This window comes from Acinetobacter sp. 22512 (genome assembly GCF_052044755.1).
GTDB classification, from domain to species: Bacteria; Pseudomonadota; Gammaproteobacteria; order Pseudomonadales; family Moraxellaceae; genus Acinetobacter; species Acinetobacter pittii.
On the sequence record NZ_JBQENP010000009.1, the window covers coordinates 82,235 to 139,608 of the forward strand.

Here is a 57,374-nt window from a genome sequence, read left to right on the forward strand (position 1 = left end):
CGTGATGACGATGATGATGACGATCGTGGTGGCCGCTCAGGAGGCCGAGGCCGAGGTCGTGATGACGATGATGATGACGATCGTGGTGGCCGCTCAGGTGGCCGAGGCCGTGGCCGTAGTCGTGATGACGACGACGATGATCGCGGAGGCCGTTCAGGCGGACGAGGCCGTGGTCGCAGCCGTGATGACGATGATGATGACGATCGCGGAGGCCGCTCAGGCGGACGAGGTCGAGGTCGCAGCCGCGATGACGATGATGATGACGATCGTGGCCGCTCAGGTGGACGAGGTCGTGGTCGCAGCCGTGATGACGACGATGATTATGATGGCCGTGGTCAAAACTCTCGTAATCAAAAACGTGATGCCTACGGACGTTTTACGTCTTAAGCAGAATGTTTTAAAAACAAAGGAGGCTTTTGCCTCCTTTGTTTTTTAGCTTACTTATTTACTGAGGGAGAGGTTGTAGGCCTTTTACAATATCAAGGTATTCAGAACCGTTTAACCAAAAAGATTTTTTCAAAAAAAGTGTCGTCATAATACTTTCGGCTGCTTCGCTATCTGGATTTTCACAAAATAATCCGTAGCTTTCACCTAAAACCGCATCATTTTCAATTAGGCGGATATAGTAAGCATGTTGCTCATTTGCATAACCTAAAACCGCATCACGTTGATTTTTCATTTCGCATGTCTCCATACCAAAAACTGAATTTAACCAGAATGTTAAGTGTTCAGAATCTCATTTGATAAAAATCAAAAAACAGTCAGCGATAACGACTATTTCGAAATAGGTTTTGATTTTCTTCAAATTGCCATTTTGGTTAAAACATCCCTGTTAAAAGCAAAATGGATTAAAATCTGATCATGAGATTTATTGTTATGCAAAAAAAATATTTCGTCAACTTGAAAATGTAACTTTTTCAAGTTACATTGTTTGTGTAGGATTTGAACAGTGGAATGGAGGCAATATGCCAAAGAAAAAAGAGTTCGAGCATGGCGGTGCACGAGAAAATGCCGGACGTAAAGCACAGTTCAATGAACCCACCAAAGTCATTCGTGTTCCTGAGTCTCAAGTTAACTTTATCAAAAATTGGTTACTGAATAATGTCAAAACCAATAACTTGACCGACTTGAACTCAAAACTTAATGTCCAACAGGTCCACCCGAATAACGATAAAATTTACCATATTCCTTTGGCAACTGAACGTATTGCGGCAGGTTTTCCTACGCCTGCGCAAGATGATATTGAGCAAGCACTCGATTTAAATGAATATTTAATTAGAAATGAAAATGCCACGTTTATTGTCAAAGCCAACTCTTTATCCATGTTAGATGCTGGAATTGATATTAATGATCCGCTTATTGTGGACCGTAGCATTCCCGCTAAATCGGGTGATATTGTGATTGCACTCATCGATAATGATTTCACTGTGAAGCGCTTAATGATTGATAGTCAATTTCAGCCACCTAAAGTTTGGCTAAAAGCAGAAAATCCTGATTATCAGAATATTTATATTGAAGAGGGGCAAGAACTGGTTATTTGGGGAGTCGTGACTTATAACCTCAAACGAATGAGATAATTTTTCTTATATTTTATTATTCAAGTTACTGACCCGAAAAGTGAGTCAGTAACTTTTTGCTGAATGACTTTTAAATTTGTCCAATCAATAAACATGTTGCGATAACAACCATCAAACCACCTGAAAAACGGCCGACTAATTGTGCTGCTTGTGGTCTGGTTTTCAAAATAGCCTCTGAACCATAACCCACCATTAAGTAAATTATCGCGCAGCTAATCATGTGGACAACACCGAAGGCAAGAATTTGTGTTGTCACTGTCCATGAAGCAGTAGTGTCAATAAATTGAGGAAGCAGTGCTAAAAAGAGCAAAAAAACTTTCGGGTTTAATCCACTCACGTAAACTCCTTTGGTTGCCCAGCTCAACCATGACTGAGCTTTTTCAGAACCTGACTCGTTCGGAGTAGGAGGGGTAAGTAATAAGTTTATTCCCATCCATAACAAATAAGCAGAACCTGCAATTGTTAAGATCATCAGAGCAGTTGGATTATTTGCTACCAGTAGGCCAACACCAGCCGCTACTAATAAAATCGTAATAAAGTGCCCAAATAGCATACCTGCAACAGCGGGTACGACGACTTTGCCTTTAATCCCTGCCGAAATGGCATAGGCCCAGTCTGCCCCTGGCGTAATAATAAAAAGAATGGAGACACTCCAAAATGCAATAAAAATGTTAAAAGCCATATGCTTATCTCGGCGAACTATTTTCCAAAGGTTTCACTCGTGGTTTAGAAAAAATCCCTATTTATTCGAGCTTGTTGAAAATAATATGCTCATGTATTTAGAATGTGCTTTTAAATGTTTGCTCATATCACACTCATTTGGGGTAAATTTTTCTAAATGGATCGCACAGATAAAAAGATTCTTGCTGAATTGCAATTAAATGGCCGATTATCTATCACCGAGCTGGCAGAAAAAGTCGGTTTGAGCATTTCACCTTGTCATAGACGAGTGAAGGCTTTAGAAGAGTCAGGAGCTATCAAAGGTTATCGGGCAGAACTCGACCCAAACTTAGTGGGATTTGAATTTTCAGCGATTGTTTTTATTACGCTTAAAGAGGGCGATAAACAGGCAGTCGAGAAGTTTGAAAATGCCGTGATAGACATCCCGCAAATTATTCAGGCGCAGCGCTTATTTGGTGAGCCAGACTATTTGCTGCATGTGGTGGCTAAAGATTTACCTGCTTTCCAGCGTTTGTACGATGAAAAATTATCTGCTATTCCCAGTGTGCAACGACTCATCTCAACCATTGTGATGAAAGATGTGGTGCCTGAACGTTTATTTCCGATTGGCTAAGAATCCTCAGATATAAAAAAGAAGCTTTAAAGCTTCTTTTTTAGTTTCGAGAGTATTTAAGCATCGAGTGTTTTACACAAAGAACAGATCGTACCGTTATGTTTGTGAGAGAACATAATATCTGGGCGCTCGTAACCTTGTTCACATACGCGGCAGTGGTAAACCGTTGCAACTGGTGTGCCTTCAGCATCGTAACGTGGTTCTTTAATACCGTCATCGTGTGACTTGATGTAGTATTTTCCTTTGGTTAATAAGCCCATGATTGGTGTTAATACAAAGGCAAGTACAAGTGCGATAAGCGGTGAGTAAGGCGCCAAGAAGCTACCAAGTAATCCGAAGAATGCTGCAATTGATAAGCCTGCTGATACAAGGAACGCAACCATACCGACAGGGTTTACGTTGTATAGCATGTCACGGCGGTATTCTGGTTCTTTCGGTGAAAGTTTTAACACATATTTGTTAATTGAAATATCTGTTGCAACAACCACAACCCAAGCAATCGCAAAGTTTGAATAGAACCCTAAGATTTTACCCAGTACCGCAAACATGTTGCCTTCCATTAAAGCAAGCGCAATTGCCAAGTTCACCATCACAAACACAATACGACCAGGATAATGTTTGCTAATACGTGTGTAGGCGCTTGTCCATGCAAGGGAACCAGAGTAAGCATTGGTCACATTAATTTTAATTTGAGAAATAACCACCAAAATCACTGCAAGTGTTAAAGCAGCCCAACCCGGAAGCATGTCATGAAACGCCGCATTAAACTGTTGAACAGGTTCAGTACTGTTTACGCCCGGTATTTTAGTGAGTAAATAGAACCCTAAAAATGCCCCAATAATTTGTTTGATTGCCCCTAAAATCACCCAACCCGGACCCGCTGAAATAACCGCAGCCCACCATGCTTTGCTATTTTCTTTTGTTTTAGCAGGCATGAAGCGTAGATAGTCAATTTGCTCACCGATTTGCATGATGAGTGATAAACATATACCAGCACCCAACATGATTGCAGCCATGTCTACAGTTGCAAAACCTTCGTTACCTGTAAAAGTTGCAAACTGGCTGACTAAAGTAGGCTCTTGATAAATCAGATAGGCCACAGGACCAATCATCAGAACGAGCCAAAGCGGGGTAGTCCAGACTTGTAATTTACTTAAGGCTTTCATGCCGTAAATGACGAGTGGTATAACCATAACGGTTGAGATGAGATAACCTGCCCAAAGTGGAATGCCTAAACCAAGCAATAACCCTTGCGCCATGATTGAACCTTCAAGGGCAAAGAAAATAAAGGTAAAACTGGCGAAAATGATACTGGTCAGGACTGAGCCGATATAACCGAAACCTGCGCCGCGGGTAATCAAATCAAGATCGATGTTATAGCGCGCTGCGTAGTAGGCTAAAGGAATGCCGGTTAAGAAGATAATAATCGCTGCAAATAAAATGGAGAAAACAGCATTGGTTGTTCCGTAAGACATACCAATACTGGCGCCAATAGAAAAGTCAGCAAGATAGGCAATACCACCAAGTGCAGTAATAGCGACAACTTTGGGACTCCAGCGCCGAAAGCTGTGTGGAGCATAACGTAAAGTATAATCTTCTAAGGTTTCATTCACTGCTTTTTGTGAATCTGTACCTTGCACAGTGTCCAGATTTGGATGTTCAGATACACTCATAACATCAATCTCCCAATCATTTTCGGTCAATCAACACAAATATTGATCATTGTTTTTTGATGGTTTTGAGTGTGTGATTTTTGGGAAAAATTGAAAATACGTTATTTTGCGTATATGTGCGTATTCGAGAAAATCGCCATGATAAATGACTTTTGGCATAAGGATTGCTGGGTTTAATGCAGCCCCATCCAAAACATGAGTGTTATGCCAGATTCTTCACGTCCCCAACAAGCGCCACAACGTGTGATCAAAACACGCCGTGAATATAATATTTGGGTGGCAGATGAAAGTATCGAAGATTATGCACTCCGCTATGCACCTACCTCAGTACGTAAATGGTCACCTTGGACGGTAACTAATACCGCAATTTCGACAGTTAGCTTTTTGGCGATGGAAGCCATTGGGGCGACCATGCTTTGGCAGTATGGCTTTAGCAATGCGTTATGGGCAGCAATTGTCGTATGTACCATCATATTTTTGACCAGTTGGCCGATTAGTTACTACGCCGCAAAATATAATGTAGACGTTGATCTGCTTACTCGTGGTGCAGGTTTTGGCTACATTGGCTCGACCATTACATCTCTAATTTATGCCAGCTTTACCTTTATTTTGCTTGCGTTTGAAGCCGCAATTATGGCGATGGCACTTGAGCTTGCTTTAGGTATTCCGCAAGTTATTGGTTACTTAATTTCTGCCTTAGTGATTTTGCCTTTAGTAGTCAAAGGTATTGGTTTTATTAATAAAGTTCAGGCGATCACACAACCAATCTGGCTTTTATTGCTGTTGTTACCGTGGTTTTTTGTACTTTGGAAACAACCACAAATTTTAAGTAGTAGCCTGCATTTTGTTGGGGCGGTTTCAAACTCAACTGACTTTAATCTGTATTACTTTGGTGCGGCGTGCACTCTTATTTTTTCATTTGTGATCCAAATTGGTGAGCAAGCTGACTATTTACGTTTCTTACCGCAACAAGAAAAGAATAGAACTGCATGGCGTTTTGCTGTTTTTTTAGGTGGCCCATCTTGGATTATTTTTGGATTTCTAAAAGTCTTGATGGGCATGCTGCTGATGGTGTTGGCTTTTCAGCTGTTTATTCCTGTCTCTGAACTAGACAATCCAACTTATCTATATTGGGTCGCCTATCAACAGTTTATTCCAAACCCTCAGCTTGCTTTAATATTGACTCTAGCACTGGTTTGCTTGGCGCAAATTAAAATTAATATGACCAATGCCTACGCTGGCTCATTGGCATGGTCCAACTTTTTTGCTCGCTTAACTCATAGCCATCCGGGGCGAATTGTCTGGCTTCTTTTTAACGTTTTTATTGCTATTGTTTTGATGGAAATGGGCATTAGCCATGCAGTTGAGCGCATTTTGGGGCTATATAGCAATATTGCTTTGGCATGGATTGGTGCCGTTGTTGCCGATTTAATTATCTGTAAACCTTTAGGTTTAAGCCCAAAGGGAATTGAATTTCGCCGTGCTTATTTATATGACATTAACCCCGTAGGAGTGGGTGCCTTAATGATTGCCTCAGTGTTATCGATGCTCAGTTATTTGGGCTTTTTTGGACTCATGGCAAAAGGTTGGGCGAGTTTTATTGCTCTGGGGAGTGCTGTGTTATGCGTTCCTGTTATTGCTTACCTAACCAAAGGCAAATATTACATTGCACGTCAGCCTGAAAAAATTCAGGCGACTTCGGTTGCTACCTGTGTGGTATGTGAAAGGGACTATGAACTCGCTGATATGGCGGGTTGCCCAGCCTATAACGGTACGATTTGCTCTCTATGCTGTTCACTTGAAGCACGCTGCCACGATTTATGTAAACCCGATGCACGTTGGTCGGTACAGCTTAAAAAAGGCATCTGGCACTATCTACCAGAACGTTGGGCCAGCCGTTTAAATAGTCGGGTCAGTTTATATTTATTACTGACTTTAGGGCTGTCTATTGTTCTGGCAGTGAGTTTAAGTCTGGTTTATATCCAGGAAAAAACCTATTTAGAAACCATTAATGCGGCAGCCGTTCCTCAGCTATTTATGCTATTTGTCAAAATTTATACCATTTTATTTCTATTGATGAGTGTTGCTGCTTGGTGGCTCGTATTAAACGATGAAAGCCGTCGTAATGCTGAAATCGAAACACACCAGCAAACAGCATTATTGATTGATGAAATTGCTGCCCATGAAGTCACTTCAAAAGACTTACAAGACGCCAGAATTTCAGCAGAACGGGCAAATGATGCAAAAAGCCGTTATGTCATTGGTATTAGCCACGAATTAAGAACACCCCTAAATAGTATTTTGGGCTATAGCCAATTGCTTCAAAAACAAGAGCAGCTCTCAGAACAAGGCAAAATGGCGCTCGGCGTGATTAGCCGTAGTGGGCAACATCTGACTTCATTGATTGACGGTTTATTAGATTTAGCGCGAATTGAAACAGGCAAAATTTCTTTAAATGTAGTGGATGTGCATTTTCCAAATTTTATTGAACAAATTATTCAAATGTTTCAGCCACAGTTTGAACAGAAGAATTTACAGTTTGTTTATGAAATTGGAGAGAACCTACCGCACTATGTGCGTACCGACAAAAAACGCTTAGAGCAAGTGCTGATCAATTTGCTGGGCAATGCTTTAAAGTTTACAATGAGCGGCACAATTACTTTAAAAGTTGAGTACCGTTTTCAAACGGCTTATTTTGAAATTAGAGATACGGGCTGTGGTATTGCCGAGGCAGATTTAGAGCGAATCTTTAATCCGTTTGAACGGGGTAGCAATGTAGTGCAAGGCGGATTTACCGGAACAGGACTCGGATTACCCATTGTAAAATTGTTGGTCGATTTACTCGGCGGCCAACTATCTGTGACTAGTCAGCTCAATCAGGGTTCACAATTTAAGATTAAGTTTTACTTACCTTCAAAAGAAGTGGTTCATCCAATTTCTAATGTTTATTCCAACCAAATTACAGGCTATCAAGGCGAGCGAAAACGAATTTTGGTTGTCGATAATGAAGCGGTGGACCGAGGCCTAGTCGCTAATTTTCTAAAACCTTTAGGATTTATGATTGAAGAAGCCGAGTCGGGCATTGATTGTTTAAGACGAGTACCTATTTTTCAACCTAACCTGATTTTGATGGATTTAAATATGCCTTTGATGGGTGGGTGGGAAACAGCGCGGTTATTACGTCAGAATAATATTACTAATGTACCGATCTTAATTATTTCAGCGAATGCAGGCGAGCGTGAAGTCAATCCACAAGATGCCGTCTTAAGTGAAGACTTTATGTTAAAACCAATCGACCTCAATTTGTTGCTGAGTAAAATTGGAGACAAATTGGGTTTGGTGTGGATTGATTCTAAATCAGAGACATCCATAGAAAATAATGAAGTTCAAACACTTGATCTAAAGATATATAAACAAGAGCAAACCACTGTTCATACGCCAATCCAACAACCAGAAAATAATGATCTGCTCGATTTACCGCAAAGCTTGCAGCAATTAAATGATTTAATTGGACAGGGGTACATTCGTGGAATTCAACAGACTTTAATGCAATGCCGTCAAAATTTTCCAGAGCATAACGAGTTATGGGAACAGCTTGAACACGCTATTCAAAAGTTTGATTTAAAACACGCGCAACGATTAATTCAGGATAAGCAATGAGTACGCAACATGTTTCTTTTCAGCAAGCTTCGCCAAACGAGCAGGCTGTTATTCTGATTGTGGATGATGTGCCGGAAAATTTAGGCTTGCTACATGAAAGTCTGGATCAGGCAGGTTATCGCGTGCTTGTCACAACTGATGGGTTAAGTGCAATTGAAATAGCTCATCGATGCTTACCAGATATGATCTTGCTCGATGGCAATATGCCACATATGGACGGTTTTGAAAGTTGTATACAGCTTAAAGCGAGTCCAATTACGCAGTTTATTCCCGTTATTTTTATGACAGGTTTGTCTGAGACAGAACATATTGTGCGTGGTTTTCAGGTCGGTGGGGTAGACTATGTAACCAAACCTCTGAATATTGAAGAAGTATTAGCAAGGGTAAAAACACATTTGGCACATGCCAAACTATTGCAGCAACAAAAACAGGTGATTGATGCAACGGAAACAGCCATTCTTGCGCTAGATGTTCACGGTAAAATTGTTTGGAAAACCCAAAAAGCCAGTGATTTACTGAATCAATATTTACCCGAATTAGAGGGTTTTGAAGCAGGTTTAAAAGCTTGGTTTTCAGACTTAGAAAATGAAAAAGACCCTAAAAAATTAACCAGCTGTTCTTATTCAACGCCATCCCAGCAATTACAGCTTTTATTGCTTACACCGTGGCAAACTGAACCAAGCGTGGCAAAAAATTATCTTATCCAGATAAAAACTTCTACGCCAGCTTTGGAAATGGCTGATATTTTGAAATATTGCCCACAGTTGACTCAACGTGAGGCAGAAGTCATGCACTGGTTGTTGTTGGGCAAAACCAATAAAGATATTGCAGAAATCTTGGAGCTTAGCCCTCGGACAATAAACAAGCATTTAGAGCATGTTTTTGAAAAACTTTGTGTTGAAAACCGAACTGCTGCGGTGGCGCATATTAATAGTCTGGTACAAGAGTTTCATTGAGTTAATTGAAGATTGTATTTAAAAAGCATACAGACTCACTGCTAAAAATAGTCTATTTTTTTACACTTAAATTTGTTCTTATAGATAAAGATATATAAAGTCATTTTTAAATAAATTTGAGCCATAATACGAGGAATTCATTGTGAATATTCAACAAAAAGATGATGCAAAACACGGCAGCTTTAGCTTACTTGATGGTGAAACCGTTGCGGGTGAAATGACTTATACATGGGCAGGCGAAGGCATGCTGATTATTGACGCTACAGATGTAAATGAAAATTATCGGGGACAAGGTGTAGGTCGCCAATTACTTGATGCTTTGGTGGCTTTTGTTCGTGAAAAAGACGTAAAAGTAATTCCGCTTTGCCCATATGCTAAATCGGTTTTTGATAAAGACCCAAGCATTGGTGATGTACTTAGAAAGTAAGCAATAGATTAAAAATCATTTAATAGGAATCGGGCGTTAGTGTCCGATTTTTTTTATTCATCTTTGTTTGAGTGAATATGTTTTGAGCGGTTGTATTCAACTGATTTGAAGATTTTCGATTGCCAGATCGAATTTATCAAACTTATAGAAAAGCTTATCTAATAAAAATAGTTTTAGACCAATTGGGAAAAAAATAAACTCGTTGCACAAATATTTAATAGCTGACGAAAGCTAAATATTTATAACGTTTTAATATTATTTTTGGAATTTTCCTTGAACTGGCAGTATATCCATAGTGTGTTGCCGCAATTTTTCTCTGCAACTTTGACCACGCTGAAAATTTCAATTATCAGCATTATTTTGGCAATTATTGTAGGGCTAATTTGCAGCATTTTAATCACATATCGCGTGCGGGTGCTAAATAGAATTGCCCAGTTCTATATTGAGTTATCTCGAAATACCCCTTTATTAATTCAACTGTTCTTTTTGTATTACGGTTTGCCAAAGCTTGGCATCAAAATCGATGGTTTTGCCTGTGGTGTGATCGGACTGACCTTCTTAGGTGGAAGCTATATGGCTGAAGCCTTCCGAGCAGGTTTGCAGTCTGTTGCAAAAGGGCAGATTGACTCTGCAAAAAGTATTGGTCTACAACCGATTCAAATTTTTAGATATGTCATTTTCCCTCAAGCACTGGCTATTTCAATTCCGGCAATAGGGGCAAATTGTCTATTTCTAATTAAAGAAAGTTCTGTGGTCAGTGCAATTGCTGTCGTTGAATTGCTTTTTGTCACCAAAGACTTAATTGGCATGGACTATAAAACTACCGAAGCTTTGTTCTTACTCATCATGGCTTATCTGATTATTTTATTGCCCGTGTCTATTTTAACCAGTTATCTGGAGCACAGAAGTCGGAAGGTGAGCCATGGAACTTGATTATTTATTTCAAGCGAGTCACCTCGAACGTTTAATGTGGGGACTTTGGGCAACTGCAAAAATTGCATTTATTTCAGTGTTTTTCTCTGCAATTTTCGGCACAGTTTTCGGCGTCATTATGACTTCTAAAAACATAGTCGTTAAAGCATTGTGCCGCCTGTACTTAGAAGCCATTCGAATCATTCCGATTTTAGTTTTGCTATTTGTGTTTTATTTCGGCTTTGCGACATGGTTTAACTGGCAGTTTTCTGCAATGTGGGTATGCGTTGTTGTATTTGTTTTATGGGGTACGGCAGAAATGGGCGATTTGGTTCGTGCAGCCATTACTTCAATTGATCAACATCAACGCGATTCAGCTTATGCGCTCGGACTTACCCATGTTCAAGCCTTGGTCTACGTCATTTTTCCGCAAAGTCTAAAACGAGTAACTCCAGGCGCGATTAACTTATTTACCCGAATGGTGAAAACCAGCTCTTTGGCAGTCCTGATTGGGGTGGTTGAGGTCATTAAAGTTGGTCAGCAAATTATTGAAAATTCGCTGTTGACCGTGCCGAGCGCTTCTCTTTGGATTTATGGCTTTATTTTTATTTTGTATTTTCTGATTTGCTATCCCTTATCTCGTTTGGCAGCACATTTAGAAAAGGTCTGGGAGTAATTATGCCTTTGTTATCGATACAACAATTACAGAAATCATTTGCACAAAGTCATATTTTACAGGGCATTGATCTGGATGTAGAACAAGGAGAGGTGGTTGTTATTTTAGGTCCATCGGGCTGCGGTAAAAGTACCTTATTACGCTGTATTAATGGCCTAGAACCGATTCAGGGCGGTGAAATCCGTTTAACCGGTTCAGGTGTGCTTGGTAAAGATGTGGACTGGACTAATGCTCGTCAAAAAATTGGCATGGTTTTTCAGAACTATGAGCTATTTGGGCATATGAACGTTATTGACAACATTTTGCTCGGGCCACTTAAAGTACAAAAACGCCATCGCGACGAAGCAGAACAAGTAGCAGATGAGTTGTTAAAGCGAGTGGGACTGTTTGAGCGAAAACTTGATTATCCACGACAACTTTCTGGCGGACAAAAACAGCGTATTGCCATTGTTCGTTCACTGGTCATGCAACCTAAAGTCATTTTGCTTGATGAAATTACCGCTGCGCTTGACCCAGAAATGGTCAGAGAAGTGCTTGATGTAGTCCTTAAATTGGCGAATGAAGGAATGACCATGTTGATTGTGACACATGAGATGTCCTTTGCCCGCAAGGTTGCTGACCGCATTATTTTTATGGATAAGGGCAAGATTATTGAACAGGCTTCACCAGAAGAATTTTTTGAACAGCCGAAAACAGAACGAGCGAAAGCCTTTCTAAATATTTTGTCGTACTAAATTTTTATTATTTGAATCATGAGGAAGTGAATGTTTAAACGTAATTCAATAAAAATATTAAGCAGTCTTGCCGTTGCTGGGGTTTTATTAACTGCATGTAGTAAAACGCCATCAACTGAACAGGCAAGTAATGCTCAAGAAGACCATTCTTTAGAACAAGTCAAAAAAAATGGGGTTCTACGCGTTGCCGTTTTTGCCGATGATCCGCCGTTTGGTTATGTAGATAGTGCGGGGAATAATCAGGGCTTCGATGTAGCTCTAGCAAAACGGGTGACTAAAGATTTGCTTGGTGATGAAAAGAAAGTTGAGTTTATTGTGACTGAAGCTTCAAATCGGGTGGAGTTTTTAAAATCAAATCGAGCTGATGTTGTATTCGCGACATTTACGGTAACGCCAGAACGTAAGGAAGTTGTCGATTTTGCCGAGCCTTATTTAAAAGGGGCTTTTGGCATTGTCTCACCTAAAGCCAAGCCGATTACCGACATTGCCCAATTAGAAGGTAAAACCTTAATTGTAAATAAAGGCACAAGTTCAGATACCTACTTTACCAAGCATTATCCGAAAGTAAATTTACTGAAGTTTGAACGAAATTCGGATGCTTTCAAAGCTTTAACCGACGGTCGTGGTGACGCGATTTCACAAGATAGTACCTATGCTTTGGCATGGGCCGCGAAGAACCCAAGTTATGTTGCAGGTATTCAGTCTATTGGTGATCAAGAGTTTATTGCACCAGCAGTTAAAAAGGGCAATACCCAATTATTGAATTGGCTCAATACTGAAATTAAGCAGCTCAGAACAAGCGGTGAAATTAAGAAAATTTATGATGAAACCTTGAAGCCAATTTACGGTGACTCAGTCAATCCGAATGTGTTTTTAGATGTAGACCAATAATTTTCGATATCGCTAGAGCAGTGCCTAAAAGTAGGTGCTGCGATTTTAAATAAGACTTTTACAAGAACGAGAGGGTGAAATAATGACAACATTAACATTTCAAAACGTGAAGCATATTTTGGCTGCATCTTTGCTGAGTTTAGGTTTAGTTGCATGTGACAAAGGAACTCAGTCTACTGAAAAAACGGCCGATACCACACAAACTGTGTCGAGTATTGAGCAGATCAAAAAGAATGGCGTGGTACGAATTGGTGTATTTAGTGATAAACCGCCGTTTGGATATTTAGATGCTCAAGGTAAAAACCAAGGCTTTGATGTAGAGATTGCCAAGCATGTCGCTAAAGATCTGCTGGGTGATGAAAACAAAGTTGAGTTTGTTTTAACTGAAGCTGCGAACCGTGTCGAATATTTAAAAGCCAATAAAGTGGATATTATTTTTGCCAACTTTACTGTTACGCCAGAACGTAAGGAAGTTGTCGATTTTGCTAAACCTTATTTAAAAGTGGCACTAGGTGTGGTTTCTCCTAAAAGTCATCCAATTACCGATGTGGCTCAACTTAAAGATAAAACTTTACTGGTCAACAAAGGTACAACGGCTGATTCATTCTTCACCAAGACTCATCCAGAAATTAAGCTACAAAAATATGAGCAAAACACTGAAACTTTTGATGCTTTAAAAGATGGTCGTGGTGCTGCGCTTGCCCATGATAACTTGCTGGTTTTAGCTTGGGCTAAAGAAAATCCAAATTACACCGTTGGCATTACCAATTTAGGTGAACAGTACTTAATTGCACCAGCAGTGAAAAAGGGGGATAAAGAGTTATTGGACTGGTTAAATCAAGATTTAGAGAAACTGGCGAAAGAAGGCGTGATTCATCAAGCTTATGAAAAAACTTTAAAACCAGTGTATGGCGATACGATTAATCCAAAAGATTTATTGGTTGAATAGTTGTACTCATAGCCTCTAATGATCAGGACTCTAGATACTATTTACTCGAGTTAGGAGCCGACTAGATTTTTAAAGTCGGTTCTGCTGCTAATTTATCTGCCAAATATTGAATCAATACACTTAATTTAGGCGGGACATGCCTTGTCGGTGGATAAAGTAACCACAGCCCACCACTGTAATAGGTTTTAAAATACCAATCTGGTAAAACCTGAACTAAGGTACCTTGTTGTAGAGCATGGCGTGCAACGAAGTAAGGTAAGCTCGCAATACCTAAATGCTGTAATGCCGCACTCAAACGCACACCTGTATGGTTTGCTGCATAACGCCCACGCACAGCCACACTGATCGATTTGTTTCCTTGCTGAAATTTCCATTTTGAGTCACTGGCTTGTTCGCCCAAGTAAATACATTCATGCTGCTTTAAATCATGAGGGTGGTTCGGTGTACCGTGCTTGGACAAATATTCAGGTGTAGCACAAACCAAGTGATCAATATCAATCAGCTTTCGACCCATAAGGCCACCCGGTGGTTGCTCTGTAATTCGAAGTGCTAAATCTACTCCATCATCAATCAGGTCTACATAGCGATCTTCTAAAAGCATTTGTATATCAATTTTCGGGTAGCGTTCTAAAAACTCGGGTAAATGCGGATGAATCATAAAATGCCCCACAGCTTTCGGAACACTCATGCGAATAATACCTTCGGGTTCAACATGAAATTGACCCGAACTTTCCATGACTGCTTGTGCCGCATTCACCATATCTAAACAACGTTGATAAACCTGTTGTCCACTTTCACTTAAACGAAGTTTTCGTGTAGTCCGATAGAGTAAGCGGGTGCCTAAAGCACGTTCTAAACGGGCAATCGCGCGGCTGATAGCTGAAGGTGTAGTACCAAGTTGCCTTGCAGTTTCAGAAAAGCTTTCCGACTCGACAACCTTCACGAAAGTCGCCATTTCATTTAACAGAACCAGACTTTGATTTGTGCTCATGAGGCAAAAGTTATTTGGATTTTAATTGGATTATCGCGTCTAAAAAAACGCAATACAATCGTTTAAGTGATTTTCAGGAAACTAAATTGTTATGTGGCAGTTGTATGGGCATGAGTTTTTAACGCTAGCTCTTATTCACTTTATGGCGGTGATTTTACCAGGACCAGATTTTGTGATTACGGTAAGGCAAAGTGTACGTTATGGCTACTTAATTGGATGTCTAACGGCAATTGGTATTGGTGTCGGGATTTCAGTGCATGTGTTTTATACACTTGTTGGTATTGGCTTTTTGATTCAGCAAAGTGAATGGCTCATGTCACTGATCAGAACAGCAGGGGCAGCTTATTTGATTTATTTAGGATGGCAGTGTTTACGTAGCCAGCCGAATACTAATATTGAAATTAATGGCCAAGCAAACGGTGATACGCCAAGTTTATTTAAAGCTTTTACTATGGGTTTTCTTACCAATGCATTAAACCCAAAAGCCACTATCTTTTTTCTGGCAATTTTTACAACGATTGTAAGTACAACCACACCAATGAAAGTTCAGGTTTTTTATGGTGTGTGGATGTGTATGGTCAATGCCATCTGGTTTATGGTGGTGAGCGTACTGTTTGCACAGCCTATCGTACGTAAAAGATTTTTGGAGTTTGGGGTTTATTTTGAGCGGGTGATGGGGGTGTTGTTGATTGGAATTGCATTGAGATTGATTTGGAGTTTGTTTGTTTAAGTTGGTTGTATTTATAAGTGGATGGGGTAGCACGACGGAGTCTTACCGTTTATACGTCATAATAAAGTAGCTAATTCTGTTACTTTTTTTGGAAAAAGTAACCAAAAAACTTTGTCATCTACAGAACCTGTTCACTGTTTTCATCTATCAAAAAATGTTGCAAAAACATTATTTTTATAAATTATGGGCAGGCTGTAGATGACTCTTAGCACGAGCCGAAGGCTAATTCAGAAATCGAAATTAAAATAACAAGACTCTGAGGTGATAGCTACTTTGAGTTGTCCGAACTATTGATGACTCTTAATTCGAGCTAAAATCATCTGCAACCTGCGTGGTATTAAATAGTTTATGTTTCTGCGATATATCGATTAGATATAAGAAGAAGACAGGTTTTGCAGATGAAAATGCTTTTGCTTACTTTGGGCGAAACCAAAGTAAGTCTAGCCGAAGGCTAATTCAGAAATTGAATTTAAAATAATAAGACTCCTCTGTGATAGCTACTTTGACTTGTTACTTCATATATAACTTTTGAGCTCAAGTAGCTTCAATAAAGAATCCATAAAAAAAGACCGCTCGAAAGCAGTCCTTTTTGCAAAAATAAATTTAACTCGTACGTCGATTACGCGTCAGTTGATGTAATACCGACACCAATAAATCAATTTCTTCCGTCGTATTATAAAAAGCCAAAGACGGACGCACGGTCTGTTCGACGCCAAAGCGACGTAAAATCGGCTGAGCACAGTGATGACCTGAACGTACGGCAATACCATGTTGATTTAAAGCTTTACCGACTTGTTCAGTTGAATAGCCTTGTAAAGTAAAGGACATAACACTGGCTTTATGATGTGCAGTTCCAATCAAACGCAAACCTGACACACTACTCAGCGCATTTTGACCATATTCGAGTAGATCATGTTCATAGCGAGCAATGTTATGAATACCTAGACTTTCGACATATTCAAGTGCAGCGCCTAGACCAACGGCATCGGCAATGTTTCCAGTTCCAGCTTCAAACTTGTTTGGTGCAGGTTGGTAAACTACTTGTTCGAAGGTCACATCTTGAATCATGTTGCCGCCGCCTTCCCAAACAGGCATGCTTTCAAGTAGTTCTGGTTTTGCATAGACCACACCAATACCCGTTGGACCAAATACTTTATGTCCAGAAAATACAAAAAAGTCTGCATCGAGAGCTTGTACATCGGTAGGGATGTGCGAAACAGATTGCGCGCCGTCAACTAAAACACGTACACCTTTGGCATGGGCAATTTTAATGACTTCAGCAACAGGTGTAACTGTGCCTAAAGCATTCGAAACTTGAGTAATTGACAGCAGTTTAGTGCGCTCATTAATCAGTTTTGGCAACTCTTCTAAAATAATCTGGCCCGTGTCATCCACAGGAATGACTCTTAATTTAGCTCCAGTTTTTTTACTGAGTTGATACCAAGGTACAATATTGGCATGGTGTTCTAAGTGAGAAACGATAATTTCATCACCTTCACCAATATTTTGCTCGCCCCATGTTTTTGCAATCAGGTTAATCCCTTCGGTTGTTCCTCGAACAAAGATAATTTCTTTAGAAGAGGGTGCACCAATAAATCGGGCAACTACATTTCTTGCATGCTCATAGGCATCAGTTGCACGAGCCGCTAACTCATGTGCAGCACGGTGAATATTTGAATTTTCATGCTGATAAAAATAAGCAATCCGGTCAATCACACGCTGCGGTTTTTGTGTGGTGGCAGCATTATCCAACCAAACTAGAGGTCGACCATTGACGCGTTCCTGTAAAATTGGAAAATCGCGACGTATGGCATGTACATCGAGTGGTTGAGCACTGCTTGCTACAAAGGTGGGTTGCGATGGTTGATAGTGACTATAACTTTGTCCAGTTTGAGGCAAGTCTAAAAAATAAAATGCAGAGCTTGCCGAACTTTGGAGAGGCGTGTTTGTTACAAAACGATCTTCCGTCAGCAATGATTTCAGCTGGTCACCATGTGGCAATTGAAAAGACTGTACAACTGAATAATTATCTTCAACACCTTTAACAGACGGTTCTGCTGTATTGGGAGCAGAAAAATCATTTAAAAAATAATAAGGTGATTCACCTGCACCAGTGGGTAAGCTGGGTGCAATGCGTGGCACATTGGGTTCACTATGAGCAGCTTGTGGCAAATGTGGTTCAAATGGTGGGCGTGGCAAATTAGCTCCACCAACCACAGGCGCAGACGCTACAATTCGGCGTTCAGGGTAGTCTGGCAAATTTGGAATATGCTCAGGATATTCTGGATTAAGACTTTTCTGAAAGGCGATATTGGGCGCACGACCACTGAGAGCAGAGAATGGTTCACCCGGTTGTGGAGGGTGCGGTGGCGCTCCGACAGGTAAGTCCAAGTTAAGGCCCGATGGTGAAGCTGAACTGCTTGAGCTTGGTAATGCTGAAAAAAACTCATTAGCAAGACGAGCAATGGTGGACTCATCAGGGAAGTTGGCTGGTGGATTAACACCAGTCACTTCAGGCCCCGTTGGACTACCTTGCAGATTACTTGTAGTTAACTGGGTAGTCATGATATTTGTCCACCTCCACATCATCTAATACTGCCAACGCATCATCAGTGAGTACTGCAAGTGAGCAATATAACGAGATTAGATACGACGCAATCGCGTTACGGTTGATTCCCATAAAGCGTACTGAAAGCCCTGGTGACTGTTCACCAGCAAGACCCGGTTGGAATAAACCAACAATGCCTTGACGCTTTTCACCTACACGAAGCAGCAAGATTTTAGTTTTGCCATCTTCTACAGGAATTTTATTTGATGGAATGAGTGGAATACCGCGCCATGTAATGAATTGCGAACCGAACAGACTAACCGTTGGAGGCGGTACACCACGGCGTGTACATTCACGTCCAAATGCTGCAATCGCATCAGGGTGTGCTAGGAAAAATCCCGGTTCTTTCCAGACTTTACGTAGCAAATCATCAAGATCATCTGGAGTAGGTGGGCCATTTAAGGTCGAAATACGTTGGTCATCTGTCACACTTGCCAGTAAACCATATTCAGGGTTATTGATGAGCTCACTTTCTTGACGTTCTTTAATGGTTTCAATGGTTAAGCGAAGCTGTTCTTTAATTTGGTCGTGTGGGCTGCTGTAAAGGTCGGCTACACGTGTATGCACATCTAAAACTGTAGATACACCATTTAAAAAGTATTCACGCGGTTCTGGATCATAATCGACAAAAGTTTGCGGTAAAGTTGCTTCATCACGTTGTGTACAAGCCACCTGAATATCATCGGTATTATTGACACGGTTTAGGCGATAGATACCTGCTTCAACAGGAAGCCATTGCAGTAAATGAGTCAGCCATCGGGGAGTAATTGTAGAAAGTTGGGGAGCTGTCTTGGTTGCATTGGCCAGTTGGCGAGCTGCGTGGTCCCCAAGTGCAAGTTGGGCTTTATCTGTATTTTTCGCCATGAATCATTTTTCCTTATTACATTGGCTTTTTGAAAATAAAAATTCTAGGATGCATATAAACTAGAATTAGTTCTGGTTTTAAAATTAAAATCGCGTTATAAATTTTTTAAATACTGAGCTTATTAATGAGTTATCTATTTTCTAAATAAAAATATATTTAAACTAGAAATAAGCATTTTATTAATCTGCACGTTCTTTGTTTATTTATCTCCTTAGCTATTTATTTCACATCTATAGTTTTTAACCGGCAATATGATTTTTTTGATAAGACTCATTCGGTGACTGTAAAATCTGGCTACCTGCGGCCACACTATGGGTTAGCCAAACATTCCCCCCAATAATTGACCCTCGACCAATGGTAATACGGCCTAAAATAGTGGCACCTGCATAAATCACGACATCATCTTCAACAATCGGATGGCGTATATAATCTTTTTTCAAACCACCATCATCATTGGTTTCAAAGCGTTTTGCTCCAAGGGTCACGGCCTGATAAATACGAACGCGTTCTCCAATCACACAAGTCTCACCAATCACCACACCCGTACCATGATCAATGAAAAATCCTTTGCCGATTTGCGCACCCGGATGAATATCAATGCCTGTTGTAGAGTGGGCCAACTCGGAAATAATGCGCGACAATAAAGGCACTTGGGCATACAGTTGATGCGCAATTCGGTGATAAATAATCGCAAATATGCCCGGATAGCAAAGTAATACTTCATCCACACTATGTGCCGCCGGATCGCCTTCATAAGCAGCACGCACATCGCCGTCTAAAAGGCGCCGTATAGAGGGCAAAGTGTTGGCAAAATCCTGCACAATAGTTTGAGCAAGTTCTTGTGGCTGCTGCACTGGGCTTGAATGACTCAAATGTCGTTTCGCTTCATAATTTAAAGCCAGTTGTACTTGAGCATGTAAAGCTGTCAGCACCCGATTTAAAGTATAGGCAATATAAGAATCTTCAGTTTCTTGACGTAAGTCAGCAGGGCCTAAACGCATTGGAAATAAAATTCCACACAAGTCATCTAAAATGATTTTTAAAGCTTCTTTAGATGGAAGTTCACGGCCTCCAAATTCTTTTGTTCTGTGCTGTTGCTGACGCCAGTCATGCCTTGCTTGTTGTAAACCTTGTACAACCGCATTAATGTTCCATTGAGTCACAAGCTTTCCTTGATTCACTGAAAATTGATTGAAGTATTAGTCTTGTTGCCAAGGAAGTTGGTGGATGCGCCAGCCATTTTTCTGATTACGCTGTTGCTGATCATTTAGGTCGCCTTCGAAGCCTTCAAGAACGTTATAAATGTGCTCAAAACCTGCATTAAATGCGGCTTCTGCTGCCTGTGCTGAACGGTTGCCACTACGACATAACAAAAGAATGGTTTTGTCTTTGCCAACTTTTGATTCAAGTTCTTTTAAAAAGCGTGGATTACGGTTAAACGATGTGCCTGTTGCCCAAGCGACATGAACACTTTCAGGGACATAACCCACAAATTTACGTTCTTCATTGGTACGTACATCAACTAAAACAGCTTCGCCTTGTTGTACGAGCTGCCATGCATCAACAGGTGATAAACTGCCACTAAAATTTAATTCGTGTTCTTGTGCATATTGCTGTGCTTTAGCAAGGATATCTTCGGCTGAAAAGGACGTATTTGAACCATTTGAGATAAAACTTTGCGGAGTTTCAGTATTTAATTTAGCGTTCATTGAATATATCCTTATCTTTGATTCAGATTGTTAAGGTTCAATTTACGCGGTTTTAAATATAAGCAAAAATAAGGAATATCTATTTATATATATTATTTTGATAAATAAGAGCGGTGAATATTTTATATAAATTAGTATTAGTTAATCTTATAAAGTTATTAAAATAAAATAGATTTAAGAAATTTTATTATTTAGTAAAAACCGTGAGAATTAAAATAATCCACACGGTTTTAAAAATTAAGCAAATCCACCATTTACTCGAATGACTTGTGAATTTACCCAACGTCCATCTGGACCAGCTAGCATGGCAACTACGTCAGCAATTTCGTCAGGTGTTCCGATTCGTTCCAATGGAGCAAGTTTTGCAATAGCCGCTACTTGCTCTTCATTTTTTCCATTGTAAAAAAGGTCAGTGCCTGTCGGGCCGGGTGCAACGGCATTTACGGTAATATTGCGCCCACGTAACTCATTTGCTAACACATGTACCAAACCTTCGACACCTGCTTTTGAAGCAATATAAGGACCATATGCCGGAAAAGATTTGGCAATTACACTAGTTGAAAGCGCAATAATCCGACCACCATCTGGCACTGTTTCGGCCGCATGCGCCAATATTAAAAACGCACCACGTAAATTGGTATGAATTACTTTGTCGAAATCTGGCAGGTTTTCAGGTGTAATTTTTGCCATAGGCATAATACCAGCACTATGAACTACCACATCTACTTGACCATTAATCGCTTTTGCTTCTTGAAATAAACGGCTCACCTCATGTTCATTTGCAACGTCCGCTTGAATAGCTGAGGCTTGACCACCTTGCTCAATAATATGTTCTACAGTGGCTTGGGCATGCACTTTATTGCCAGCATAGTTAACAATCACATAAAAACCATCTTGAGCTAAATGTTCTGCAATAGCACGGCCAATACCACGTGATGCACCAGTAACCAGAGCTATTTTTCTTGAAATATTCATTTTTAGATTGCCTGTTTGAGTAAGTATGGCTTATTTTAATAATATAGAAATATGGGATAAATCTTCAGAATTGGATAAGATAATTCCATATACATTAATAATGGATAGGGTTAAATGCGAGCACCATGGACAAATTTGATACCTTGCAACTTTTTACCCGCATCGTAGAGCTGGGTAGTTTTAGTCAGGCAGCCGATCAGCTAAATATCCCACGTGCTACTGCAAGTAATGCCATTAAGGAGTTAGAGAGTAATTTACAGTGCCGTTTGCTAGAACGGACGACTCGGCATGTAAGACCATCACTAGATGGACAAGCATTTTATGAACGCTGCACACAAATATTATCGGAACTTGATGATGCAGAATCGTCTTTACGTAATGTAATTGCTCAGCCCCGTGGTTTATTACGAGTCGATTTATCAGGCGCACATGCGACTAAAATTGTTTTACCCAGTATCGACCAATTTCACGAGTTATATCCCGATATTGAACTGGTAATCAGTACGGGTGATCGCTTGGTTGATCTGATTAGGGAAGGGATAGACTGCGTGGTGCGAGCGGGGCGTTTGGATGATTCCACTTTAATTGCTAGACATTTGGTCGATATGCCACAAGTGATTTGTGCAAGTCCTGACTATTTAAATAAACATGGAATGCCACAGCAACCAGAGGATTTGTTATCACATTATTGTGTTAATTTCTTCTCGACATCAGGCGGACGGAATTATCCATTTGAATTAATGGTGAATGGCAAAAAACAAGATTATTTTTTGAAAAGCTGGATCGCGGTAAATGATGCTGAAAACTATGTATTATCTGCTTTACGTGGGGCAGGTTTAATTCAGGTCCCGCGCTACCATGTGGCAAATGAATTAAAAAATGGGCGACTGGTTGAGGTTTTATGTGAGTGGGAAATCCCGAAGATGTCAGTTTCTGCTTTATATCCACAGCATCGGCAGCTCTCGCCACGCGTACGAGTTTTTGTTGCTTGGCTGAGTGAGTTATATACGGGGTATTTTTCAAAATAACCATAGCGTATAACGTATAGGTAGAATGCTCTCTAGCACATATAAAATTCTGGTGAATATGTGATTGAATTACCTAATGCAAATGATTGGATCGTCAGAAATTCTGACCCTAACAGTCTCGAACGAATTGAAGCCTTTTTTACCGATCATGCTTATGAGTCGCATCGCCACGATACTTTTGCAATTGGTCGAACATTAACAGGTGTTCAAAGCTTTCATTATCGTGGAGAGATGAAACATAGCTTGCCAGGTATGACGATGGTTTTGCATCCTGATGAAAAACATGATGGCGAGTCAGGTAGTCGAGACGGTTTTAGATATCGGATGGTGTACGTAGAACCTGCAACACTACAGGAAATTATGAAGGGTAAACCTTTACCATTTTTTGAGAATGGGTTGAGTCAGGATCCTCGATTATTTAAAGCAACTGATGTTCTATTACAAGGGATGGACCAGCATATTGATCCTTTAGAAAAACAAGATGCTTTATATGATCTGGCAACCACACTTTACGAAATTTCTGGTAATCATCAGCGCACCTCACATGCTTATGACTATGTCGCAGCGGAGCGCGCTAGAGAGTTTATACATGCCTCTTTATATGAAAATATCTCTTTAGATGATATTGAAAAAAATGTGGGACGAGACCGCTGGAGTCTTTCACGTGATTTTCGACTACTGTTTGGTACAAGTCCACATCGATATATGACTATGCGTAGGTTGGAAGTTGTGAAGTCCTGTTTGATGTATGGAGAGTCCTTAACTCAAGCTTCATTGATTGCAGGATTTTTTGATCAAAGCCACATGACACGTCATTTTCTAAAAGCATTTGGATTGACTCCAGCCCGATGGCGGATGATCAATAAACTCTCTTCTTAAGCAAGTTATTTAAAAGCCAGCCTGTTTAGGCTGACATAGACTTTATCTTAAATTAGGTTCATGCCTTTCAAAAAATCATAAAGCATAAATATGCCGGAAATGATCAACATCATTCCCATGGCTTGGTTTATACGATTAAACCAGATTTTATTTTTGATTCTTTTACCTAATACTGCACCTGCCCAAGAGTAAAGGCAGGGCGCGCCTGCGGCACCCAATGAAATGAGTAATGATACGAAGAATATTTGTACACCAATGATATGTGCTGTGGGATACATAATGGTTGTAACAGGCAAAATGACTAAAATCCCTTTGGGGTTTAAAGCTTGTATCCAAAAACCATTCCAGAACGAAAGCACCTGAACTTCAGTGGCTTCGTCACTAATATCAATATCTGACTTTAACATTTGGTATGAAAGATAAAATGTATAAAGCGCACCGAATAACGCAATATAGTGCAAGGCATTTTGTGGAATGATTGCAGCCCCAAGATATCCAAAAATCATGAATAACATCAGCATTGCACAACCGACGCCCATAAAAAAATAAATCGTTTTTTTGAATTGTCCGGTAAGCCCAGCATTTAGCCCCATAAAATTTACTGGACCGGGGCTATACATCACACTCAAGGTATAAAAAAAGATTTCCATAACGTATCTACTGAAACAAAAACAACCCAGCATAGTGGCTCGTAAATTTAGGGTCTTGTACGTTTGTGATGGCTCTTGCACAAACGTACAAGACGAGAAAAATCCGGATGAGTCATGATGAGCGGTCTAAAATAAATGATTCAGGAAAGAGATTTATGTTTGATACAAAAATTGCGCTGATTGTCCGTAATGATCTTGCGACGTGGCAGAGATTAAATGTGGTGGCTTTTTTGGCAACGGGGATTGCCTCTGCTGCACCTGAAATGTTGGGGAAACCTTATGTCGATACAAATGGCTATGAGTATGGCAACATGCTAGGGCAACCGATGTTGGTATTTGAGGGGGATTTATCTGGTCTACAAAAAGCACATCGCAAAGGAATAGAGCAAGATTTAACGATAATTCCCTATGTACATGCCATGTTTTCTACAGGCAATGATGAGGATAATCGAGCTGTATTTTTGGCCGAAGATGCGAATCAATTAAATTTGGTCGGAGTAGCGTTAAGAGGACCTAAAAAGGCAGTTGATAAGGCTATTAAGGGACTTTCTTTGCATCAATAAGATTTTTATTGGAAGAATGATAAAACCCACTTTTTGGGCAAAAGTGGGTTTTATTTAAAAATGATGATTAAACTTTATCTTGAGTCTTGGTCTCAAAATCACTCGCATCATGGCGTTCATGCAACTGCGTAGCTAAATCACCAAAAGTACGGTTGACCATACGCCCGCGTTGAACCGCAGGACGCGCTAAAATCGCATCTGCCCAACGTTGAACATTTTTATATTGATCGACACCTAAAAACTCCGCGCCGTTATATACCCAGTTTTTAACAAGACCGCCATACCAAGGGAATGCTGCAATATCAGCGATGCTATATTCAGAACCCGCCAAATATTCGTTTTTTGCCAGATGCTGATCTAATACATCAAGTAAGCGTTTTGTTTCCATTGCAAAGCGGTTAATCGCATATTCAATTTTAACAGGGGCATAAGCATAAAAATGCCCAAAACCACCACCTAGGTAAGGCGCGCTGCCCATTTGCCAAAATAACCAATTAAGGCATTCAGTACGTGCAGCAATATCAGTTGGAATGAAAGCCTTAAATTTTTCAGCTAAATAAAGCAAAATTGAGCCAGACTCAAATACTCTTAATGGCGGGTTTTGGCTATGGTCAACCAATGCTGGAATTTTAGAGTTGGGATTAATTTCTACAAAGCCACTACCAAATTGCTGTCCTTCACCGATTTTAATCAGCCATGCATCATATTCAGCATCTTGGTGTCCTAGAGCTAAAAGCTCTTCTAATAAAATAGTGACTTTTTGACCATTAGGCGTTGCTAAAGAATAGAGCTGGAGCGGATGTTTCCCTACTGGAAGTGTATGCTCGTAACGTGCACCTGAGGTAGGTTGGTTTAAATCGGTTTTTTCTCCAGTCCGTTGCCAAACTTGTGGAGGAATATAGTTTGAATCACTCATTTTTTATCTCATGTTTGGTGTAAATATAAGAATTTATTTATGTCGCAAGGCAAGCCATTTTTGTACGGTCGGTCTTTGCCATTGCTGTAATGCATAGTTTTTTAAACGTTCTGGTACAGCATCACCATTTTGAATAAGGCGTTGCAGCATTAGGGCAAGTTCAGCATCCACAATGCTCCATGAACCAAAAAGAAATTCGGCATCAGACGCAAGAAGTTTTTCTGCAACAAAGAAAAGTTTCTCCGCAGCTTTTTTGCCTTCTTCTGAAAGTGGAGTGGACTTGGGCTGAAAAAAAATAACATCGGTTGGACGCTCAGTTCTTAGTGCAACTAAGTCTGATCGGAGCCATGCCTGAATTTGTCTTGCTCTTGCGCGTGCTTGAATATCTTTTGGATAAATAGATGTGTTTGGATAAAGCTCTTCAAGATATTCCAAAATGGCAGATGATTCTGATAATGCAAAATGATTGTGCTCAAGTACAGGCACTTTGGCAGTTAATGACTTTGCGACATAAGATTTTTCAAACTGGCCTTGCTGGCCTAAGTTGATGGTCGCAATTTCAAATGGAATTTGCTTTTCATGTAGTCCTACAAAAACTGTAAACGCATAGGGGCTTAGAAATTGTGAATCTGTGTACAGCTTAAAATGTTCATTATTCATTGTTATTGTCCATGTCATAAAACAATCGGATCTAGTCTAAGTGAGCTGATCCAAGATTGGGTAGCTTTTTTGTGGAAAAGCTTTATCGGTTTTTGAATTAAGCCATTTCAACGTTAGGGCTTAATGTGCTGAAAATGTTGACGGACAATGCTAAGCCAAGCTTGTACTGCTGGTGAAACAGGAAGATTCTTTTTCCAAGCCATGACTAAATGCCACTGAATATTTGGTTTTTCAAGCGGTACTGCTGCAAATAAACTAGGGTCAAGCATGTCGGTATAATACTGCGGGAGAAGTGCAATCCCCATACGTTGTAGCACCATATCTGCCAAGAGGTGCCATTGGCTGGTACGGCAAGCAATGGTTGGGTAAAAACCATGCTGCTTACAGGCATCGAGAATAATACTGTTTAAAGAGAAATTTTCAGGAAACATTAAAAACGATTGGTGTTGTAGCTCTTCTAGATTTATTTTTTTGCGTGTTGCCCAAGTCGCATCCCGACGTAAAAGAACCATTAAAGGGTAGTTACACAGCTCAATGCTATTGAAAATTTGCGTATCAAAGGGCTGCAATAAAACGCCAACGTCTAACTCGTTATTGAGTAAGGCTTGTTCAATACCACGTGAACCCACTTCCATAAAAGCCAATTCAATATCTGGTAATTGCTGATGATAATCAAATAGGGCAGTCGTTAAAAGCTGTGAACCTAAGGGTGGAACGCCAAGTTTTAAAGTCCCTGTTTTTAATTGTTGGTAGTTTTCAATTTCAAGAAAGATGTTTTGTTCTACTTGAAGAAGCTCGATTGCATGTTGATAAATGCGCTCTCCAATTTCGGTTAACTCAATTTGTCTTTTACGGCCATGATCAGGTTTAACTAACAGCTGTACCTGAAGTTGCTCTTCAAGCTGCTGTAATATTTTACTAATAGTGGGTTGAGTCAGATACAACTCTTCAGCAGTACGGGTAAAACTTTTAGTTTTGACCAATGTAACGAAGCACTGTAATGATTTTAGTGAAAGCATAATAAAGAATAAATTATTCCATTTTTGAATAATATTAACATGAATAATTCATATTTAGCAGCTTTAACCAAGCTAGCATAATAGTGTAGTTAACCATTTAATTTCGAAAAATGAGTACTGAATCTGCTTCTGGCACACCCACACAACCTTCACTTTTAGTTTTAGTTAAACAAATTTTGATTTTGGCTGGATTTTGGTGGGTCGGATATCTCTTACATCAAAAACTTGGTGTGCCTGTATCGGCAGGCATTTTAGGTATGTTTTTATTGCTTTTATGCCTGTTCTTTAAAATTATCAAAATGGATCAGGTGGCAGTGGGAGCAACTGTTGTTTTAGGTGAACTGTTGCTGTTTTTCGTGCCTGTTGTAGTCGCCGTTGTTCAGTATAAAACCTTGTTTATGACCGAAGGATGGCAAATTGTGTTGAGCATTGCGGTTGGGACTATTTCGGTCATGCTCAGTACGTGTCTGACGATTCACTACTACAATCGTTTAAAGGCTTATTTACAGGCTCGAAAACGTCTTCAACATAAGCATATCTAAGAGAAAATGACATGAATATTTGGTCAATTCTTTGTCTGATCTGGACTTTGGCAGCCTATGTTGTGGCAAAGCGAATCTATCAGAAAAATCCAAAACTTTGGTTGTCACCCGCGATTAGTGTGCCTGTACTCACTATCATTTTGATGACGATTTTTGGAATTTCATATCAAACTTATTCAGAAGATACGCAGTGGATTGTTAATTTATTAGGACCAGCAACGGTTGCTTTCGCTATACCGATTTATCGTTATCGGGAAACGATTCGTAAAAATCTTGGAGTCCTTTCGATTGCGATTATTGTGGGGATGAGTGTAGGTGTGATGTCAGCCTATGAGATGGCGCAGTGGTTCCACTTTAGCCCTGAAGTCACCAATAGTTTGATGGCCCGTTCTATTTCAACACCATTTGCCATGATTTTAGCGGAAGATATTCATGGTTCGGCAGCATTGGTTTCACTATTTACGGTCATTACTGGTTTGGTCGGTATGATTTGCGGCGATGCGATTTTAGCGATTACTAAAATCCGTTCTAATGTGGCAAATGGAGCAGCCTTTGGCAATGCAGCCCACGGTTTTGGTACAGTTAGAGCACAGCAGCGTAATAGCGAAGAAGGTGTGATTGCCAGTTTAACCATGGTCATTGCAGGTATTTTAATGGTACTGATTGGGCCATTTGCGATTCATCTATGGCTGTTATTGTAGGTTTTGTCTAAGTCGGCTTGTCATATTGTTGAATAATCTTTGATAGTTTTTTTATGGCTTGTTGCATCAGTTCGGGTTCAAAATCGCCTAAGCCGACAATTAAACCCGAACGTTGCCGCTCTTTTGAAAATGTCGGTGAAATTGCTTTGATGGCAATGCCTGCATCGATTGCCGAACTTGCAACGTCAATATCATTAATATGCTGAGCAAGCCATAACACCATATGCATGCCTTGATCGCCCGGCTGTAACCAAGCCAGTTCTCGAGGTATGTATTTTTCAATCAAGCCAATAATGTATTCTCGAACTTCTGCATAGACATTTCGAGTACGTCGAATATGTCGTTCCAAATAACCCTCTTGAATAAAAGCAGCCAAAACGTGCTGGTCAGCTGCAGGTGGATGTCGATCAATTAAGACTCTAAGCCCACAAAAAGGTGCTACCAATTCTTTAGGTAATACTGCATAGCCAAGTCTAAGGGAAGGAAATAGTACTTTGCTGAAAGTACCCAGATAAATGACTTGGTCGGGTGCCATGCCTTGTAAAGATGGGAAGGGTTGACCGTTATAACGGAGTTCGCTGTCATAGTCATCTTCAATGATCCATGCATTTTGCTGTTTTGCCCAAGCCAATAAAGCTGTACGCCTTGCTAGACTCATTGGCATGCCAAGTGGATATTGGTGAGACGGCGTCACAAAAGCAGCACGTGCATGTTTAGAAAGTTTAATTCCAGTTTCAACTTGAATACCTTCTTCATCAACAGGAACACGCACCATGTGAATGTTCTGTACAGCATGTTCAAAAATGGCTGTTGTACCTCGATAAGCTGGATCTTCTATCCAGACTTCATCTTTTGCTTCAAATAAAATCTGGCTACAAATATAAAGTGATTGCTGAATACCGGGAGTAATCACAATTTGGTCAGGTTCGCAGTGGACAGAACGTGACCGTCGGACATAGTCTGCTATAGCGACTCTTAGTGATAACACGCCTTGAGGTTCGCCATAACCCGAAGGGGCACCTGTACCTCGTGATCTATATTTATTACCAAATTTACGCCAGATGTCGCTCGGTTGAGTACGACCGACGGGGACAGATACCGCAAAAGGAACATGAGGAAGTGGCTTAAATTCATCAAGCACTTTGGCATAAGAACGTGCCGATTTGGTCAAAGATATCGAGTTAGGTTTATTTTCTTTTGATGAATGTTGTATTACAGATGTTTTAACCAAAGAATGAGACACATAAGTACCAGTTCGTGGTTGAGAGTCAAACACACCTTCAGCTAAAAGCTGATCGTAAGCTTCAATAATGGTTCCGCGAGCGACCCCAAGTGTTTGAGCCAGTTCACGTGAAGAAGGCAACGGATCGCCGGGCTGTAAATCACCACTTTGTACAGCTTCTCGCAAAGCTTGGGTCAGTTGAGCACTTATCTTTCCTTGGCTTTTATCAATCTTTGCAATAGACGGAAGTTCAACAACTTTTGCAATTCTTGCCATAATTCTGGTCTACTTAAAAAAATACAAAGTGGTTCTTTTTAATAAACCACAGAAACCAGAAAATTTACAACACAAAATATAAATAACCCTGATCTTTACAGTGAGGTTTTGAGCCATGTATATCCCCGATGATTTTGCAGAAAACCGTTTGGATATATTGCATTCTCTTATTACTGAACATCCGTTTGGTGTGCTTTTTACTCATGGAAGTAATGGCTTAGATGCAAATCATCTCCCATTTGAATTACAGGCAAGCGAAGGGGAATTGGGTTTGCTACATGCGCATGTTTCTAGAGTTAATCCTGTCTGGCAGGACATTAAAAATGGAGATGTTGTACTCGTCGTGTTTCAAGCAGGCGATGCTTATATTTCACCAAACTGGTACCCATCCAAACATGAACAGCATAGACAAGTACCGACATGGAACTATAGGGTTGTGCATGCCTATGGCAAAGTGACGATTCGCGATGATGAACGTTACGTCCGTGGGGTTGTGGCTCGTTTAACCCGTACTCATGAAGCATCTCAACCTGAACCATGGAAAATATCCGATGCACCAAAGGACTATCTTGAACCGATGTTAAAAGCCATTGTAGGTATTGAGATTGAAATTACCAAGCTACGAGGAAAATCAAAACTTGGGCAAAACAAAGAACGCCGAGATATTTTAGGCGCGGCAGATGGCCTATCGAAATCTGGTCATCAAACCATAGCAGACGCTATGTATAGTGTGGCTGAGTTAAATAAATAATTTTGAAAATATAAAAGCTTAAGATCAATTGAGGAGATAAAGATGTCTTTGACTACACCTGTTGAGTTGCTAGGTAAACACGTTATTTTAAAGCCGTTAGATGTAACTCAAGCTGAAGCGCTCAAAGAGGCCGTTTCCGATGGGGAACTCTATAATCTTTGGTATACCCGTGTGCCAAGACCTGAACAAATGGTTGCTGAAATTGAAAGACGTCTCGGTTTACAAAGTTCTGGTTCTATGTTGCCTTTTTATATTGAAGACCGAAAAACGGGGCGAGCGCTTGGCATGACGACCCTCATGCATATTGAAGAAGCACATCGCCGTGTAGAAATTGGTTCAACGTGGTACCGCAAATCTGCACAACGTACGCCTGTAAATACGGAATGTAAAAAGCTATTGTTGGCTCACGCATTTGAGACTTTAAACTGTATTGCGGTTGAGTTACGCACATCTTCTTTAAATGTTCAAAGTCAAGCCGCGATTGTACGGTTGGGTGCAAAGCTCGATGGCGTGCTGAGAAGTCATCAAATTGTAAAAGATGATATTTTACGGGACACTCACGTTTATAGCATTTTAAAACATGAGTGGCCTGCGGTTCGCCAAAATCTGGAATGGTTATTGAATAAACCGCGTTAAAAGGAATTTTAAGCAAGCTGTTTTTCTCTTTTTTGGCTTAGCCAGAAGAGAGAAGCTGTGATAATCATTAACCTGAAGTTAATAACAACTCATCTAGGTTGATTGATCGAAACTCCATAAAGCGTTTTTATAGATTCAGAACAAAACTGCGATCTATAGGTAAGCACATGGAAGGATCAGTTCAGAATAAAGAACGGTTATGGACAAAGCGGCGTCATGCCAAACAACTAAAACTAGAGATGGCAAACCAATATACCGATGGTGTGGTCATTCCAACTCAGGACATTATTAAAGTTTTAGAAACCTTAATTACACCGGGTGACAAGGTTGTACTCGAAGGGAATAACCAAAAACAAGCAGATTTCTTATCGCGCTCTTTGGCTCAAACCAATCCAGATATTTTGCACGATTTGCATATGATTATGCCAAGTGTCGGGCGTTCGGAACATCTTGATCTGTTTGAAAAAGGGATTGCGCGTAAGCTCGATTTTTCTTTTGCTGGCCCACAAAGTTTACGTATTAGTCAGTTAATTGAAGATGGTTTACTAGAGATTGGTGCCATTCATACCTATATCGAGTTGTATTCACGTTTGGTGGTTGACCTCATTCCAAATGTGGTGCTTTCTGCGGGCTTTATGGCAGACCGTCAAGGCAATATCTATACAGGGCCAAGTACTGAAGATTCTCCGGCACTGATTGAACCTGCGGCTTTTAGTGACGGTATTGTGATTGTTCAGGTGAATGAGCTGGTTGATGATGTCTCGGAGTTACCACGTGTCGATATTCCTGCTTCTTGGGTTGATTATGTGGTGGTGGCAGATCAGCCATTTTATATCGAACCGTTATTTACTCGAGACCCGAAACATATCAAGCCAGTGCATGTGCTCATGGCGATGATGGCAATTCGCGGAATTTATGAAAAGCATAATGTGCAATCGTTAAACCATGGTATTGGTTTTAACACTGCGGCAATTGAACTAATTTTACCGACCTATGGTGAGTCTTTAGGTTTAAAAGGAAAAATCTGCCGGAACTGGACTCTGAATCCGCATCCAACCTTAATTCCAGCGATTGAAACAGGTTGGGTTGAAAGCGTGCATTGTTTTGGTACTGAACTCGGTATGGAAAAATATGTTGCAGCTCGTCCAGATGTTTTCTTTACAGGTCGTGATGGCGCTTTACGTTCCAACCGTATGATGTGTCAGCTTGCAGGTCAGTACGCCGTTGATTTGTTTATTGGCGCAACTTTGCAAGTTGATGGCATGGGCCATTCTTCGACTGTTACCAAAGGTCGTTTGGCTGGTTTCGGTGGTGCGCCAAATATGGGACATGATCCGCGTGGACGTCGTCACGATACGCCAGCATGGCTAGATATGCGTTTGCAAGGTGCTAATGAAACCGAAACTTATTTGGCACGTGGTAAAAAGTTAGTTGTTCAAATGGTGGAAACCTTCCAAGAGGGTGGCAAGCCAACTTTTCTAGAGCGCCTTGATGCGATTGAAGTGGCTAAAACCGCAGGTTTGCCTTTAGCCCCGATCATGATTTATGGCGATGATGTGACCCATTTACTGACCGAAGAAGGCATTGCTTATTTATATAAAGCAAGCAGCCAAGAAGAGCGCCAAGCCATGATTGCTGCTGTAGCAGGTGTGACCAGTATTGGTTTAACTCAAGACCCAAAAACAACAGCACGTTTAAGAAGTGAAGGCTTGGTGGTGTTCCCTGAAGATTTGGGTATTCGCCGCACCGATGCAACACGTGAACTTTTAGCGGCGAAAAATATTGCCGACTTGGTGACATGGTCAGATGGCTTATATCAACCCCCTGCAAAGTTTAGGAGTTGGTAATGATGGCACAAGTTCAATATCAAACGTTCAGCGATAGTCAGCTTTTGGCAGATATGGCAGTCGAAGCGTTAATTGATGAAGTTAATCTGACACCGAAACCAGCATTGGTTGATCGTCGTGGCAGTGGTGCACACAATGACCTGACTTTGGAGTTAATGGAGCGCTCTGCGAAAAGTTTAGGACCCATGTTTGAGGCAATGGCCCAAGCTGCAAAGCATCATGGAAAAGTCGGTTTAGCTTTGCGTGAAGACATTGGAGAAATTGGCCGCAAAGGTGAAAACACCATGATGTTGGCGACAGATGGTGTAAACACACATCGCGGTGCAATTTGGGCATTAGGGTTAATGGTTACGGCAGCAGCATTGGCGCGCACCAATCAACTGTACTTATCGGCTGTTGAGCTATGCCAGTTAGCAGGCCAGATTGCTCAGCTTGAAGATTGTTTTATTCCGAAGCAGGCCTTGAGTCATGGTCAACAAGTACAAAAGAAATTAGGCATCTTAGGTGCCAAAGAACAGGCTCAACAAGGTTTTCCAACTATTGTGAAATTTGGTTTAAAGCAACTTCATCAAAGTCGTAGTAAACCAATGAAAGAAGAGTTCGCGCGTTTAGATGCCTTACTTGCCATGATGACGGATTTGACCGATACCTGTGTGCTTTATAGATCTGGAACATCTGGCTTAAAGCGTATGCAACAAGGTGCTCAGCAAGTACTTGATTTGGGCGGCAGCTCAAGCTTGGAAGGTCGACGTGCTTTGCATCTTTTAGAGATTGATCTGCTTCGGATGAAAGCTTCTGCAGGTGGTGCCGCAGACTTATTAGCAGCAACACTATTTATAGATCGTGTTGAGCAGTCATCTTTAAAAAATAAAGAGGGATTTTGATGATGGAAACACTTCATTTTGAATTTGTGGCGACAGAGCCACCTGTAAAAAAAGCATTGGTAGGATGTGTTGGCTCGGGCGATTTAGAAATTTTAATGGAACCTGGTGAAACAGGAAAAACTTCTATTCAGGTAGTAACTTCGGTAGATGGGAGTGCAGCACGTTGGCACAATCTTTTTGAACGAATTTTTACTGCGCAAATACCACCAGCGGTCAATATTGATATTCATGACTTTGGTGCAACTCCCGGTGTCGTTCGCTTACGTCTGGAACAAGCATTAGAGGAGATTGCTCATGACTGATATCGAGAGCTTATTAAATAAACAAGATTTTATTGAACTCAGCGCAAGAGAACGTGCTAAAGCATTATTAGATGAAGGGACTTTTCGAGAGTTACTCGATCCATTTGCTCGCGTTATGTCGCCTTGGCTCGTTAAGCAAAATATTGTCCCGCAAGCCGATGATGGTGTAGTGATTGCAAAAGGATCGATTCAAGAACGCCCAGTGGTTTTAATTTCAATTGAAGGCTTATTTCAAGGTGGAAGTTTAGGTGAGGTGGGCGGCGCCAAAATTGCAGGTGCCTTAGAACTTGCGGCTGAAGACAATCTGAAAGGTATTCCAACAGCGGCAATTTTACTGTTGGAAACGGGAGGCGTTCGCTTACAAGAAGCAAATCTGGGTTTGGCAGCAATTGCTGAAATTCAGGCTGCAATTGTGAACTTACGTCAGTATCAACCCGTGATTGCTGTGGTCGCAGGCAGTGTAGGGTGCTTCGGCGGTATGTCAATTGCGGCTGGCCTATGTAGCTATATTGTAATGACACAAGAAGGACGTTTAGGTTTAAATGGCCCGCAAGTGATTGAACAAGAAGCTGGTGTACAAGAATACAACGCCAAAGATCGTCCATTTATATGGAGTATTACTGGTGGTAATCAGCGTTTTGCTAGTTGTTTGGCAGATGCTTATGTTGACGATGATCGCCAGAAAATTCGTCAGCAAGTCATCGATTATTTAACTCAAGGCGTGCCTCAGCAGCATCGTAGTTCAAATTACTCATTCTATTTAGCGAAGCTACAACAAGTCGATACTGCTGAGCAAATTACTCCTGCACAGGTTCAAGCTTTGTATCAAGGAGAACAAGCATGAATATCGCCGTTGATACATTAAAAGCATCTACACGTGGTGCACATTGGTTTAAAGCATTTACACAGAGCTTTAAGACAGTTGAAGGTTTTCCTGCTTCGGTTTGGGTGGCTGATGGTCAGATTGATCAGCAAGCGGTACGTGTGATTGCAGTTGTCCAAGACAGTAATAATCTGTTCCCACGGGCAAAACAAGGTGAAGTTGGGCTGCTAGAAGGCTGGAGTTTAGCAAAAGCAGTTGATGAAGTGATTCAAGCTGATATTCATTCGGAAACTAAACGCGGCATTTTATGCTTGGTTGATGTGCCAAGTCAGGCCTATGGGCGCCGTGAAGAATTATTAGGTATTCATCAGGCTTTAGCAGGTGCAGTAGATAGCTATGCTAGAGCCAGATTGGCAGGCCATCCTATTGTGAGTTTATTGGTTGGTAAGTCGATGTCGGGTGCTTTCTTGGCGCATGGATACCAAGCCAATCGTATTATTGCGTTAAAAGATTCAGGTGTTATGGTGCATGCAATGGGTAAGGAATCTGCTGCACGCGTTACCTTACGGTCGGTTGATGAGTTAGAGCAATTGGCATCAAGCATTCCTCCAATGGCCTATGATATTGAAAGTTATGCAACGCTTGGTTTGTTATCGGAGCTGCTATCTGTCGAAAACCCTGAACAACCGACAAACCATGATCTTGTGTTAGCGAAGCAGGTAGTTGCTCGAGCATTTAAAGAAATTAATGCTGATCAATCTAGAGGATTGGAACAAAGACTTCATGGCCCAAATCGTCAAATGTCTAAAAAAGTTCGTGAGTTATTGCGTGAGCAATGGTCATGAAACTTAAGCTTGAAGCCCATGATTTACTGTGGGGCATGACGGTCGATTGCTTGGCCGATGATGCTCCGCATTGGGTGAGAGAGGTATTGCAACGAGGTGATCCTGTTGTAGTTCGACGGGCAATTACTCCTGTAGATCAGGTGGCTGTGGGTGTAAGAGGGCAATTTCGTCATCAACGATATGCAGCTCAAATACCACGATCAGCGATTAGCAGACAGCTTAAGCCAGAAGCGCTGACTCGCATAGATACGCAGCAGTTTGAACACTTGGCAGAACGTTTACAGAGTATTTCAAGCATTATGAAAAACTTTTCAGGATGTTGGGGATATACAGGAAGTTTCGGGTTTGAGCTGGCAACGGGCATTAAAACAGTAAACGAGCAAAGTGACATTGATTTGTTGATTCGAGCTGAACAGCCTTTTACCAAAAAGCAGGCAGTTGAGTTACTCGAAAATTTTCAGCAAGCCGGGCTGAATGTGGATATACAGCTTCAACTTCCACAAGGTGGGTTGGCGTTAAAAGAATGGGCTAGGAACAGTGGAAAAGTTCTATTGAAACGTCCTGAGGGTGCTGTTTTAGTAGAAAACCCATGGAATTAGGGAATAGATATCATGGCTTCAATTTGGGTATATCCAGGGCAAGGTGTGCAATGAAGCAATATGTTGCACGACTTACCTCAAACAGCTCTGGTTAAAGAATACCTTGAGCGTGCATCGGATGCACTCAAAGAAGATGTCTTGATGCTAGATAGTCCGGCTGCATTGCAATCGACACGTGCAGTACAGCTTTGTTTACTTATTTCAGGTGTGGTGAGTTCTGCACTATTAACTGAGGAAAACTTAACACCTGACTATGTGGCTGGTCTATCAATTGGTGCATGGTCTGCTGCGGTTGTAGCGGGAGTTTTAGCCTTTGAGGATGCTGTTCGTTTGGTTGCCTATCGAGGTGATCTCATGCAAAACGCCTATCCAGCAGGCTATGGTATGACGGCCTTGATTGGTACAGACCGTGCAGCTGTTGAAACATGGATCAAACAGGTTTATGAAATAACGCCAGAGGTGTATGTCGCAAATATTAATGCACATAACCAGATCGTTATTTCAGGAAGCTTTGAAGCCATGAATCAAGTTGCTGTTTTGGCAAAGCAACAAGGCGTGGTGGTAAAAAAATTAGATGTATCGGTGCCATCGCACTGTGAATTATTAAGTCAGCAAGCAAAGCAACTTGCAACGTCTATGGAGGGAGTGACTTTAAAGCAGCCTAAAATACGTTATTTAAGTGGTACAACGGCTCGTACGCTTAGCAGGCCAGAACAGATTGGTGATGACTTGGCTTTTAATATGAGTCGAACTGTAGATTGGGAAAGTACCATCCAAGCTGCATGGGAACGAGGTGTGAGGTTACAGATCGAAGCTTTGCCGGGAACGGTCCTTACTACACTTGCACGCCGAACATTTAAAGAAGGGACTGTATTGTCATTTCAGGGAACACGCTTAGACAGCATTCAGTTAGCAATGCAAAATGAGAATAACGCTTCTTTGTAACTACAATACAAATTAAAAATTGAGTAATAACCCAAGGATATGAGGGATTTACAATGATTATATATGGAACAGCAATATTAGCGATCTGCCATTTATTAGGTGACTATCTTGGTAACACTTTAGGCATGGTATTAGGTGTTAAAGCGAATGTCGGTGGCGTTGCTATCTCAATGATTCTGTTAATCTTATCTAAAGAATTATTGGCAAAAAAAGGTTACTTACCTCAAGTCACACAATTTGGCGTCTTGTATTGGTCAGGTATGTATATTCCGATCGTAGTTGCGATGTCAGCAGGTCAAAATGTGGTTGCCGCTTTATCAGGGGGCATGTTAGGACTGATTGTCTCTATTGCATCGTTAATCGGTACGGTTTTAGTCATCCGTTATTTAAATAGAATTAGTGGTGACTACGAAACATATGAATGGACGATAGAACCCAAGGAAAAAATAGCCTAAGCAAACATAAACTACAAAAAAGTTCAATCAAAAAGGATTTAAGTGATGGACGCTATAATTGCTGTGTTATCAAAAAATGCATTAGTTACTGCTCTTGCTGTAACGGGTTTAATGATGTTTGTTTCCCATTTACTCTCAAAATATTTGACGAAGGGAAAACTACAAAGCTCTGCAATCGCGATTACTTTAGGGTTGGTCGTGGCTTACTTTGCAGGGGTTTATACGCAAGGAACCAAAGGTGTCTCTGACATCGCTATTTTTTCAGGTTATGCGCTGTTGGGCGGAGCCATGATTCGTGATTTAGCGATTGCTTCAACTGCATTTGAAGTTGATGTAAAAGAAGTGAAGAAAGCAGGCAAAATTGGTCTAATTGCATTAATGCTTGGTTGCGTTGTGCCTTTTGCAATTGGGGTTATGGTTGCATGGGTTATGGGTTATCGAGATCCAATTTCGATGACAACAATCGGTGCAGGCGCAATGACTTATATTGTCGGTCCAATTACAGGAACCGCAATTGGCGCAAGCTCTGATGTAATCGCACTTTCTATTGCAATTGGGTTAATCAAGTCAGTTTTCTTTATGGTCGGTACGCCGCTGCTTGCTAAATTCATGTACTTAAAAAGTCCACGCTCTGCCATGGTCTTTGGCGGTTTGGCAGGAACAACCAGTGGTACAGCTGCTGGATTGGCAGGTACAGATGTACGATTGGTACCTTATGGCGCTTTAGTTGCAACCTTCTATACAGGACTTGGCTGTTTACTTGGACCTTCTGTCTTTTTCTTAACGGTTAATGCGATTTTTGGATAAATTTTTGAAAATCCTATAACGGCAACTCATTATTCTTTAATAAGTTGCCGATATTTATCTTTTAAAATTAGAGGCAAACATTCGACATTCAGCAATCAGAGCAAGTAAGTTAGGGTCGCGCTCTTTACTTTTTAAAAAGACGAGACCGATTTCTTGTTGCATGTGATATTGCTGTTTTAGTGGAATAAGTTTTACTGAACTTTCATAAACTGCAGAAATACGACCGGGTAGTAGAGCAAAACCGACACCTGAGCTGACCATACTAATTAAGGTAAAAATATCATTGACCTGTAAAGCAACTTTTGGTGAAAAACCAGCTTTTTTAAAAATGATGTCGCTGTCGTTATGAGTTGCAAAACCCTTGGTTAAAGTTAAAAAAGTTTCTTCTTTTAAAAGGCTTAAATCAATATCTTTAAAATCGGCATATTTTGAATCTTTATTGACTGCCAGAAAAATGTCGTCGGAAAACATCGGCAAAATTTCAAAGTCATCATCTTGAGTGGTTTCATTTAAAGCCACGATAATGGCATCAAGCTCCGTGGCTTTCAGCTTTTTTACCAAATCCTGATTTGAACTCAGCAACAGTTGAATATCAAGCTCACTACGTCTGAGTTTAAGACCGCTAATCACATTTGGAATCGTATTTACAGTTAAAGAATAAAGAGAACCTAAATGTAAAACCTTGGCTGCAAAGCCTGCGGCTTCTCTGGTTTTATTTACGGTAATAAAAATGTCTTGTACGATTTTTTGTGCCCGTTCTTCAAAGACATAAGCACTTTTCAAAGGAATGAGGTTACGGCCTTCATTTTTAAAAAGAGGACAACGTAAAGCGCTTTCTAAGGAGTGTAGTGCTTTGTGAACACTGACATTACTTAGCTGCATTTCTGTGGCTGTTTTAGACAAATTTCCACAGCGCATAAAAGCTAAAAAAATCTGTATTTTTTTAAGGGTGAGTTCTTCATCAATTTCCATATTAATCCTTTGAACCTGTTTCCCTAAAAACTATAGATTTGAGCTATAAAGTTACCACAAAATAAAGTCTATAAAATTGTGCTTAGGTCGAAGCATTTCTTTAGAGATTTGCTTCAACTCTTTGTTGAATGGTTTTGATAACCTGATCTAATGCGCTTTGAATTTTAGTGTTCCATTCAAAAGAACAGTTAATTCTCAAATAATGCTGCTGTGAGGGTAAAACACTAAACAGAGGACTTGGGGCAACGCCAATGTCTTGCTGAATCAACTCTTCATAAACTTGCATACTGTCCAGCGTACTAGGAAGTTTGACCCATAGAAAATAGCCACTTGGGTAGTAATACACTTCGCAAGAGCTAGGTAAATGTTGCTTTAAATAGTGATAAAACTGCTTTTTATAACGCTCAAGTGAAAGTCTAAGTGTACGCAAGTGCTTTTCATAATGATGATGAGATAAAAACTCAACCAATGCATTTTGAATAAGTGCATTTACTGAAATGGTACTCATGAGTTGCAAGTGTTGAATATGATCTGAAAACTTACCCGCATAAACCCAACCGACCCGAAAACCTGCACCTAATGTTTTAGAAAAAGACGAGCAGTGAAGCACCAAATTTTGTTGATCAAAATACTTCATTGAAAGTGGTTTTTGGCCGCCATAAAAAAGCTCTTCATAGACATCATCTTCAATCAAATAAATTTGATGCTCATGAAGCAACTTGGCAATTTTATATTTAATGTCATCACTGACGGTAAAACCAATCGGGTTATGGGCATTCAGCATGAGCCAACAGACCTTGATAGGATAGGTTTGAATGACTTGTTCAAAAGCCTCTAGGTCAAAACCATGTTGCGGATGTTCAGGAATAGTAATCACTTTAAGTCCTAAACGCTCAGCGGCTTGCCAAGCGCCATAAAACACGGTTTGCTGTAATAAAATATAATCGCCAGGTTGAGCGACAGCTTGTAGCGAAAGGTTCAGTGCATCTAAACCTCCAGATGTAATGACAATGTCATCTGGATCGGTCTGTATGCCTTGCATACAGTAGCGCTGAGCAATCAGTTTTCTTAAGGCTAAATTACCGGGAGGCAAACTGGTTGTCTGGTCATAACTTTGTCTTTGACGGGCAAGCTGTCCCATAATTTGAATGAGTTTGGGTGCTGTTAAAAGCTGACTGTCCGGAAAAGCTGAACCAAAAGGTACGACAGATTCATGTTGGATTGATTTAAGATATTTAAAAACTAATGAATTAATTTCAATTTTAGAGTTTAGTGAAACAACCGAGTATTGTTCAAGTGGCTTTAGTGCAATTTGCTCGGCAACGAAGTAGCCAGATTTTTCTTTTGAATAGATCAGACCTTGTGATTCAAGCTCCTGATAAGCATTCATGACGGTCATTAAACTAAAACCAGAACGTTGTACCTGATCTCTCAATGACGGTAATTTTTCATGTGCATTTAAAGTGCCGCTCTCAATGAGTTGGCGAATGCTATGAGCGAGTTGTTCTGATTTATACATGTATGAGCTGCACGAAATAACAAAATGAAAGAAGCACTTAATCAATAATAAATGCCGTTTGCAGAATCTACAAACGGCATTTGTTTAGAACAATAGATTTACTTTAAGTAAGGGGCGGCATAAATCAAGATAACTTTAAACAATCCCGCAATCACAGCTAAGGCTAAAAAACCACCGAGCCATAGTAGAATAAACCATTGGGTTTGATTGAGTTTAACGGATGACTTTTTCATAAAACCCTCCATACTTAATGATAGCCTTCATCACCTACACGGACTTTGTCTCTAAATACCCAATAAGAGACAATGGTGTAAGCAATAATAATTGGAATCAAAATAAGTGCACCGACCAAAGCAAACATTTGGCTTGAATGTGGTGCTGCGGCCTGCCAGATTGTGACTGATGGCGGAATAATATAAGGCCATAAACTAATCACAAAACCAGTAAATGCAAGGAAAACAAGAGCCAATGTATATGCAAATGGTTTAAGGTCATGATCCTGTTTTTTACATGCTGATAAAATCAGACCAACAAACAATAAGACCAAAATAGGCACAGGGCTAAAATAAAACAGGTTTGGTAAAGAGAACCAGCGATCTGCAATTTCAGGATGAGTTAACGGCGTATATAAACTCACACCACCAAAAATAATGAGCAACGCAATAATCAGCTTTGGCATAAGCTCATACATACGTTGCTGTAAGCCTTTTTCGGTTTTTAAGATCAGCCAGCCACATCCTAAAGTGGCATACATCGCAACTACACCAATACCTGTAAAGATCGTAAATGGAGATAACCAGTCAAATGGACCACCAGCATAAATACCATTTTCGGTTTTGATTCCTTGAATATAAGCACCCAGAATAATCCCTTGGAGAAAGCTGGTTAAAACTGAACCCCAAATAAAGGCTAAATCCCAAAGGTGTTTGGTTCGATGAGCTTTAAAACGGAATTCAAACGCAACGCCGCGGAAAATCAGGGCAATGACCATGAAAATAATAGGCAGGTAAAGAGCTGATAAAACTGTTGAATAAACTAGTGGAAATGCTGCATATAGACCAGCACCACCGAGAACCATCCACGTTTCATTACCATCCCAGACAGGAGCCACGGTATTCATCATGACGTCACGTTCTTGGCTATTCTTAATGAAGGGAAACATAATCCCGATTCCTAAGTCAAAACCATCCATGACCACGTAAATTAAAACACCTAAACCAATAATACCGACCCATATTAAAGAAAGATCAATCATGATGTTTCTCCCCAGATTTTTGATTATCGTCAATGTTTTCATCGACAGCACTGAGTGGACGCATTGGTGTTTTAAAGTGTCCAACACCACCAGATTCAATAGTTGGTGTATCGATAAATACAGGGCCTTTATTAATCAGTTTTAAGGTGTAGTAAATACCGCTACCAAAAACGATGGTATAGACCACCACAAAAATAAAGAGACTCAGACCCACCTGATCTGCGGAAACCGTATGTGAAAGCCCGTCTTTAGTGCGCATAATGCCGTATACAACCCACGGTTGACGGCCTACTTCGGTAGTAATCCAGCCAGCCAGCATTGCCACATAACCCGCAGGCCCCATCACTACAGCAAATTTATGAAACCATGATGTTTCATAGAGTTTTCCACGCTTACGTAACCAAAGCGCAATTAAAGACAGAGTGACCATGAGCACACCAAGACCCACCATCACACGGAAGCTCCAGAAAACGATGGTTGAATTTGGACGGTCTTCAGGTGCGAAATCTTTTAAACCTGTCACTTGGCCATCTAAGCTATGCGTTAAAATTAAGCTACCCAAATAAGGAACACCCACTTCGAAGTGGTTACGTTCTTCTTTCATATCTGGAATTGCAAATAGCAATAATGGCATAGGTTCATTGTGATTGGTTTCCCAGTGTCCTTCCATTGCTGCAAGTTTGGCTGGTTGATGTTCACGGGTGTTTAAACCATGGTTATCGCCAATTACTACTTGTAAACATGAAGTCACAAGCACCATCCAGAGACCCATCGAGAACGATTTTTTCACCAATTCATCACGACGGCCTTTTACTAAATGCCATGCAGATGTTCCGACGACCAATAATGATGAAACTAAGAAGGCGGCAGCACCCATGTGGGCAAAGCGGTAAGGGAAGGATGGGTTAAAGACAATTGCAAACCAGTCTTTTGGCACAATAATGCCATTTTCGATGGCAAAGCCTTGAGGTGTCTGCATCCAGCTATTAGAAGATAGAATCCAGAACATGGAAATACATGTTCCGATGGCAACCATAAGTGTTGCGAAGAAATGGGCTCGAGGACCAACACGTCCCCAACCAAATAACATAATGCCTAAGAAACCTGCTTCTAAGAAGAAGGCACTCAAGACTTCATAGGTAAGTAAAGGACCAGTAATACTTCCGGCGACGCGTGAAAATTCACTCCAGTTAGTACCGAACTGGTAACTCATGACCACGCCCGAGACCACACCCATACCAAAGGCAACGGCAAAGATCTTAATCCAGTATTTAAAGAGATCTTTATAAATCGGGTTTTGGGTTCTTAACCATTTCCACTCTAACACTGCTAAAAAGCATGCAAGACCGATGGAAGTGGCCGGAAAAATAATATGGAAGGATACTGTAAAAGCAAATTGTATTCGCGCTAATTCTAGAGCGGTTAGACCGAGGCTCATAAACTTTCCCCCTGTGAACTAGCTGATGATGGTTAAATGAGTTAAATACTTATTTTCAGGCAACAAAGTATTTTGGCGATTAAACTTACTTCTGTGATAAATGTTCTTAGCAAGTAAAATGCCAACAGGGTTAAGCAATATAATTGCTTGATATTTCAAGAGAATAGACTGATTGATTGTTCTCAATCTGTTAACAAAGTTTATGCTTGATGTTGCATTTGTAAAAATGCATGTTGCATTGAAACATTGATGAAATATCTGGCCATATGCAATAGATCGTCTCATGAAAACTACCTACCTTAAGAAGTTTCCTTAATCATGCACTTACTCTTTTTGTATATGTAGATACAGAAATTTTTTATAAAACTATAACAGTCTGGAGCAGTCATGAGGTGTGCTATAGTTTTTTTTCAATTATCTGTAGCTATGTATCCATTCTTCAAAAGTCCAAAATAAATGAACAAGATTTACGAATGGCCAAAATCACTCTCCAACATATAGTGAATGCGATTTTGGGTAATAAGCGCAGAATGGTTTCTTCTTTTTTATTCCCTTGTTGTTTTGCGTGAGGTCTGGTTGTTACGTAGGTTATTAAAGACCTGATTTAAGTGTAGCTCTTCTAAAATAGCTTGGATGTTAAAAAATGTTTATTACTTCTCAACTCAATGTCCTACATAAAATTATTAAAAATCAGCCTATTCCTGTTTCTATATTGGCTCAGTTAGAGCAAACCTATGTTAATTTTGAAGCTACTTTATTAAGAGCAAAAGTACTCAGAGACTTTTCTAAATCTGAAACTGTATATTTAATCCAATCTCATATTGAGCCACAGCAAAGTAGTGTGGCTTATCTATTTTCACCATTTATTTTTGCCAACTTAAACAAGGCTGCTATTTATACAACGCCTGCGACAACGCCTGTGCTTTCTATTCTTAATAAATATTACCAAGCTGAGAAAAAAGCACTATTCAAAGTAGATGATGTTTTAGACAGCTTAAAAATTTATATCGACTTGGAGCTGGCGGAGCTTAATGAAGTTGAATTTATCTATTTAAGTCTAATCAAGGCACTATGCCGAAGTGATCTCTCTACAGTGTTTTTAATTACGAGTTTAGCCATAGATGTCGAGCATTTAAAAGCACTGGAGCAATTTTTAAAGGTCAAAATTTATTGGATTAAAACCCCAAAAGATGATGACTTAAAAAATCTCAATAGCTTAGAAATGCGGAAATTATTATTCAAAAATAAAGATGAAACCTATGTACAGCTATGTGCACAATTTGCTCAGATGAATGCAGAGCTGGTGGGACTGTGTGACACCTTCACCACGCATCAAATGACACATTTAATTGATGATATGTTTTATTCAGAGCATATTTTTGAAAAACTATCTGTCTATTCAGAATATATACAAACACTTCTGCAAAGCCAGCAGAGCATTAGACAAAAAGAACTATCTTAGGGCTTGGGAGATGAGCTTTTTATCTTTGTGTTTGGGTTCTTATATAAAGAATGAATACAGTTATAAAAAAATAATCGTTTTCATGTGAAATAAATATTTTATGGTAAAAGCAAAGCAATATTGGTTTTACTTACATGACAAATTTAAATTTTGAGCATCATCTCGGTTCACTAACGCATGCAGCACTTAGTCAGGCCTCAATTATTTCTCGTGTGTGGGGTGAAGGGCCTTCAGAACGTTATGATGAATTGGCAAAAAATTTCAGACCGACTTTTGCCCGTATTAAAGAAGGGGCTTTAATTCGTGAGCAACAGCATATTTTGCCCTATGAACAACTTCAGTGGCTTAAAGATATTGGTTTTACACGGTTAAGACTTCCCAAAGCTCATGGGGGCTTTGATGCAACCATTCCTGAACTATTTGCATTGCTCATTGAACTTGCCGAGGCCGATTCAAACTTACCGCAAGCTTTGCGTGTGCATTTTGGTTTCACTGAAGATGTCTTAGTAAGTAAAGACAAAGCGTTTCAACAACGTTGGCTTAGCCGAATTGCAAATGGGGAAACAGTCGGTAGTGCATGGTCTGAAGGCGGGAAAGAGTCAATTGATCAGTTCGAAACACATTTATATCGAGACAGTGAAGGAAAAATTCGCGTTAAGGGTAAAAAATATTACACCACAGGCAGTCTATATGCAGACTGGGTTGACGTAGGTGTAACAGATTTAAAGGGTGAATCTGGTTCTGTCGTTGTCCGCCGTGAAGATAAAGGGGTGGAAATTATTGATGACTGGAATGGCTTTGGTCAGCAACTCACCGCAAGCGGTACAGCATATTTCCATGACGTATTGGTCGATGAAACTGAAATTTTACCTGACGATGACCGTTTTAAATATTCAGCGGCTTATTATCAACTGGTCCAACTGGCAATCATTACAGGTCTAGGACGCGCTGCAACCTATGATGTTTCTCAAGCTGTTGCTAAACGTACCCGAAACTATACGCATGCGAATGCCCAATTTGTAAAACAGGATCCGCAAATTTTACAAGTTGTAGGCCAAATCCGTGGCGCGGCTTACAGTGCAGGGGCGATTGTTGAAAAAGTTGCACAAAGCTTACAACGTGCTTATTTGGCTGCATTTCAAAATAATGAGCAGCTTGAAGAGGAGCAAAATGCACTTGCCGAACTTGAAAGTGCGCATTCTCAAACGGTCATTACCGATCTAATTTTAAATGCTTCTACAATTTTATTTGATGCTTTAGGTGCTTCTGCAACAGACAAAGATTTAGGCCTAGATCGATACTGGCGTAATGTAAGAACTTTATCTTCACATAATCCCAGAGTATTTAAAAATCGTATTATCGGTGATTTTAGTGTAAATGGCACATTACCACCATATCAATGGCGAATAGGGAATGTTGCTAAACAATAAATTATAGTTTTAGATATTAAGCTGCTATTTTTAGTGGCTTAATATTATTTTGATTGTTTAAATTAAATTATAAAAATCTATTAGAATAAAATCATATTTTGTTTGGGGTTTATATTATAAAGAAAACATAAAAATTGCTTTAGTATAAAAATTAAATAAAATGCTGGCTGATATTTTATGACTAAGAAAATTAGTTTTAATGCTTTTGAAATGAATTGTATTGCCCATCAATCTCCTGGATTATGGCGACATCCTCAAGATCGATCTGTTGAATATAAAGATTTAGAATATTGGACAGATTTAGCACAAATTCTTGAGCGTGGTTTTTTTGACGGTATTTTTATTGCAGATGTGCTTGGTATTTATGACGTTTATCATCAAAGTGCTGAACATGCCTTAACAGGTGCGGTACAAGTTCCTGTCAATGATCCACTACAGATTGTGCCAGCGATGGCAGCAGTCACAAAGCACTTGGGCTTTGGTGTCACAACTTCGATTTCCTTTGAACATCCTTATCCTTTTGCTAGGCGTATTAGCACGCTAGACCATTTAACCAAAGGGCGAGTTGGTTGGAATATCGTGACGTCTTATTTAGAAAGTGGTTCGAAAAACTTGGGCCTAAAAACTCAGGTTAATCATGACAATCGTTATGATATTGCTGATGAATACTTAGAAGTCCTTTACAAACTTTGGGAAGGCTCTTGGGAAGAAGGTTCGGTACTTCGTGACCGTGAAAGCGGTATCTTTGCTGACCATAAAAAAGTGCATCCAATTCAGCACGAAGGTAAATACTTTACTGTACCGGGCATCCATATTTGTGAACCATCACCACAGCGGACGCCTGTACTTTACCAAGCAGGTGCGTCATCACGCGGGCAGAAGTTTGCTAGTCAAAATGCCGAGTGTGTATTCATAGCAGCGCCGTCTAAAATTGCCACTAAAAAAGTGGTACAGGGCATTCGCCAAAAATTGGCTCAAGAAGGCCGCGACCCGTACTCAGTTAAAATTTATGCGCTTTTGTCGATTGTCACTGATGAAACCGATGCAAAAGCTCAGGCTAAATTTAAAGAATATCAAAGCTATGGAAGTTATGACGGCGCTTTAACTTTGCTGTCTGGCTGGTCTGGTGTCGATTTTTCACAATATCAACCGACCGATAAAGTTGAATATATTCAAACCAACGCGATTCAATCTTTATTAGATTCTTATGTAAATGCGGACCCAGAACGTGTTTGGACTATTGAAGAAATTGCAAACTGGAACAGCTTAGGTGGGAATGGACCTGTGTTAGTGGGTTCGGCAGAAACAGTTTCGGATGCTCTACAACAATGGGTTGAAGATACGGATATTGATGGCTTTAACCTTGCCTATATTTTGGCGCATCAAACCTTTGCTGATGTAGTTGAGTTTATTGTTCCAGAGTTGCAAAAACGAGGGGTATATCAAACCTCATATGCACAAGGAACATTAAGAGAAAAATTATTTGGTGCTGGGCCATATTTGCCTGAAAATCACCGCGGTGCAAAATATCGTAATCTAAAGGAATTAAAACTTGCTGAGGCAAGTTAATATTTTGGAAAACCTTTAAATAAATAGCTGGTTAAATGCCAGCTTTTATTTTGTCTTTTTATATCCATTTTACTGCTGAGTTAATAATGAAAAGATAATTCTATAATTTAGATTAAAACATCAGATTAATTTGTTTTTGTATTATGTGAATAATCATTATTTTGTTCCTGTTATTAAAATTCAGGAATTATTAAGTGAGCACACAAGAACTCGATCATAACCATCGTTATGAAATTAAATCTCCCGATGATGTTTCACAATTAATTTCCAAATTTGCAGGGAAGGGTAAATCGAATAAAGTTATTTGGTTGGCACTGATTGGGGTGTTTATTGATGCCTACGATTTAACAACGCTGTCCTTTGGTATTGAGCAAGTTATCTCAGAGTTTTCTTTAAGCCCTGTGATGACTGGTGTGGTGGCTTCAGCAATTGTCTGCGGAACCATTGTTGGTAACCTGATTGGTGGTTGGCTGACAGATAAAATTGGCCGTTATCGGGTCTTCATGGCGGACATGGTGCTGTTTGTCATTGCGGCAATTGTCGCTGGTTTTGCACCGAATGTATGGGTTTTGATTTTAGCCAGATTTATTATGGGAATTAGTGTCGGTATTGATTTGCCTGTGGCAATGTCATACTTATCTGAGTTTTCCAAGTTTAATGGAAGTAGCAACAAGGCAGCGCGTTTAGCAGCATGGTGCCCAATGTGGTATGCCGCTTCTTCGGTATGTTTTGGTCTAGTTCTGGCGCTTTATTTTCTTTTACCTCCTGAGCATAGCAACTGGTTATGGCGAGCATCTTTAATTTTTGGAGCAGTGCCAGCGTTACTCATTATTTTTATTCGTGGTAAATATTTAACTGAATCACCCATTTGGCTTGCAAATCAAGGCGATTTAAAAGGTGCAGCTAAAGTTCTACAAGATTCCTATGCAATTAATGCAGTCGCTACAGTTGAAAAAGTAGAAAGAACTGCTGAAAAGAAAAAGCGCGAGGGGTTTGCGGTTTTATTTAATAAAACCTATTTGCCAAGAACTATTGTGGCCATTGTGATTCATATTTCGGTGGCATTTCAGTACACGACCATTGCCTTCTTTTTACCTTCTATTTTAACGCGATTCTTTCATACAGATGTCTTGACGACCATTACTACAACACTCGGACTCAATTTGCTGTTTGCATTTACGGGCGGGCTGTTAGGTGTATTTGTTGCTAGCAGATTTAAATCTCGTCATGTGTTGCTTACAGGCTTTTTACTCCAGTTTATAGCCCTCATTGCCTTAGCATTAATTGGTGAACCCGGTAATAGCTTTTTACTCTACACCGCAATTGGCATGCTCGGTTTGTGGCTTTTTGCTGAAGGTTTTGGGCCAGGTGCACAAATGATGGTTTATCCAACTATGGCTTATCCAGCTTCGATTCGTGGTGTTGGTGTTGGCTTTAACCGTGCAGTAACGGGTGTTGCTCAAGCAATTGCTTTGTTTGTTTTACCGATCTGGATGGCGGGATATAAAACCGATGTTTACCTGATTATTTCTATTTTTGCGTTTATTCCTTTAATTGTGATTGGGCTACTGATTAAGTTTGAGCCTACCGCCCAAGATGTCGATGTGATTGATGAAGATAAAACAGAACTTCCTCTCAATAATTCACCAGTAATCGATTAGAGTAAAAATAAATATCTAGATAAAAACAAAGGCCAACATCTGTTGGCCTTTGTTTTTGGAGTTAGAAGTAATAAGCAAAAATTACAAACGCTTTTTTGTTCCATTTATCGTTGGTTCCACCAGCCGCTAGACCTTCGCTATCTCCTAGATATGGATCATGTTTACCCATCAGCAACTCGGCTTGTACTGTCAATTTTTGATAGTTAAAGGCAATGCCGGGAATAAAACGGGTGGAGTCTTTAAACCCGTCTTGTTCTTTTCGATAAGAACTATAGTTTAGATAAGGGCGAATAGAGGTAATTGGGCCAAATTGCTGAGGAAATAAATAGCTGAGCTCGGCTGAGTAAATCTGACCTTTGGTTGCGGAGTTAAATGAATAATCGAAACCGCCCAAAGTCAGATGATCTTTATATTCAGTGTCGGCATTATCAATGTCTTGATAACCAGCCAAAAGCTGTAAATTCCATTGATTATAATTGGTATTGCTAAAAACCGAATAGACTTGGCGATCTCCATCTTCGCCTGAGCGTTTATTTTCAATGGTGGAGTACCATGCAGAGGCGCCCAATTGCGTAGAGAAATTTTCTTGGCCTAAGACATTTTTAAAGGTATGAGCACCGCGAACAACAATTGAGTTCTTTTCTTGGGTATTGGTGCCTTGTGGTACAGTGTCATCTGCATTGACAGGGTTGATACTAAATCGACTCGAGTCTTTGCTTTTACCTCTATAGGTGCCACCATCGGTAGGATAAAAGGCGAGTTGTGCTTCATTGGTTCCATCATTGAAATCATATTTCACCCCAAGGTTGTGTACATCTTCCCAACCAGCACTATTGGCAATGCCTAAATAATAAGTATTTCCCCAAAAGCGACCCAAGCCAAAAGGAACGGGGTTTAAGCCAGCAATAATTTTACTGTTGTCATTAATTTTATAACCCATCCATGCATCGGTGAGCCAATTGGCATCGCCTAAATGCCCGTAATATTCATAAACCCGATAATCTAAGTGGCCAATCCATTTCGGGGAGTTGTAATCTAGCCATAATACGGCGTCATTAAAGGAAAATTTACTGGTTGTGGGTTCAGAATCAAAGTCATAAACATATTTAGCCCGAACAGTACCACTTACTTTAAGTTCACCTTCTTCAGCATTGCCAAAGGTAAGCGCTGCATGACTTGAGAGGCTAAATGTAATTAAAGACGTTGTAATTAATGTTTTTTTCAAAATTTGAGAATGTTTAAACAAAAGAATTTTTCTCCTCTTAAAAATAAAAATTAAATTTGCGTCATGTATAAACCAGAAAAAGATTTGTCCAAATCTTAATATTTGCAGAAGATTCAAGATAAAAAGATAATAAAATCTGTACTTTATATAAAAGAATGAAAATTAATGAGATGCAAAACCCTGGATGCGATAAGCAAAAATAAAAATGATGAAATGAGTAGGATAAAATACTTAGAAGATGTGTGTCAGCCTTTTCACATCTTATCTTTTGTGAATATCGTTTTTAGTTATTGATATATAAGTATTTTAATTTTTATTTTAATCTGTAAGTTTACTTAGAACTTGCTCTTTACCAAAAGATAAAAACTTATAAGGAAAAGTTATTTATAAAAATTAGATAAGCAACTCATATTTTTTTATTTTTCATTATAAAGCCGGCTGCATACCATGGGCTTATATTATTGAAAGATCATGAAATTATGAGCACGAAGACCAAACCGTTGATTATCACGGCAATTGTAGTAGTCGCAATTGTTGCATTTATCGTATGGCAAAATAAAAAAGACAATAATACAAGTGCTTCAGTTCGTGACAACAAACCTGTTGTGATTGCTTATCAAACTGGGGTTGACCCAAGCAAAGTGGCGCAGGCGAATGGGGAATATGAAAAACATAGTCAACGAACCATTCAATGGAAAAAATTTGATGCGGGTTCAGATGTTGTAAACGCACTTGCTTCAGGTGATGTCGTACTTGGCAATATTGGTTCAAGCCCACTTGCTGCTGCGGCAAGCCGTGATTTACCGATTGAAGTATTCTTAATTACATCAAAACTTGGCGCATCTGAAGCATTAGTAATAAGTAATAAATCAGGCATTAAAACTCCTCAAGATTTAATTGGCAAAACCATTGCTGTACCGTTTGTTTCAACAACCCATTACAGCCTTTTGTCTGCACTTAAACATTGGAACATTCCAGAAGACAAAGTAAAAATTATTAACTTGCGTCCACCTGAAATTTCAGCTGCTTGGGAACGTGGTGATATTGATGCTGCTTATGTTTGGGAACCTGCTTTAAGTAAAGCCAAAGCATCTGGTACGGTTTTAACCGACTCGAAACAAGTGGGTGAATGGGGCGCTCCAACTTATGACTTATGGGTTGTACGTAAAGACTTTGCAGAGAAAAATCCTGATTTTTTAAAAGCTTTTGTCCAAACCACGCTTGAGCAGCTTGAAAAATATAATCAAGATCCAGCCGCTTACGTTAAAGATGCCGATAACGTGCAAAAAATTGCGCAGCTCACAGGTTCTGATCCAAAAGATATCCCGCTTTTATTAAGTGGAAATATTTACCTTGACCACGCTCAGCAAAAACAAACGTTAGATGGTGAATTCGCGCAAAATATTTTTGATACAGCGAAGTTCTTAAAAGGTCAGGGCAAGGTCGATCAACTGAAAGCCGATTATAAAGGCAATGTGAACTCTTCATTTTTGCAGCCTTAAGGAGTTGTCATGAGTGTACTAGAAGCCAAACATATTCATCTGACTTTTCCTAAACAGCAAAAGCCAGTTTTACAAGACATTAACCTAACGATTGAAGAAGGTTCTTTAATCGTGATTTTGGGCGAGTCAGGTTGCGGTAAAACAACTTTGCTTAATATCTTGGCAGGGTTTCAAAAGCCAAGTTCAGGTGATGTACTTGTAAATCATGAGGTCGTAACTGGTCCAGATGTAACCCGCGCTGTGGTGTTTCAGGATCATGCCTTACTTCCTTGGTTGAATGTTGCAGATAATGTTGGCTTCGCTTTGCAATTAAAAGGTTTAAAGCGTGCAGAGATTGAGAAACAAGTGAGTGCAATTTTAAAAATTGTGGGTTTAAGTCACGTTGAAAAAGCCAATATTTGGGAACTTTCTGGCGGTATGAAACAACGTGTTGGTATTGCCAGAGCTTTGATCAGTCATGCGCCGTTTATTTTATTAGATGAACCTTTTGCCGCATTAGATGCTTTTACGCGTGAAAACATGCAGCAGTTAGTGCTCGATTTATGGATTCAACAAAATAAAAGCTTCTTTTTGATTACTCATGACATTGAAGAAGCATTATTGCTCAGCAATCAGCTGGTATTGATGACAGCGCACCCGGGCAAAATTGTAGAAACTCTACATCTCGATTTTGCTAATCGATATCGTCAAGGCGAATCTATTCGTTCGATTAAATCGGACCCTCAATTTATTCAGCTCAGAGAGCAGTTATTTGAAAGTTTAAGAGCACAAAAACAAAGCGGTAAGGAGGCGTTACCTACATGAACACTAAAGATAACGTCTACGAATATGACAAAGCAGAGCTTAAACCTGAGTTAAATGTGCAAACAGAAAATGCTTCATTTCTATCGTCATTTTTTGAGAAGCATCGAACTTTGGCGGTCAGCATAATCAGTGTGGGAAGTGTAGTTGCACTCTGGTTCCTCATTACTGCTTTGCATGTTGTACCTGAACTGTTTTTACCGAGTCCACAGGCAGTCTGGCAAAAATTTATATCGGTTAGCCAAGAAGGCTTTATGAAGGCTACTTTGTGGCAACACTTGGCAGCCAGTATCTCTCGTGTATTTTTAGCTCTGATTGCTGCTGTAGTGATTGGTGTTCCGCTGGGTTTGTGGATGGGGCTGAACAAATGGGTTCGCGCTGTTCTAGATCCTTTGGTTGAATTATTGCGTCCAATTCCACCGTTAGCTTATTTACCCTTACTCGTGATTTGGTTTGGTATTGGCGAAACTACAAAAGTACTTTTGATTTTCTTCTCGATTTTGGCGCCTGTCATTATTAGTAGTGCGCATGGCGTGTTAAGCCATCAACTTAATCGTGAACGTGCGGCATTGTCGCTAGGGGCAAGTCAGTCACAAGTCTTTTGGCATGTCATTTTACCAACCGCTTTACCTCATATTATTACCGGTATTCGTATTGGTCTTGGGGTGGGCTGGTCAACATTAGTTGCAGCAGAGTTGGTTGCAGCGGACCGTGGTATTGGTTTTATGGTGCAATCGGCAGCACAGTTCTTAATTACCGATACGGTGATTCTGGGCATTATTGTGATTGCGATTGTCGCAGTTAGTTTTGAGCTGTTTTTACGTTGGTTACAAAAACAGTTTTCTCCTTGGTATGGTCAGCAGTTGTAGTAAAGAAGATGAATACAGTAGTAGCAAACTTAAATATAGAAGTGATCAAGCCTACCATTGGCGCAATTATTCACAATATTGATTTGAATGCGTTAAATGAACAGACAACGCAACAAATCCAGCAGGCTTTGCTTGATCATCAGGTCATTTTTTTTCGAAAGCAACAATTAGCACCGCAAGCACAAGCAGACTTGGCCCGTAGTTTTGGCAGCTTACATGTGCACCCGATTTATCCTTCAATTGAAGATGTACCGGAGGTGATGGTGCTCGACAGTTGGAAACAAGATTTGCGTGACAATGAACTTTGGCACACAGATGTGACTTTTAGTAAAACTCCACCTTTAGGTTGTGTGTTGCAAGCTATAAAAATTCCACCTGTAGGCGGTGACACGTTGTGGTCGAGCAACACAGCAGCTTTTAAAGGGCTTCCGCTTGAGTTGCAGCAAAAATTGCGTGGCTTAACTGCAACGCACGATATACGTAAGTCTTTTCCGCTTGAACGTTTTGCCCATAATGAAGAAGAACGTGAAAAGCTTTTGCAAACATTTAAGCGTAACCCACCAGTGGTTCACCCAGTGGTGCGTACCCATCCAGTTACAGGTGAGCCTTTGTTGTTTGTAAGTGAGGGCTTTACCACTCGCATTAATGAGTTACCTGAACAAGAAAGTGAGCAATTACTTGATTTCTTGTTTGAACATGCGACCCAAGAGCAATTTCATTTGCGTTGGAAGTGGCAAGATGGTGATATCGCGATTTGGGATAACCGTTGCACACAACATAAAGCATTATTTGATTATGGCGATGCTCATCGCATCATGCACCGTGCAACTATTAACGGTGATGTGCCATTTTATAAAGAAGAACAACAGCCAGAGTTAGCAGAGGCTTAATTCCTTTAATTATTCTTTGTTTCAATTCCAACTCTGAGTTTTGAGCTGGAATTGAAATATTAACTCTTTAGCGCATTCCAAATCCTGACAATAGGCCTGTGTAGTTCTTTATAGGAGGTGAGGCCCAATCACCAACTTTGCTGGTTTTTAAATTTAACTGAACTAACATTTCAGCTTGTTTAATTGCTGCTGCAACGCCGTCAATAACAATCACTCCTAACTCGTTTTGTAGTTTTAGGCATAAATCACTCATACCTGCACAGCCCAAAACAATCGCATCGCTTTTGTCTTCAGCGAGTGCTTTTTTGCATTCATCTCGTATGGTTCGATAGGCATTTGAGTCAGGAAGCTCTAACTCTTCAACTGCAATGTCACAAGCTCGAACATTTTTACAGAAGGGTTGAGCGCCATAGCGATGAGCTAGATGCCAGCTCATATTCACTGTGCGTTGTAAGGTTGTGACCACACTAAAACCAGTACTTACATAACTTGCAGTTCGCATAGCTGCTTCGGCAATCCCAATCACAGGTGCTGAAGTCATTTCACGGGCAGCATAAAGCGCAGGGTCACCAAAACAGGCAATAACATAAGCATCTACACCTAGAAATTCACCTTGGCGAATTTCCTCCAGCACACCTACTGCACTTAGAGCTTCATCATAATAACTTTCAATTGTTGCAGGGCCCATTTGAGGACTCACTGCAATAATTTGAGTATCAGAACCTGCGACTATCTTTGCTGATGTTGCAATTTTGTTAGTCATGTTTTGAGTAGTATTGGGATTAATAATTTTAATTTTCATTGTACTTTTGCCTTCGTCATTGCCGATTTAGCATGGGCAAGCGGTTGATTAAGAAATCGGTAAATGACAAAACCGAATCCCATCCCAATAAACCATGTGAAATTAGCTAGCCCTGATAGTTGTGGTAAAAGCACACATAGAATAGGAATTAATGAAGCTGGAATTAAGGCATAAAAGGCAGAGTGGTTATAACCATTTTTGTACCAATACAAACCTTTGGTATCTAAGGTATATAAATCATCTACTTCGATTTTTTGTTTTTTAACGAGGTAAAAATCGGCTATCAATACGCCAAAAAGCGGACCGATAAATGCACCTAAAATATCAATGGTGTAATGGATCACTTGAGGGTTATTAAACAAATTCCATGGGGTAATGAAAATTGAACCTACTGCTGCAATCATTCCACCCATGCGCCAGCTAATTTTGCTCGGTGAAACGTTGGAAAAATCAAAGGCAGGTGATACAAAGTTAGCGACAATATTAATCCCAATGGTGGCAATCATTAAGGTTAAACTGCCTAAAATAACCACAAATGTATTATCAAGTTTTCCAACCATCTCGACAGGGTCTGTAATGAGTTTGCCGTAGACTGGAAGCGTTGCCGCAATACACACCACAGTAAGTAAAGAAAAGCCTAAGAAATTAATCGGTAGTCCAAGAAAGTTTCCCATTTTTATGGTATTAAAACTTTTGCCATAACGAGAAAAGTCACCAAAGTTCAGCATTGGTCCAGAAAAATATGAAACAACAAGCGCAATAGCCCCAATCATGACTGGTACAACCGCAAAACCGTCGTATTGAACACCGCTTAGGTTTAAATCAATATTCTGCCAGCCAGCTTTCCAGATGAGCCATACTGCCATCGCAAACATCACAACATAGACAGCTGGACCTGCCCAGTCAATAAATTTACGTATGCTGTCCATGCCAGACCAAAAAACAATCGCTTGCAGTAACCAAAGCAGCATGAAGCTAACCCAGCCTAAATAGGAAAGCCCA

At 40.2% G+C, this 57,374-nt stretch carries 58 protein-coding genes and 1 pseudogene (1 of these 59 cut by a window edge); 36 read left to right on the forward strand and 23 right to left on the reverse strand.

Annotated elements, in window-relative coordinates; translation table 11 throughout:
• A pseudogene (locus ACTJJG_RS11410) lies at positions 1-387 on the forward strand (KGG domain-containing protein); the annotation flags it as partial.
• 58 nt (positions 388-445) lie between these two features.
• On the opposite strand, the gene ACTJJG_RS11415 reads toward ACTJJG_RS11410, so the two are convergent.
• Positions 446-679, reverse strand: coding sequence for a hypothetical protein (locus ACTJJG_RS11415; RefSeq protein WP_002114518.1), 234 nt, complete (start codon positions 677-679; stop codon positions 446-448).
• A 286-nt stretch (positions 680-965) separates the two neighbouring features.
• Here ACTJJG_RS11415 and ACTJJG_RS11420 point away from each other — a divergent pair, with 286 nt between their 5' ends.
• Positions 966-1,577: a LexA family protein gene (locus tag ACTJJG_RS11420; protein ID WP_440608944.1), complete on the forward strand. Its 612-nt coding sequence runs from the start codon at positions 966-968 to the stop codon at positions 1,575-1,577.
• Between the two features lie 70 nt (positions 1,578-1,647).
• Here ACTJJG_RS11420 and ACTJJG_RS11425 read toward each other — a convergent pair whose 3' ends face one another.
• Positions 1,648-2,259 carry a LysE family translocator gene (locus tag ACTJJG_RS11425; protein ID WP_032056392.1) on the reverse strand — a complete coding sequence of 204 codons (612 nt, stop codon included), beginning with the start codon at positions 2,257-2,259 and terminating at the stop codon, positions 1,648-1,650.
• 156 nt (positions 2,260-2,415) lie between these two features.
• Between ACTJJG_RS11425 and ACTJJG_RS11430 the strand changes: the two genes are divergently transcribed.
• A complete protein-coding gene (locus tag ACTJJG_RS11430; protein WP_000376211.1) occupies positions 2,416-2,871 on the forward strand; it encodes an Lrp/AsnC family transcriptional regulator in 456 nt (151 codons plus the stop codon).
• Between the two features lie 56 nt (positions 2,872-2,927).
• On the opposite strand, the gene ACTJJG_RS11435 is transcribed toward ACTJJG_RS11430, so the two are convergent.
• A complete protein-coding gene (locus ACTJJG_RS11435; protein WP_002114289.1) occupies positions 2,928-4,544 on the reverse strand; it encodes a purine-cytosine permease family protein in 1,617 nt (538 codons plus the stop codon).
• 195 nt (positions 4,545-4,739) lie between these two features.
• On the opposite strand from ACTJJG_RS11435, the gene ACTJJG_RS11440 reads away from it, so the two are divergent.
• The 3 genes from ACTJJG_RS11440 to ACTJJG_RS11450 all read left to right on the forward strand — a co-directional run bounded on the left by ACTJJG_RS11440 (position 4,740) and on the right by ACTJJG_RS11450 (position 9,587).
• Positions 4,740-8,204 (forward strand): hybrid sensor histidine kinase/response regulator, encoded by a 3,465-nt coding sequence (locus ACTJJG_RS11440; RefSeq protein WP_233752508.1) that lies wholly within the window; start codon positions 4,740-4,742, stop codon positions 8,202-8,204.
• Positions 8,201-9,160, forward strand: coding sequence for a response regulator transcription factor (locus tag ACTJJG_RS11445; RefSeq protein WP_032056388.1), 960 nt, complete (start codon positions 8,201-8,203; stop codon positions 9,158-9,160). Before ACTJJG_RS11440 ends, ACTJJG_RS11445 begins: the two co-directional genes overlap by 4 nt.
• Positions 9,161-9,302: 142 nt before the next feature.
• On the forward strand, positions 9,303-9,587 hold the full coding sequence (locus ACTJJG_RS11450) for a GNAT family N-acetyltransferase (protein ID WP_005069864.1): 285 nt from the start codon (positions 9,303-9,305) through the stop codon (positions 9,585-9,587).
• A gap of 96 nt (positions 9,588-9,683) precedes the next feature.
• Here the strand turns inward: ACTJJG_RS11450 and ACTJJG_RS11455 are convergent, their stop codons facing one another.
• Positions 9,684-9,797, reverse strand: a complete 114-nt coding sequence (locus tag ACTJJG_RS11455; protein WP_014206469.1) for a hypothetical protein — start codon at positions 9,795-9,797, stop codon at positions 9,684-9,686.
• 63 nt (positions 9,798-9,860) lie between these two features.
• Here ACTJJG_RS11455 and ACTJJG_RS11460 point away from each other — a divergent pair, with 63 nt between their 5' ends.
• The 5 genes from ACTJJG_RS11460 (at position 9,861) to ACTJJG_RS11480 (ending at position 13,749) form a co-directional block, all read left to right on the forward strand.
• Positions 9,861-10,520: an amino acid ABC transporter permease gene (locus ACTJJG_RS11460; protein ID WP_002114214.1), complete on the forward strand. Its 660-nt coding sequence runs from the start codon at positions 9,861-9,863 to the stop codon at positions 10,518-10,520.
• Complete coding sequence (locus ACTJJG_RS11465; protein ID WP_000418067.1) at positions 10,510-11,175, forward strand: amino acid ABC transporter permease; 666 nt, start codon at positions 10,510-10,512, stop codon at positions 11,173-11,175. The genes ACTJJG_RS11460 and ACTJJG_RS11465 overlap by 11 nt, the downstream gene beginning before the upstream one ends.
• 2 nt (positions 11,176-11,177) lie before the next feature.
• The gene (locus tag ACTJJG_RS11470; protein ID WP_001130360.1) at positions 11,178-11,909 is read left to right on the forward strand and encodes an amino acid ABC transporter ATP-binding protein; all 732 of its coding nucleotides are present in this window, start codon (positions 11,178-11,180) and stop codon (positions 11,907-11,909) included.
• Between the two features lie 30 nt (positions 11,910-11,939).
• Positions 11,940-12,800 (forward strand): transporter substrate-binding domain-containing protein, encoded by an 861-nt coding sequence (locus tag ACTJJG_RS11475; protein WP_032056384.1) that lies wholly within the window; start codon positions 11,940-11,942, stop codon positions 12,798-12,800.
• 82 nt (positions 12,801-12,882) lie between these two features.
• Complete coding sequence (locus ACTJJG_RS11480) at positions 12,883-13,749, forward strand: cysteine ABC transporter substrate-binding protein (RefSeq protein ID WP_032056382.1); 867 nt, start codon at positions 12,883-12,885, stop codon at positions 13,747-13,749.
• Positions 13,750-13,810: 61 nt separating this feature from the next.
• Here the strand turns inward: ACTJJG_RS11480 and ACTJJG_RS11485 are convergent, their stop codons facing one another.
• Positions 13,811-14,740, reverse strand: coding sequence for a LysR family transcriptional regulator (locus tag ACTJJG_RS11485; RefSeq protein WP_032056380.1), 930 nt, complete (start codon positions 14,738-14,740; stop codon positions 13,811-13,813).
• Between the two features lie 91 nt (positions 14,741-14,831).
• On the opposite strand from ACTJJG_RS11485, the gene ACTJJG_RS11490 reads away from it, so the two are divergent.
• A complete protein-coding gene (locus tag ACTJJG_RS11490) occupies positions 14,832-15,470 on the forward strand; it encodes a LysE family translocator (protein WP_032056377.1) in 639 nt (212 codons plus the stop codon).
• A 603-nt stretch (positions 15,471-16,073) separates the two neighbouring features.
• Here ACTJJG_RS11490 and ACTJJG_RS11495 read toward each other — a convergent pair.
• The 5 genes from ACTJJG_RS11495 to ACTJJG_RS11515 all read right to left on the reverse strand — a co-directional run bounded on the left by ACTJJG_RS11495 (position 16,074) and on the right by ACTJJG_RS11515 (position 21,627).
• Entirely contained in the window at positions 16,074-18,035 is a 1,962-nt protein-coding gene (locus ACTJJG_RS11495; RefSeq protein ID WP_032056375.1) for a family 2A encapsulin nanocompartment cargo protein cysteine desulfurase, read from the reverse strand.
• Positions 18,010-18,942 carry a family 2A encapsulin nanocompartment shell protein gene (locus ACTJJG_RS11500; protein ID WP_001107602.1) on the reverse strand — a complete coding sequence of 311 codons (933 nt, stop codon included), beginning with the start codon at positions 18,940-18,942 and terminating at the stop codon, positions 18,010-18,012. Before ACTJJG_RS11500 ends, ACTJJG_RS11495 begins: the two co-directional genes overlap by 26 nt.
• A gap of 240 nt (positions 18,943-19,182) precedes the next feature.
• A complete protein-coding gene (epsC, locus tag ACTJJG_RS11505) occupies positions 19,183-20,124 on the reverse strand; it encodes a serine O-acetyltransferase EpsC (protein ID WP_081318420.1) in 942 nt (313 codons plus the stop codon).
• An 18-nt stretch (positions 20,125-20,142) separates the two neighbouring features.
• Entirely contained in the window at positions 20,143-20,652 is a 510-nt protein-coding gene (locus ACTJJG_RS11510; RefSeq protein WP_000992245.1) for a rhodanese-like domain-containing protein, read from the reverse strand.
• A gap of 237 nt (positions 20,653-20,889) precedes the next feature.
• Positions 20,890-21,627, reverse strand: a complete 738-nt coding sequence (locus ACTJJG_RS11515) for an SDR family oxidoreductase (RefSeq protein WP_032056369.1) — start codon at positions 21,625-21,627, stop codon at positions 20,890-20,892.
• A 125-nt stretch (positions 21,628-21,752) separates the two neighbouring features.
• On the opposite strand from ACTJJG_RS11515, the gene ACTJJG_RS11520 reads away from it, so the two are divergent.
• Both ACTJJG_RS11520 and ACTJJG_RS11525 read left to right on the forward strand, forming a co-directional pair.
• Entirely contained in the window at positions 21,753-22,655 is a 903-nt protein-coding gene (locus ACTJJG_RS11520; protein WP_032056367.1) for a LysR family transcriptional regulator, read from the forward strand.
• 60 nt (positions 22,656-22,715) lie between these two features.
• Positions 22,716-23,534 carry an AraC family transcriptional regulator gene (locus ACTJJG_RS11525; RefSeq protein WP_032056365.1) on the forward strand — a complete coding sequence of 273 codons (819 nt, stop codon included), beginning with the start codon at positions 22,716-22,718 and terminating at the stop codon, positions 23,532-23,534.
• 47 nt (positions 23,535-23,581) lie between these two features.
• Here the strand turns inward: ACTJJG_RS11525 and ACTJJG_RS11530 are convergent, their stop codons facing one another.
• Positions 23,582-24,184 carry a LysE family translocator gene (locus ACTJJG_RS11530; protein ID WP_032056363.1) on the reverse strand — a complete coding sequence of 201 codons (603 nt, stop codon included), beginning with the start codon at positions 24,182-24,184 and terminating at the stop codon, positions 23,582-23,584.
• Between the two features lie 155 nt (positions 24,185-24,339).
• Between ACTJJG_RS11530 and ACTJJG_RS11535 the strand changes: the two genes are divergently transcribed.
• On the forward strand, positions 24,340-24,747 hold the full coding sequence (locus tag ACTJJG_RS11535) for a DUF2000 domain-containing protein (protein WP_032056361.1): 408 nt from the start codon (positions 24,340-24,342) through the stop codon (positions 24,745-24,747).
• Positions 24,748-24,814: 67 nt separating this feature from the next.
• On the opposite strand, the gene yghU is transcribed toward ACTJJG_RS11535, so the two are convergent.
• The 3 genes from yghU to ACTJJG_RS11550 all read right to left on the reverse strand — a co-directional run bounded on the left by yghU (position 24,815) and on the right by ACTJJG_RS11550 (position 27,342).
• Positions 24,815-25,663, reverse strand: a complete 849-nt coding sequence (yghU, locus tag ACTJJG_RS11540) for a glutathione-dependent disulfide-bond oxidoreductase (protein WP_032070501.1) — start codon at positions 25,661-25,663, stop codon at positions 24,815-24,817.
• 33 nt (positions 25,664-25,696) lie between these two features.
• Positions 25,697-26,323 (reverse strand): glutathione transferase, encoded by a 627-nt coding sequence (yfcF, locus tag ACTJJG_RS11545; protein WP_032056358.1) that lies wholly within the window; start codon positions 26,321-26,323, stop codon positions 25,697-25,699.
• Positions 26,324-26,436: 113 nt separating this feature from the next.
• Entirely contained in the window at positions 26,437-27,342 is a 906-nt protein-coding gene (locus ACTJJG_RS11550) for a LysR family transcriptional regulator (RefSeq protein ID WP_017386123.1), read from the reverse strand.
• Between the two features lie 110 nt (positions 27,343-27,452).
• Here ACTJJG_RS11550 and ACTJJG_RS11555 point away from each other — a divergent pair, with 110 nt between their 5' ends.
• Positions 27,453-27,884: a CidA/LrgA family protein gene (locus tag ACTJJG_RS11555; protein ID WP_017386124.1), complete on the forward strand. Its 432-nt coding sequence runs from the start codon at positions 27,453-27,455 to the stop codon at positions 27,882-27,884.
• A gap of 11 nt (positions 27,885-27,895) precedes the next feature.
• On the forward strand, positions 27,896-28,585 hold the full coding sequence (locus tag ACTJJG_RS11560; RefSeq protein WP_032056355.1) for an LrgB family protein: 690 nt from the start codon (positions 27,896-27,898) through the stop codon (positions 28,583-28,585).
• Between the two features lie 7 nt (positions 28,586-28,592).
• Here the strand turns inward: ACTJJG_RS11560 and pdxR are convergent, their stop codons facing one another.
• A complete protein-coding gene (gene pdxR / locus ACTJJG_RS11565) occupies positions 28,593-30,083 on the reverse strand; it encodes a MocR-like pyridoxine biosynthesis transcription factor PdxR (protein ID WP_045126436.1) in 1,491 nt (496 codons plus the stop codon).
• Positions 30,084-30,198: 115 nt separating this feature from the next.
• On the opposite strand from pdxR, the gene ACTJJG_RS11570 reads away from it, so the two are divergent.
• The 11 genes from ACTJJG_RS11570 to madM all read left to right on the forward strand — a co-directional run bounded on the left by ACTJJG_RS11570 (position 30,199) and on the right by madM (position 38,977).
• Entirely contained in the window at positions 30,199-30,834 is a 636-nt protein-coding gene (locus ACTJJG_RS11570; protein WP_032056353.1) for an FMN-binding negative transcriptional regulator, read from the forward strand.
• A 42-nt stretch (positions 30,835-30,876) separates the two neighbouring features.
• Positions 30,877-31,470, forward strand: a complete 594-nt coding sequence (locus tag ACTJJG_RS11575; RefSeq protein WP_032056352.1) for a GNAT family N-acetyltransferase — start codon at positions 30,877-30,879, stop codon at positions 31,468-31,470.
• A gap of 167 nt (positions 31,471-31,637) precedes the next feature.
• Positions 31,638-33,317, forward strand: a complete 1,680-nt coding sequence (gene mdcA, locus ACTJJG_RS11580) for a malonate decarboxylase subunit alpha (RefSeq protein WP_032056350.1) — start codon at positions 31,638-31,640, stop codon at positions 33,315-33,317.
• Positions 33,317-34,201 carry a triphosphoribosyl-dephospho-CoA synthase gene (locus ACTJJG_RS11585; protein WP_372552626.1) on the forward strand — a complete coding sequence of 295 codons (885 nt, stop codon included), beginning with the start codon at positions 33,317-33,319 and terminating at the stop codon, positions 34,199-34,201. Before mdcA ends, ACTJJG_RS11585 begins: the two co-directional genes overlap by 1 nt.
• A 2-nt stretch (positions 34,202-34,203) precedes the next feature.
• Positions 34,204-34,503 (forward strand): malonate decarboxylase subunit delta, encoded by a 300-nt coding sequence (locus ACTJJG_RS11590; RefSeq protein ID WP_019458882.1) that lies wholly within the window; start codon positions 34,204-34,206, stop codon positions 34,501-34,503.
• On the forward strand, positions 34,496-35,347 hold the full coding sequence (locus ACTJJG_RS11595) for a biotin-independent malonate decarboxylase subunit beta (RefSeq protein ID WP_069140324.1): 852 nt from the start codon (positions 34,496-34,498) through the stop codon (positions 35,345-35,347). Before ACTJJG_RS11590 ends, ACTJJG_RS11595 begins: the two co-directional genes overlap by 8 nt.
• Positions 35,344-36,171, forward strand: coding sequence for a biotin-independent malonate decarboxylase subunit gamma (mdcE, locus tag ACTJJG_RS11600; RefSeq protein ID WP_069119045.1), 828 nt, complete (start codon positions 35,344-35,346; stop codon positions 36,169-36,171). Before ACTJJG_RS11595 ends, mdcE begins: the two co-directional genes overlap by 4 nt.
• Complete coding sequence (locus tag ACTJJG_RS11605) at positions 36,162-36,770, forward strand: malonate decarboxylase holo-ACP synthase (RefSeq protein ID WP_069119047.1); 609 nt, start codon at positions 36,162-36,164, stop codon at positions 36,768-36,770. Before mdcE ends, ACTJJG_RS11605 begins: the two co-directional genes overlap by 10 nt.
• A gap of 60 nt (positions 36,771-36,830) precedes the next feature.
• Positions 36,831-37,715 (forward strand): malonate decarboxylase subunit epsilon, encoded by an 885-nt coding sequence (gene mdcH / locus ACTJJG_RS11610; protein ID WP_440608945.1) that lies wholly within the window; start codon positions 36,831-36,833, stop codon positions 37,713-37,715.
• Between the two features lie 53 nt (positions 37,716-37,768).
• Positions 37,769-38,170 (forward strand): malonate transporter subunit MadL, encoded by a 402-nt coding sequence (gene madL, locus ACTJJG_RS11615; protein ID WP_019458887.1) that lies wholly within the window; start codon positions 37,769-37,771, stop codon positions 38,168-38,170.
• Positions 38,171-38,215: 45 nt separating this feature from the next.
• A complete protein-coding gene (madM, locus tag ACTJJG_RS11620) occupies positions 38,216-38,977 on the forward strand; it encodes a malonate transporter subunit MadM (protein ID WP_372552630.1) in 762 nt (253 codons plus the stop codon).
• Positions 38,978-39,031: 54 nt separating this feature from the next.
• Here madM and ACTJJG_RS11625 read toward each other — a convergent pair whose 3' ends face one another.
• From ACTJJG_RS11625 to ACTJJG_RS11645, 5 genes are all read right to left on the reverse strand, one after another.
• Positions 39,032-39,949: a LysR family transcriptional regulator gene (locus tag ACTJJG_RS11625; protein WP_002114202.1), complete on the reverse strand. Its 918-nt coding sequence runs from the start codon at positions 39,947-39,949 to the stop codon at positions 39,032-39,034.
• Between the two features lie 100 nt (positions 39,950-40,049).
• The gene (locus ACTJJG_RS11630; RefSeq protein ID WP_032056340.1) at positions 40,050-41,468 is read right to left on the reverse strand and encodes an aminotransferase-like domain-containing protein; all 1,419 of its coding nucleotides are present in this window, start codon (positions 41,466-41,468) and stop codon (positions 40,050-40,052) included.
• 98 nt (positions 41,469-41,566) lie between these two features.
• Complete coding sequence (locus ACTJJG_RS11635; protein ID WP_000749813.1) at positions 41,567-41,701, reverse strand: hypothetical protein; 135 nt, start codon at positions 41,699-41,701, stop codon at positions 41,567-41,569.
• Between the two features lie 14 nt (positions 41,702-41,715).
• On the reverse strand, positions 41,716-42,723 hold the full coding sequence (gene cydB / locus ACTJJG_RS11640; protein ID WP_032006713.1) for a cytochrome d ubiquinol oxidase subunit II: 1,008 nt from the start codon (positions 42,721-42,723) through the stop codon (positions 41,716-41,718).
• Positions 42,716-44,161, reverse strand: a complete 1,446-nt coding sequence (locus ACTJJG_RS11645; RefSeq protein WP_017386136.1) for a cytochrome ubiquinol oxidase subunit I — start codon at positions 44,159-44,161, stop codon at positions 42,716-42,718. Before ACTJJG_RS11645 ends, cydB begins: the two co-directional genes overlap by 8 nt.
• Positions 44,162-44,804: 643 nt before the next feature.
• Between ACTJJG_RS11645 and ACTJJG_RS11650 the strand changes: the two genes are divergently transcribed.
• The 4 genes from ACTJJG_RS11650 (at position 44,805) to ACTJJG_RS11665 (ending at position 50,283) form a co-directional block, all read left to right on the forward strand.
• The gene (locus ACTJJG_RS11650) at positions 44,805-45,623 is read left to right on the forward strand and encodes a hypothetical protein (RefSeq protein WP_069119053.1); all 819 of its coding nucleotides are present in this window, start codon (positions 44,805-44,807) and stop codon (positions 45,621-45,623) included.
• A gap of 134 nt (positions 45,624-45,757) precedes the next feature.
• Positions 45,758-47,053, forward strand: a complete 1,296-nt coding sequence (locus ACTJJG_RS11655) for an acyl-CoA dehydrogenase family protein (RefSeq protein WP_032062636.1) — start codon at positions 45,758-45,760, stop codon at positions 47,051-47,053.
• A gap of 177 nt (positions 47,054-47,230) precedes the next feature.
• Complete coding sequence (locus ACTJJG_RS11660; protein WP_004642499.1) at positions 47,231-48,622, forward strand: LLM class flavin-dependent oxidoreductase; 1,392 nt, start codon at positions 47,231-47,233, stop codon at positions 48,620-48,622.
• Between the two features lie 194 nt (positions 48,623-48,816).
• Positions 48,817-50,283, forward strand: coding sequence for an MFS transporter (locus ACTJJG_RS11665; RefSeq protein WP_032056331.1), 1,467 nt, complete (start codon positions 48,817-48,819; stop codon positions 50,281-50,283).
• 61 nt (positions 50,284-50,344) lie between these two features.
• Here ACTJJG_RS11665 and ACTJJG_RS11670 read toward each other — a convergent pair whose 3' ends face one another.
• Positions 50,345-51,529: a hypothetical protein gene (locus ACTJJG_RS11670; RefSeq protein WP_069119057.1), complete on the reverse strand. Its 1,185-nt coding sequence runs from the start codon at positions 51,527-51,529 to the stop codon at positions 50,345-50,347.
• 440 nt (positions 51,530-51,969) lie between these two features.
• On the opposite strand from ACTJJG_RS11670, the gene tauA reads away from it, so the two are divergent.
• From tauA to tauD, 4 genes are read left to right on the forward strand one after another with little or no spacing between them, the layout of a single operon-like run.
• Positions 51,970-53,010 carry a taurine ABC transporter substrate-binding protein gene (gene tauA, locus ACTJJG_RS11675; RefSeq protein ID WP_080776902.1) on the forward strand — a complete coding sequence of 347 codons (1,041 nt, stop codon included), beginning with the start codon at positions 51,970-51,972 and terminating at the stop codon, positions 53,008-53,010.
• A gap of 9 nt (positions 53,011-53,019) precedes the next feature.
• On the forward strand, positions 53,020-53,814 hold the full coding sequence (locus ACTJJG_RS11680) for a taurine ABC transporter ATP-binding protein (protein WP_032056325.1): 795 nt from the start codon (positions 53,020-53,022) through the stop codon (positions 53,812-53,814).
• Positions 53,811-54,680 (forward strand): taurine ABC transporter permease TauC, encoded by an 870-nt coding sequence (gene tauC, locus ACTJJG_RS11685; protein ID WP_001092656.1) that lies wholly within the window; start codon positions 53,811-53,813, stop codon positions 54,678-54,680. Before ACTJJG_RS11680 ends, tauC begins: the two co-directional genes overlap by 4 nt.
• An 8-nt stretch (positions 54,681-54,688) precedes the next feature.
• Positions 54,689-55,570 (forward strand): taurine dioxygenase, encoded by an 882-nt coding sequence (gene tauD, locus ACTJJG_RS11690; RefSeq protein ID WP_032056322.1) that lies wholly within the window; start codon positions 54,689-54,691, stop codon positions 55,568-55,570.
• A 67-nt stretch (positions 55,571-55,637) separates the two neighbouring features.
• Here the strand turns inward: tauD and ACTJJG_RS11695 are convergent, their stop codons facing one another.
• Entirely contained in the window at positions 55,638-56,372 is a 735-nt protein-coding gene (locus ACTJJG_RS11695; protein WP_032056320.1) for an aspartate/glutamate racemase family protein, read from the reverse strand.
• Positions 56,369-57,374: the 3' portion of an NCS1 family nucleobase:cation symporter-1 gene (locus ACTJJG_RS11700; protein WP_032056318.1), read on the reverse strand. 464 nt of this gene lie beyond the right edge of the window; the window shows 1,006 of its 1,470 coding nt (coding positions 465-1,470); its start codon lies off the right edge, out of view — the gene reads right to left on this strand; its stop codon occupies positions 56,369-56,371. The genes ACTJJG_RS11695 and ACTJJG_RS11700 overlap by 4 nt, the downstream gene beginning before the upstream one ends.

What these genes read in the sequence shown, in the direction of transcription:
- ACTJJG_RS11415 (WP_002114518.1), bottom strand. Translation starts at nt 679, where the DNA reads ATGAAAAATCAACGTGATGCGGTTTTAGGTTATGCAAATGAGCAACAT.
- ACTJJG_RS11420 (WP_440608944.1), top strand. Translation starts at nt 966, where the DNA reads ATGCCAAAGAAAAAAGAGTTCGAGCATGGCGGTGCACGAGAAAATGCC.
- ACTJJG_RS11425 (WP_032056392.1), bottom strand. Translation starts at nt 2,259, where the DNA reads ATGGCTTTTAACATTTTTATTGCATTTTGGAGTGTCTCCATTCTTTTT.
- ACTJJG_RS11430 (WP_000376211.1), top strand. Translation starts at nt 2,416, where the DNA reads ATGGATCGCACAGATAAAAAGATTCTTGCTGAATTGCAATTAAATGGC.
- ACTJJG_RS11435 (WP_002114289.1), bottom strand. Translation starts at nt 4,544, where the DNA reads ATGAGTGTATCTGAACATCCAAATCTGGACACTGTGCAAGGTACAGAT.
- ACTJJG_RS11440 (WP_233752508.1), top strand. Translation starts at nt 4,740, where the DNA reads ATGAGTGTTATGCCAGATTCTTCACGTCCCCAACAAGCGCCACAACGT.
- ACTJJG_RS11445 (WP_032056388.1), top strand. Translation starts at nt 8,201, where the DNA reads ATGAGTACGCAACATGTTTCTTTTCAGCAAGCTTCGCCAAACGAGCAG.
- ACTJJG_RS11465 (WP_000418067.1), top strand. Translation starts at nt 10,510, where the DNA reads ATGGAACTTGATTATTTATTTCAAGCGAGTCACCTCGAACGTTTAATG.
- ACTJJG_RS11470 (WP_001130360.1), top strand. Translation starts at nt 11,178, where the DNA reads ATGCCTTTGTTATCGATACAACAATTACAGAAATCATTTGCACAAAGT.
- ACTJJG_RS11475 (WP_032056384.1), top strand. Translation starts at nt 11,940, where the DNA reads ATGTTTAAACGTAATTCAATAAAAATATTAAGCAGTCTTGCCGTTGCT.
- ACTJJG_RS11480 (WP_032056382.1), top strand. Translation starts at nt 12,883, where the DNA reads ATGACAACATTAACATTTCAAAACGTGAAGCATATTTTGGCTGCATCT.
- ACTJJG_RS11485 (WP_032056380.1), bottom strand. Translation starts at nt 14,740, where the DNA reads ATGAGCACAAATCAAAGTCTGGTTCTGTTAAATGAAATGGCGACTTTC.
- ACTJJG_RS11490 (WP_032056377.1), top strand. Translation starts at nt 14,832, where the DNA reads ATGTGGCAGTTGTATGGGCATGAGTTTTTAACGCTAGCTCTTATTCAC.
- ACTJJG_RS11495 (WP_032056375.1), bottom strand. Translation starts at nt 18,035, where the DNA reads ATGACTACCCAGTTAACTACAAGTAATCTGCAAGGTAGTCCAACGGGG.
- ACTJJG_RS11500 (WP_001107602.1), bottom strand. Translation starts at nt 18,942, where the DNA reads ATGGCGAAAAATACAGATAAAGCCCAACTTGCACTTGGGGACCACGCA.
- ACTJJG_RS11510 (WP_000992245.1), bottom strand. Translation starts at nt 20,652, where the DNA reads ATGAACGCTAAATTAAATACTGAAACTCCGCAAAGTTTTATCTCAAAT.
- ACTJJG_RS11515 (WP_032056369.1), bottom strand. Translation starts at nt 21,627, where the DNA reads ATGAATATTTCAAGAAAAATAGCTCTGGTTACTGGTGCATCACGTGGT.
- ACTJJG_RS11520 (WP_032056367.1), top strand. Translation starts at nt 21,753, where the DNA reads ATGGACAAATTTGATACCTTGCAACTTTTTACCCGCATCGTAGAGCTG.
- ACTJJG_RS11530 (WP_032056363.1), bottom strand. Translation starts at nt 24,184, where the DNA reads ATGGAAATCTTTTTTTATACCTTGAGTGTGATGTATAGCCCCGGTCCA.
- ACTJJG_RS11535 (WP_032056361.1), top strand. Translation starts at nt 24,340, where the DNA reads ATGTTTGATACAAAAATTGCGCTGATTGTCCGTAATGATCTTGCGACG.
- yghU (WP_032070501.1), bottom strand. Translation starts at nt 25,663, where the DNA reads ATGAGTGATTCAAACTATATTCCTCCACAAGTTTGGCAACGGACTGGA.
- yfcF (WP_032056358.1), bottom strand. Translation starts at nt 26,323, where the DNA reads ATGAATAATGAACATTTTAAGCTGTACACAGATTCACAATTTCTAAGC.
- ACTJJG_RS11550 (WP_017386123.1), bottom strand. Translation starts at nt 27,342, where the DNA reads ATGCTTTCACTAAAATCATTACAGTGCTTCGTTACATTGGTCAAAACT.
- ACTJJG_RS11555 (WP_017386124.1), top strand. Translation starts at nt 27,453, where the DNA reads ATGAGTACTGAATCTGCTTCTGGCACACCCACACAACCTTCACTTTTA.
- ACTJJG_RS11560 (WP_032056355.1), top strand. Translation starts at nt 27,896, where the DNA reads ATGAATATTTGGTCAATTCTTTGTCTGATCTGGACTTTGGCAGCCTAT.
- pdxR (WP_045126436.1), bottom strand. Translation starts at nt 30,083, where the DNA reads ATGGCAAGAATTGCAAAAGTTGTTGAACTTCCGTCTATTGCAAAGATT.
- ACTJJG_RS11570 (WP_032056353.1), top strand. Translation starts at nt 30,199, where the DNA reads ATGTATATCCCCGATGATTTTGCAGAAAACCGTTTGGATATATTGCAT.
- ACTJJG_RS11575 (WP_032056352.1), top strand. Translation starts at nt 30,877, where the DNA reads ATGTCTTTGACTACACCTGTTGAGTTGCTAGGTAAACACGTTATTTTA.
- mdcA (WP_032056350.1), top strand. Translation starts at nt 31,638, where the DNA reads ATGGAAGGATCAGTTCAGAATAAAGAACGGTTATGGACAAAGCGGCGT.
- ACTJJG_RS11585 (WP_372552626.1), top strand. Translation starts at nt 33,317, where the DNA reads ATGATGGCACAAGTTCAATATCAAACGTTCAGCGATAGTCAGCTTTTG.
- ACTJJG_RS11590 (WP_019458882.1), top strand. Translation starts at nt 34,204, where the DNA reads ATGGAAACACTTCATTTTGAATTTGTGGCGACAGAGCCACCTGTAAAA.
- ACTJJG_RS11595 (WP_069140324.1), top strand. Translation starts at nt 34,496, where the DNA reads ATGACTGATATCGAGAGCTTATTAAATAAACAAGATTTTATTGAACTC.
- mdcE (WP_069119045.1), top strand. Translation starts at nt 35,344, where the DNA reads ATGAATATCGCCGTTGATACATTAAAAGCATCTACACGTGGTGCACAT.
- ACTJJG_RS11605 (WP_069119047.1), top strand. Translation starts at nt 36,162, where the DNA reads ATGGTCATGAAACTTAAGCTTGAAGCCCATGATTTACTGTGGGGCATG.
- mdcH (WP_440608945.1), top strand. Translation starts at nt 36,831, where the DNA reads ATGTTGCACGACTTACCTCAAACAGCTCTGGTTAAAGAATACCTTGAG.
- madL (WP_019458887.1), top strand. Translation starts at nt 37,769, where the DNA reads ATGATTATATATGGAACAGCAATATTAGCGATCTGCCATTTATTAGGT.
- madM (WP_372552630.1), top strand. Translation starts at nt 38,216, where the DNA reads ATGGACGCTATAATTGCTGTGTTATCAAAAAATGCATTAGTTACTGCT.
- ACTJJG_RS11625 (WP_002114202.1), bottom strand. Translation starts at nt 39,949, where the DNA reads ATGGAAATTGATGAAGAACTCACCCTTAAAAAAATACAGATTTTTTTA.
- ACTJJG_RS11630 (WP_032056340.1), bottom strand. Translation starts at nt 41,468, where the DNA reads ATGTATAAATCAGAACAACTCGCTCATAGCATTCGCCAACTCATTGAG.
- ACTJJG_RS11635 (WP_000749813.1), bottom strand. Translation starts at nt 41,701, where the DNA reads ATGAAAAAGTCATCCGTTAAACTCAATCAAACCCAATGGTTTATTCTA.
- cydB (WP_032006713.1), bottom strand. Translation starts at nt 42,723, where the DNA reads ATGATTGATCTTTCTTTAATATGGGTCGGTATTATTGGTTTAGGTGTT.
- ACTJJG_RS11645 (WP_017386136.1), bottom strand. Translation starts at nt 44,161, where the DNA reads ATGAGCCTCGGTCTAACCGCTCTAGAATTAGCGCGAATACAATTTGCT.
- ACTJJG_RS11650 (WP_069119053.1), top strand. Translation starts at nt 44,805, where the DNA reads ATGTTTATTACTTCTCAACTCAATGTCCTACATAAAATTATTAAAAAT.
- ACTJJG_RS11655 (WP_032062636.1), top strand. Translation starts at nt 45,758, where the DNA reads ATGACAAATTTAAATTTTGAGCATCATCTCGGTTCACTAACGCATGCA.
- ACTJJG_RS11660 (WP_004642499.1), top strand. Translation starts at nt 47,231, where the DNA reads ATGACTAAGAAAATTAGTTTTAATGCTTTTGAAATGAATTGTATTGCC.
- ACTJJG_RS11680 (WP_032056325.1), top strand. Translation starts at nt 53,020, where the DNA reads ATGAGTGTACTAGAAGCCAAACATATTCATCTGACTTTTCCTAAACAG.
- tauC (WP_001092656.1), top strand. Translation starts at nt 53,811, where the DNA reads ATGAACACTAAAGATAACGTCTACGAATATGACAAAGCAGAGCTTAAA.
- tauD (WP_032056322.1), top strand. Translation starts at nt 54,689, where the DNA reads ATGAATACAGTAGTAGCAAACTTAAATATAGAAGTGATCAAGCCTACC.
- ACTJJG_RS11695 (WP_032056320.1), bottom strand. Translation starts at nt 56,372, where the DNA reads ATGAAAATTAAAATTATTAATCCCAATACTACTCAAAACATGACTAAC.